General features: G+C 70.9%; 53 protein-coding genes and 1 tRNA gene (2 of these 54 only partly in view). 24 read left to right on the forward strand and 30 right to left on the reverse strand.

All coding sequences use genetic code 11. The features are described from left to right. On the reverse strand, positions 1–1262 hold the 5' end (the start) of the coding sequence (gene mfd, locus ABEA10_RS05410) for a transcription-repair coupling factor (protein ID WP_345458284.1). The gene continues 2341 nt to the left of window position 1, outside the view; 1262 of the gene's 3603 nt are visible here — the first part of the coding sequence; its start codon is at positions 1260–1262; its stop codon lies off the left edge, out of view. 263 nt (positions 1263–1525) lie between these two features. On the opposite strand from mfd, the gene ABEA10_RS05415 reads away from it, so the two are divergent. From ABEA10_RS05415 to ABEA10_RS05430, 4 genes are all read left to right on the forward strand, one after another. Next, a complete protein-coding gene (locus ABEA10_RS05415; RefSeq protein ID WP_329242320.1) occupies positions 1526–2149 on the forward strand; it encodes a class I SAM-dependent methyltransferase in 624 nt (207 codons plus the stop codon). 61 nt (positions 2150–2210) lie between these two features. Next, a complete protein-coding gene (gene cysC, locus ABEA10_RS05420; protein WP_345458288.1) occupies positions 2211–3731 on the forward strand; it encodes an adenylyl-sulfate kinase in 1521 nt (506 codons plus the stop codon). 88 nt (positions 3732–3819) lie between these two features. Continuing rightward, entirely contained in the window at positions 3820–4761 is a 942-nt protein-coding gene (locus ABEA10_RS05425; protein ID WP_329242325.1) for a sulfite exporter TauE/SafE family protein, read from the forward strand. A 167-nt stretch (positions 4762–4928) separates the two neighbouring features. Then, complete coding sequence (locus ABEA10_RS05430) at positions 4929–6188, forward strand: hypothetical protein (protein WP_345458289.1); 1260 nt, start codon at positions 4929–4931, stop codon at positions 6186–6188. 77 nt (positions 6189–6265) lie between these two features. Here ABEA10_RS05430 and ABEA10_RS05435 read toward each other — a convergent pair whose 3' ends face one another. From ABEA10_RS05435 to ABEA10_RS05445, 3 genes are all read right to left on the reverse strand, one after another. After that, entirely contained in the window at positions 6266–7327 is a 1062-nt protein-coding gene (locus ABEA10_RS05435) for a CU044_5270 family protein (protein ID WP_345458290.1), read from the reverse strand. After that, complete coding sequence (locus tag ABEA10_RS05440; protein ID WP_345458291.1) at positions 7324–7905, reverse strand: RNA polymerase sigma factor; 582 nt, start codon at positions 7903–7905, stop codon at positions 7324–7326. Before ABEA10_RS05440 ends, ABEA10_RS05435 begins: the two co-directional genes overlap by 4 nt. A 209-nt stretch (positions 7906–8114) precedes the next feature. Then, positions 8115–10907 carry a PKD domain-containing protein gene (locus ABEA10_RS05445; protein WP_345458292.1) on the reverse strand — a complete coding sequence of 931 codons (2793 nt, stop codon included), beginning with the start codon at positions 10905–10907 and terminating at the stop codon, positions 8115–8117. 197 nt (positions 10908–11104) lie between these two features. Between ABEA10_RS05445 and ABEA10_RS05450 the strand changes: the two genes are divergently transcribed. The 6 genes from ABEA10_RS05450 (at position 11105) to ABEA10_RS05475 (ending at position 17967) form a co-directional block, all read left to right on the forward strand. Further along, on the forward strand, positions 11105–12181 hold the full coding sequence (locus tag ABEA10_RS05450; protein ID WP_345458293.1) for a glycoside hydrolase family 26 protein: 1077 nt from the start codon (positions 11105–11107) through the stop codon (positions 12179–12181). Positions 12182–12242: 61 nt separating this feature from the next. Beyond that, on the forward strand, positions 12243–13586 hold the full coding sequence (locus ABEA10_RS05455) for a hypothetical protein (RefSeq protein WP_345458294.1): 1344 nt from the start codon (positions 12243–12245) through the stop codon (positions 13584–13586). Continuing rightward, positions 13583–14713 (forward strand): hypothetical protein, encoded by a 1131-nt coding sequence (locus ABEA10_RS05460; RefSeq protein ID WP_345458295.1) that lies wholly within the window; start codon positions 13583–13585, stop codon positions 14711–14713. Before ABEA10_RS05455 ends, ABEA10_RS05460 begins: the two co-directional genes overlap by 4 nt. Beyond that, on the forward strand, positions 14710–15552 hold the full coding sequence (locus tag ABEA10_RS05465; RefSeq protein ID WP_345458296.1) for a sulfotransferase domain-containing protein: 843 nt from the start codon (positions 14710–14712) through the stop codon (positions 15550–15552). The genes ABEA10_RS05460 and ABEA10_RS05465 overlap by 4 nt, the downstream gene beginning before the upstream one ends. Next, the gene (locus tag ABEA10_RS05470; protein WP_345458297.1) at positions 15540–16994 is read left to right on the forward strand and encodes a hypothetical protein; all 1455 of its coding nucleotides are present in this window, start codon (positions 15540–15542) and stop codon (positions 16992–16994) included. Before ABEA10_RS05465 ends, ABEA10_RS05470 begins: the two co-directional genes overlap by 13 nt. 55 nt (positions 16995–17049) lie before the next feature. Further along, a complete protein-coding gene (locus ABEA10_RS05475; protein WP_345458298.1) occupies positions 17050–17967 on the forward strand; it encodes a glycosyltransferase family 2 protein in 918 nt (305 codons plus the stop codon). A 29-nt stretch (positions 17968–17996) separates the two neighbouring features. Here the strand turns inward: ABEA10_RS05475 and ABEA10_RS05480 are convergent, their stop codons facing one another. Together ABEA10_RS05480 and pssD are read right to left on the reverse strand one after the other, a co-directional pair. Further along, complete coding sequence (locus ABEA10_RS05480) at positions 17997–18500, reverse strand: glycosyltransferase (protein WP_345458299.1); 504 nt, start codon at positions 18498–18500, stop codon at positions 17997–17999. Continuing rightward, entirely contained in the window at positions 18497–18970 is a 474-nt protein-coding gene (gene pssD / locus ABEA10_RS05485) for a PssD/Cps14F family polysaccharide biosynthesis glycosyltransferase (RefSeq protein WP_345458300.1), read from the reverse strand. The genes ABEA10_RS05480 and pssD overlap by 4 nt, the downstream gene beginning before the upstream one ends. Before the next feature lie 152 nt (positions 18971–19122). Here pssD and ABEA10_RS05490 point away from each other — a divergent pair, with 152 nt between their 5' ends. The 3 genes from ABEA10_RS05490 to ABEA10_RS05500 all read left to right on the forward strand — a co-directional run bounded on the left by ABEA10_RS05490 (position 19123) and on the right by ABEA10_RS05500 (position 23587). Further along, positions 19123–20862, forward strand: coding sequence for a tyrosine-protein kinase domain-containing protein (locus tag ABEA10_RS05490; RefSeq protein WP_345458301.1), 1740 nt, complete (start codon positions 19123–19125; stop codon positions 20860–20862). 28 nt (positions 20863–20890) lie between these two features. Further along, positions 20891–22402: an oligosaccharide flippase family protein gene (locus ABEA10_RS05495; RefSeq protein ID WP_345458302.1), complete on the forward strand. Its 1512-nt coding sequence runs from the start codon at positions 20891–20893 to the stop codon at positions 22400–22402. A 63-nt stretch (positions 22403–22465) separates the two neighbouring features. Continuing rightward, on the forward strand, positions 22466–23587 hold the full coding sequence (locus ABEA10_RS05500) for a glycoside hydrolase family 26 protein (protein ID WP_345458303.1): 1122 nt from the start codon (positions 22466–22468) through the stop codon (positions 23585–23587). Here the strand turns inward: ABEA10_RS05500 and ABEA10_RS05505 are convergent. After that, positions 23551–24522: a sulfotransferase domain-containing protein gene (locus ABEA10_RS05505; protein WP_345458304.1), complete on the reverse strand. Its 972-nt coding sequence runs from the start codon at positions 24520–24522 to the stop codon at positions 23551–23553. The genes ABEA10_RS05500 and ABEA10_RS05505 overlap by 37 nt on opposite strands. A 168-nt stretch (positions 24523–24690) precedes the next feature. Here ABEA10_RS05505 and ABEA10_RS05510 point away from each other — a divergent pair, with 168 nt between their 5' ends. After that, positions 24691–25389, forward strand: coding sequence for a hypothetical protein (locus tag ABEA10_RS05510; protein ID WP_345458306.1), 699 nt, complete (start codon positions 24691–24693; stop codon positions 25387–25389). 207 nt (positions 25390–25596) lie between these two features. Then, positions 25597–26799 carry an epoxide hydrolase family protein gene (locus tag ABEA10_RS05515; RefSeq protein WP_345458308.1) on the forward strand — a complete coding sequence of 401 codons (1203 nt, stop codon included), beginning with the start codon at positions 25597–25599 and terminating at the stop codon, positions 26797–26799. 26 nt (positions 26800–26825) lie between these two features. Here ABEA10_RS05515 and ABEA10_RS05520 read toward each other — a convergent pair whose 3' ends face one another. After that, positions 26826–27800, reverse strand: a complete 975-nt coding sequence (locus tag ABEA10_RS05520; RefSeq protein WP_345458310.1) for an ArsR/SmtB family transcription factor — start codon at positions 27798–27800, stop codon at positions 26826–26828. 56 nt (positions 27801–27856) lie between these two features. Here ABEA10_RS05520 and ABEA10_RS05525 point away from each other — a divergent pair, with 56 nt between their 5' ends. After that, on the forward strand, positions 27857–29185 hold the full coding sequence (locus ABEA10_RS05525; RefSeq protein WP_345458312.1) for an MFS transporter: 1329 nt from the start codon (positions 27857–27859) through the stop codon (positions 29183–29185). After that, complete coding sequence (locus ABEA10_RS05530; protein WP_345458314.1) at positions 29160–29621, forward strand: PPOX class F420-dependent oxidoreductase; 462 nt, start codon at positions 29160–29162, stop codon at positions 29619–29621. Before ABEA10_RS05525 ends, ABEA10_RS05530 begins: the two co-directional genes overlap by 26 nt. A 305-nt stretch (positions 29622–29926) precedes the next feature. Here the strand turns inward: ABEA10_RS05530 and ABEA10_RS05535 are convergent, their stop codons facing one another. The 11 genes from ABEA10_RS05535 to ABEA10_RS05585 form a co-directional block, all read right to left on the reverse strand. Then, positions 29927–30097 carry a hypothetical protein gene (locus ABEA10_RS05535; RefSeq protein WP_345458316.1) on the reverse strand — a complete coding sequence of 57 codons (171 nt, stop codon included), beginning with the start codon at positions 30095–30097 and terminating at the stop codon, positions 29927–29929. Further along, the gene (locus tag ABEA10_RS05540; RefSeq protein ID WP_345458999.1) at positions 30097–30591 is read right to left on the reverse strand and encodes a GntR family transcriptional regulator; all 495 of its coding nucleotides are present in this window, start codon (positions 30589–30591) and stop codon (positions 30097–30099) included. Before ABEA10_RS05540 ends, ABEA10_RS05535 begins: the two co-directional genes overlap by 1 nt. Before the next feature lie 116 nt (positions 30592–30707). Beyond that, positions 30708–31976 (reverse strand): sulfate adenylyltransferase subunit CysN, encoded by a 1269-nt coding sequence (gene cysN / locus ABEA10_RS05545; RefSeq protein WP_345458318.1) that lies wholly within the window; start codon positions 31974–31976, stop codon positions 30708–30710. A 186-nt stretch (positions 31977–32162) separates the two neighbouring features. After that, positions 32163–33092 carry a sulfate adenylyltransferase subunit CysD gene (cysD, locus tag ABEA10_RS05550; protein ID WP_345458320.1) on the reverse strand — a complete coding sequence of 310 codons (930 nt, stop codon included), beginning with the start codon at positions 33090–33092 and terminating at the stop codon, positions 32163–32165. A gap of 26 nt (positions 33093–33118) precedes the next feature. Beyond that, positions 33119–33886, reverse strand: a complete 768-nt coding sequence (locus tag ABEA10_RS05555) for an inositol monophosphatase family protein (RefSeq protein WP_329242395.1) — start codon at positions 33884–33886, stop codon at positions 33119–33121. 15 nt (positions 33887–33901) lie between these two features. Beyond that, entirely contained in the window at positions 33902–35380 is a 1479-nt protein-coding gene (locus ABEA10_RS05560) for a sugar transferase (protein ID WP_425550872.1), read from the reverse strand. Positions 35381–35542: 162 nt separating this feature from the next. Further along, entirely contained in the window at positions 35543–36124 is a 582-nt protein-coding gene (gene pth, locus ABEA10_RS05565) for an aminoacyl-tRNA hydrolase (protein ID WP_345458325.1), read from the reverse strand. A gap of 83 nt (positions 36125–36207) precedes the next feature. After that, entirely contained in the window at positions 36208–36849 is a 642-nt protein-coding gene (locus ABEA10_RS05570) for a 50S ribosomal protein L25/general stress protein Ctc (RefSeq protein ID WP_345458327.1), read from the reverse strand. 179 nt (positions 36850–37028) lie between these two features. Beyond that, positions 37029–38009, reverse strand: a complete 981-nt coding sequence (locus ABEA10_RS05575; protein WP_329242405.1) for a ribose-phosphate diphosphokinase — start codon at positions 38007–38009, stop codon at positions 37029–37031. Positions 38010–38013: 4 nt separating this feature from the next. Then, positions 38014–39459 (reverse strand): bifunctional UDP-N-acetylglucosamine diphosphorylase/glucosamine-1-phosphate N-acetyltransferase GlmU, encoded by a 1446-nt coding sequence (glmU, locus tag ABEA10_RS05580; RefSeq protein ID WP_345458330.1) that lies wholly within the window; start codon positions 39457–39459, stop codon positions 38014–38016. A 195-nt stretch (positions 39460–39654) separates the two neighbouring features. After that, positions 39655–40893 carry a hypothetical protein gene (locus tag ABEA10_RS05585; RefSeq protein WP_345458332.1) on the reverse strand — a complete coding sequence of 413 codons (1239 nt, stop codon included), beginning with the start codon at positions 40891–40893 and terminating at the stop codon, positions 39655–39657. A 236-nt stretch (positions 40894–41129) separates the two neighbouring features. Between ABEA10_RS05585 and ABEA10_RS05590 the strand changes: the two genes are divergently transcribed. Both ABEA10_RS05590 and ABEA10_RS05595 read left to right on the forward strand, forming a co-directional pair. Beyond that, complete coding sequence (locus tag ABEA10_RS05590; protein ID WP_345458334.1) at positions 41130–42221, forward strand: radical SAM/SPASM domain-containing protein; 1092 nt, start codon at positions 41130–41132, stop codon at positions 42219–42221. 145 nt (positions 42222–42366) lie between these two features. After that, positions 42367–43185, forward strand: coding sequence for a mevalonate kinase family protein (locus ABEA10_RS05595; protein WP_345458336.1), 819 nt, complete (start codon positions 42367–42369; stop codon positions 43183–43185). 16 nt (positions 43186–43201) lie between these two features. Here the strand turns inward: ABEA10_RS05595 and ABEA10_RS05600 are convergent. Then, positions 43202–43273, reverse strand: a tRNA-Gln gene (locus ABEA10_RS05600). 242 nt (positions 43274–43515) lie between these two features. Here ABEA10_RS05600 and ABEA10_RS05605 point away from each other — a divergent pair. From ABEA10_RS05605 to ABEA10_RS05615, 3 genes are all read left to right on the forward strand, one after another. Next, positions 43516–44469 (forward strand): acyl-CoA desaturase, encoded by a 954-nt coding sequence (locus ABEA10_RS05605; RefSeq protein ID WP_345458338.1) that lies wholly within the window; start codon positions 43516–43518, stop codon positions 44467–44469. A 191-nt stretch (positions 44470–44660) separates the two neighbouring features. Next, positions 44661–45407, forward strand: coding sequence for a TetR/AcrR family transcriptional regulator (locus ABEA10_RS05610; RefSeq protein ID WP_345458340.1), 747 nt, complete (start codon positions 44661–44663; stop codon positions 45405–45407). Between the two features lie 121 nt (positions 45408–45528). After that, positions 45529–45771: a hypothetical protein gene (locus ABEA10_RS05615; protein ID WP_345458342.1), complete on the forward strand. Its 243-nt coding sequence runs from the start codon at positions 45529–45531 to the stop codon at positions 45769–45771. Here ABEA10_RS05615 and ABEA10_RS05620 read toward each other — a convergent pair. Next, positions 45688–46116: a VOC family protein gene (locus ABEA10_RS05620; protein WP_345458344.1), complete on the reverse strand. Its 429-nt coding sequence runs from the start codon at positions 46114–46116 to the stop codon at positions 45688–45690. The two genes, ABEA10_RS05615 and ABEA10_RS05620, sit on opposite strands and share 84 nt — an antisense overlap. Continuing rightward, positions 46113–46955 carry a trans-aconitate 2-methyltransferase gene (locus ABEA10_RS05625; protein ID WP_345458346.1) on the reverse strand — a complete coding sequence of 281 codons (843 nt, stop codon included), beginning with the start codon at positions 46953–46955 and terminating at the stop codon, positions 46113–46115. The genes ABEA10_RS05620 and ABEA10_RS05625 overlap by 4 nt, the downstream gene beginning before the upstream one ends. 57 nt (positions 46956–47012) lie before the next feature. Here ABEA10_RS05625 and ABEA10_RS05630 point away from each other — a divergent pair, with 57 nt between their 5' ends. Together ABEA10_RS05630 and ABEA10_RS05635 are read left to right on the forward strand one after the other, a co-directional pair. Further along, a complete protein-coding gene (locus ABEA10_RS05630) occupies positions 47013–47513 on the forward strand; it encodes a MarR family winged helix-turn-helix transcriptional regulator (RefSeq protein ID WP_329242431.1) in 501 nt (166 codons plus the stop codon). A 217-nt stretch (positions 47514–47730) separates the two neighbouring features. Further along, a complete protein-coding gene (locus ABEA10_RS05635; protein WP_345458349.1) occupies positions 47731–50277 on the forward strand; it encodes a hypothetical protein in 2547 nt (848 codons plus the stop codon). Between the two features lie 43 nt (positions 50278–50320). Here ABEA10_RS05635 and ABEA10_RS05640 read toward each other — a convergent pair whose 3' ends face one another. The 8 genes from ABEA10_RS05640 to ABEA10_RS05675 all read right to left on the reverse strand — a co-directional run. Beyond that, the gene (locus ABEA10_RS05640; protein WP_345458351.1) at positions 50321–50854 is read right to left on the reverse strand and encodes a DUF488 domain-containing protein; all 534 of its coding nucleotides are present in this window, start codon (positions 50852–50854) and stop codon (positions 50321–50323) included. A gap of 644 nt (positions 50855–51498) precedes the next feature. Continuing rightward, positions 51499–52614: an amidase gene (locus ABEA10_RS05645; RefSeq protein ID WP_345458353.1), complete on the reverse strand. Its 1116-nt coding sequence runs from the start codon at positions 52612–52614 to the stop codon at positions 51499–51501. A 651-nt stretch (positions 52615–53265) separates the two neighbouring features. Further along, entirely contained in the window at positions 53266–55008 is a 1743-nt protein-coding gene (locus tag ABEA10_RS05650; RefSeq protein WP_345458355.1) for an ABC-F family ATP-binding cassette domain-containing protein, read from the reverse strand. Between the two features lie 377 nt (positions 55009–55385). Next, a complete protein-coding gene (locus ABEA10_RS05655; RefSeq protein WP_345458357.1) occupies positions 55386–55658 on the reverse strand; it encodes a hypothetical protein in 273 nt (90 codons plus the stop codon). A 50-nt stretch (positions 55659–55708) separates the two neighbouring features. Next, a complete protein-coding gene (locus ABEA10_RS05660) occupies positions 55709–56557 on the reverse strand; it encodes a hypothetical protein (protein WP_345458359.1) in 849 nt (282 codons plus the stop codon). 12 nt (positions 56558–56569) lie between these two features. Then, entirely contained in the window at positions 56570–56866 is a 297-nt protein-coding gene (locus tag ABEA10_RS05665; protein WP_345458361.1) for a DUF6317 family protein, read from the reverse strand. Beyond that, complete coding sequence (locus tag ABEA10_RS05670; RefSeq protein WP_345458363.1) at positions 56863–57264, reverse strand: hypothetical protein; 402 nt, start codon at positions 57262–57264, stop codon at positions 56863–56865. Before ABEA10_RS05670 ends, ABEA10_RS05665 begins: the two co-directional genes overlap by 4 nt. Before the next feature lie 19 nt (positions 57265–57283). After that, positions 57284–57428: the end of a S8 family serine peptidase gene (locus tag ABEA10_RS05675; protein WP_345458365.1), read on the reverse strand. The gene runs 1046 nt beyond the window's last position; 145 of the gene's 1191 nt are visible here — the last part of the coding sequence; its start codon lies off the right edge, out of view — the gene reads right to left on this strand; it ends in the stop codon at positions 57284–57286.

Below are 57428 nucleotides of genomic sequence, written 5' to 3' on the forward strand. Positions count from 1 at the left end.
TCGCCGCGGTAGGACTCGGCGGCGCGCGCGCCGACGCGCAGCGCGTCGGTGTCGGGCTCGCCGCTCACCTCGGTGACCTCGGTCAGCTCTCCCGTGGCATCGGAGTACTCCCGCCGGGTTGTCGGCGCGTCATCTCCGACCCCACCTTCGGCTCCCACCCCCACCCCGCTCGCGAACGGCGTGATGGTCCGCCAGGGAAGGCCCAGCTCGGCGGCGTGGCCGTGGACCTCCTCCAGCGTGCGGTAGGCGGCCTCGCCGAGGTCGATCGGCGCCTCGCCGCCCGCGGCGGCGTTGACCCACGACGCCTCGAGGAACTCCTGGCCGGTGCTGACCAGCTCCGCGGCCCGCGTGCGGATGCGCTCGGGGTCGCAGACGACCACCCAGGAGGCGTCCGGCAGCACGTCGAGCAGCAGTTCCATGTGGTCGGCGAGCACGGGCGCGAAGGCCTCCATGCCCTCGACCGCCGAGCCGTCGGCGATCTGGTCGAGCACGTCGGCCAGCGCCGGGTGCTCGCGCGCCAGGTCCTTGGCACGCTCGCGCACGGACTCGGTCAACGGCAGCTCACGGCACGGCGGCGCCCACAGGCCGTCCTGCGAGACCTCCAGCGAGCGCTGGTCGGCGGCCTTGAAGTAGCGGATCTCCTCGACCTGGTCGCCCCAGAACTCCACGCGCAGCGGGTGTTCTTCGGTGGGCGGGAAGACGTCGAGGATGCCGCCGCGCACCGCGATCTCGCCGCGCTTCTCCACCAGGTCGACCCGGTTGTAGCCGGCCTGGACCAGGCGGCGCACGACGTCGTCGAGCTCCACCTCGTCCTGGGCGCGCAGGCGTACGGGCTCCAGGTCGCCGAGGCCGGAGACGATCGGCTGCAGCACGGCGCGGACCGGGGCGACCACGACGCGCAGCGGACCCGCCGCGGGGTCGTCCGGGTCGCCGTGCGCCAGCCGCCGCAGCACGGCGAGGCGCTGGCCGACGGTGTCCGAGCGCGGCGACAGGCGCTCGTGCGGCAGCGTCTCCCACGCGGGGAACGCCGCGACGTCGGCGGGGTCGAGCAGGCTCGTCAGCGCGGCGGTGAGGTCCTCGGCCTCGCGCTCGGTGGCGGTGACCATCAGCACGGTGCGGCCGGGTTCGCGGGCGAACGCGGCGCCGAGAAGCGGCCGCAGCGCGGGCGGCGCGACGAGATCGAGCCACGGGTCATGGCCGGAGACCGCCGCCACGAGGGCAGGGTCGGCCGAGGCGACGTCGAGCAGTCCGGAAAGGGTCATGAGCTCACAGAGGAAGGCAGCGCGAAACACCCGGAGCCATTGCCGCCCCCGGGGTACCCAGCCTACGCGCCCCCGGATACCACAGTGGAGCCTCCCCGCGAGGAGCGGTAAGACGAAACGCACCACACGGACAAAGTCGATTGCGAGCACGACACGGATGCGGGCGACTACTCTCCGGAGTTGTGACCGACCTGCGAACACCGCCGATTCACGACGGTGGCCTGTTCCCAGCACGAGTCCGGGAGTATGCCTACGAGAGGCCCATGCAGCGGCTCGCGATCCTCGACGCCGGCTGCGGATGGGCGCACGAGATCGAGCTCGCCGCCCATGAGTGCGTGATAACCGGCGTGGACGACGACCTGCCGCCGCTGCGGGCGCACACCGAGGCGCGGCGCGACCTCGACAGCTGGCAGCTGGGCGACCTGCGCACCGTTCCGATGCCGCCGCGCGTGTACGACGTGGTCCGCGCGTCGCACCTGATCGAGCGGATCGCGCACGCGGAGCTGGTGCTCGACCGCTTCGTCGCCGCGCTGAAGCCGGGCGGGCTGATGGTCGTGCGGTTCCGCGACCGCCGAGGCGCCTTCGGCTACCTCGACCGGCGGCTGCCGCACTGGCTGCGGCACCTGATGTGGCACCAGGAGCAGCCGCCGCCGGCCGTGTACGACCGGGTCGCCTCGCTGGAGGGCATGCGCTGGTACTGCATGATGCGCGGGCTGGTCATCGCCGAGGAGATCACCTCGCGCGACACCGTCACCGGATTCGGACGCCTGATGGGCATCGTGTTCCGTGTCGTGGCGTTGCTCGGCCGCGGTCGGCTGACCTCGGCCTACAGTGAGGTGACCATGGTGATCCGCAAACCGGAAAACCGCTTCGCCCGCATCATCTGAGGTGTCTCGTGCAGCGCGTACAGTGCAATGGTCAGGGGTCTAGACACGATCGGAGTCCGCGTTGACCACCGAAACCGGCGAGCTGCGCGATCTGCCGACTCTCACGCCGGGTCCGGCCGAGCTGGCCGACCTCGAGCTCCTGCTGAACGGCGCGTTCCGGCCGCTCACCGGATTCCTGGGCGCGGTCGACGCGGCGACCGTCGCGGCGGCCGGGCGGCTGTCGGACGGCACGCGCTGGCCGGTGCCGGTCACGCTGACCGTTCCCGAGGACCTGGTGAAGGAAGAACGCCTGATCCTCACCGACCCCGAAGGCGTGCCGCTCGCGGTCCTGACCGCGGCCGAGGCGTGGAAGGACCCCGCGCCCGCGCCGGACGGCCTCGCCGACGCCGACCCGCCGCGCGACCCCGCCTTCTCGGGGTGGCGCATGGCCGGGCCCGTCACGCCGCTGCGCACGCCCGAGCACGGCCCGTTCCGCGGGCTCCGCATGCCGCCGGACGAGGTGCGCCTGGAGCTGGCGGACGCCGCGACTCTGGCCATCGCGACCCGCACCCCGCTGCACCGGCGCCAGCTCGGGCAGCTGCGCCAGCTCGCCGAGAAGCTCGGCGCGCGGGTCCTCGTCCTGCCGCTCCTGGGCGAGGGCGGCAACGACGCGCTCGTGCGCGCGGTGCTGAGCGTGCGCCGCGAGCTGCCGGGCGACACGCTGGTCGTGCCCGTGCCGCTGGCCGAACGACGCGGACGCGACCTGCTGCTCACCGCGCACGTCGCCGCCGCGTACGGCGCGACGCACCTGTTCGCGCCGTCGTTCACCGCCGCGGACGAGGAGGCGGCGCCGCTGACGCTCGCCGCGCCGGAGCCGTGGGCGTTCGACGAGAGCCTGGAGGTGTGGCGGCCGACCGCCAAGATCGAGCCCGACCACGTACGCGACGAGCCGACCGAGGAGGAGCTCGCCGACCTGCTCGACCGCGGCGAGGAGATCCCCGAGTGGTTCACCACGCCCGCCGTGGCCGAGGAGCTGCGGCGCGCCCACCCGCCGCGGCATCGGCGGGGCGTCACGGTGTTCTTCACGGGCCTGTCCGGCTCGGGCAAGTCGACGCTCGCGCGCGGCCTGTCCGACATGCTGGTCGAGCGTGGCGGCCGTACGGTGACGCTGCTCGACGGCGACATCGTCCGCCGGCTGCTGTCGGCCGGCCTGACGTTCTCCCGCGAGGACCGCGACCTGAACATCCGGCGCATCGGCTACGTCGCGGCCGAGATCACCCGCCACGGCGGCGTGGCCGTCTGCGCCCCGATCGCCCCGTACGCCGCCACCCGCGCGGAGGTGCGCCGCATGGTCGAGGCGGCCGGCGACTTCGTCCTCGTCCACGTGTCCACGCCGCTGGCGGAGTGCGAGCGCCGTGACCGCAAGGGCCTGTACGCCAAGGCGCGGGCCGGCGTCATCCCGGAGTTCACCGGCATCTCCGACCCGTACGAAGCGCCCGATGACGCGGATCTGACGATCGACACGTCCGAGCTGTCCCCGCACGACGCCGTGACGCGTGTCTTCGACCACCTCGTCGCCGAAGGCTGGGTCCGCACCGGCTGACCAAGCCCATTTACCACCACTCTGGTGGTTTATGTCCATTGGAAGGTACGCTGGGGCGAGTTGCCTAGTTTGCCGGTAGGACATACAGATGCACTTCGACTTCACGATGGCAGCGGGGGCGCTGCTCGTGTCGGTCATCGTCGGCCTGACCGGCATGGGCGGCGGTGCCCTGATGACGCCGATGCTCACCGTGCTCTTCGGCGTTCCGCCGCTCACCGCGGTCTCCAGCGACCTCGTCGCCGCGGCGATCATGAAGCCGGTGGGCAGCCTGGTGCACCTGCGTCACGGCACCGTCAACCTCCGCCTCGTCGGCTGGCTCTGCGCGGGCTCGGTGCCCTCCGCCTTCTGCGGCGTGCTCATCGCCCGCGCCCTCGGCGACGGCAGCGGGGTGCAGGACGTGATCGGCAAGGCGATGGGCGCGGCCCTTCTCATGGCCGCCGCCGGCCTCGCCATCCGCGGGTACCTCGCGATGAAGGACCGGGCCTCCAACCGCGCCGACCGCCGTACGGCCGCTCCCGGCTCACCGGCCTCGGAGCCGCCGCCCGTCATCGCCGTACGGCCGGTGCCCACGGTGATCGTCGGGGTCGTCGGCGGCCTGAGCGTGGGCATGACCTCGGTCGGCTCCGGCTCGCTCATCATCGTGACGCTGCTCGCGCTCTACCCCACACTGAAGGCCAACCACCTCGTCGGCACCGACCTGCTGCAGGCGGTACCGCTGGTGTGGGCCGCCGCGCTCGGGCACATCCTGTTCGGCGACTTCCACCTGGCGGTCACCGTCGCGCTGCTGGCCGGATCGATCCCCGGGGTGATCATCGGCTCGCTGATCTCCGCACGCGCGCCGGGCGGGCTGATCCGGCGTGTCCTGGCCTTCGTGCTGCTGGCGTCGGCGCTGAAGATGTTCGGCGTCGGCAACGCGGCGATGCTGTGGATCCTCCTCGCCGTGCTGGTCGGCGCGGCGGTCGTGTGGATGCTGCTGCGGGCCGCCCACGGCCTGCGTCCGATCGAGATCTTCGACCGCCAGCGCGGCTGATTTCAGCCGGGCATGCGCCCCATCGCGGGCTATTTCCCGTACTTCCCGGCAAGAGTGGCGATCAACGGCAACAATGGTGTCTCGATCATCACCGAGCCACAGATCCCCGCCAGAGGCCTGTGATAGACAAGCTCGGTTCACGGGTGAAGAAAAATGGGAGCAAAACCATGCGCCGACGCGTGCTCAGTGTGGCGATAGCCACTGCAGCCGTCACCGCAGGGGCCGCCGTTCCCGCGGCCCAGGCCGATATCGCGCAGAGCGCGGTTGTGTCGCAGAACCCGGTCAACACGACGCCGAACGTCACCGACGGTACGGTGCGCGCCATCGCCGTCGTGGGCTCGAAGGTCGTCGTCGCGGGCAACTTCGACCACGTCAAGAACGCCGGGTCGAGCACGACCATCGCGCGGCACAACATCTTCGCCTTCGACGCCAAGACCGGAAAGGTCGACACGAAGTTCGTGCCGAAGGTCGACGGCACCGTCTACGCCCTGCAGCCGGGTACGTCGAGCACCGTGTACGTCGGCGGCTCGTTCACCAACACCAACGGTGTCGGTCTCGGCTCGCTGACCCGGCTGAGCGTCACCACCGGCAAGGCCGTCTCGGGCTTCAACGCGCGCGTCGGTCACGGGCTCGTCTTCACGATGGTCCGCCGCGGCAGCCACCTCTACATCGGTGGTGAGTTCACCAAGCTCGCCGGCAAGGCGCACTCGCCCCTCGCCCGGGTGGACGCCACGACCGGCAAGGACACCGGCCTCAACCTGTCCGTCACGACGCCGCGCTCGGGCGCGCTGAAGGTCTACCGGCTGGCGGTCGACCCGGCCGACAAGCACCTGGTCATCGACGGCACCTTCACCCAGGTCGCCGGCAAGCGCCGCTACCAGATCGCGATGATCAACACCTCGGGCACGCCGACGCTGTCCTCCTGGGCGACGGAGCGCTACGCCACGCCGTGCAGCTCCTCCTTCGACACCTACATGCGGGGCATCGACTTCGCCCCCGACGGCTCCTACTTCGTGGTCGTCACCACCGGCGCGCCGCACGGCACCACCCAGCTGTGCGACTCGGCGGCCCGCTGGGAGACCAACAAGACCGGCGCGGGCCAGAACCCGACCTGGGTGAACTGGACCGGCGGCGACACGCTCCTGTCCGTCTCGGTGACCGGCAAGGCGGTCTACGTCGGCGGCCACCAGCGCTGGATGGACAACCCGCAGGGTCACGACAGCGCCGGCCCCGGCGCCGTGTCCCGCCCGGGCATCGCGGCGCTGAACCCGACCGGCGGCAAGGCCCTGTCCTGGAACCCGACCCGCACCCGCGGCCACGGCGTCGAGACCCTCGTCGCCACCTCCAGCGGCCTGTACGTCGGCAGCGACACCGACGAGCTGGGCCACGAGTACCACGGCCGCATCGGGGAGTTCCCGCTGTCGTAACGTTTCTTCCGAAACACCGCCGACGCCGCCGGACCCTGTCATCGGGTCCGGCGGCGTCGGCGCGTTGCCGGGCGGTTTCAGGACTTCGGGGGTACGCCGGCGCGGTCCACGATCCCCGCGGCCAGTTGAATGGTCTCGCTGTACTCCTGCCGCGCCCGGGCGCCCGTGGGCGACACGAGCACCGGCGGAGCGGTCCGCCCAGCACCGGGCGGGGCCTCGTTCGGGTTCACCGTCCAGACCAGCCGTTCGCCCCGGTACTCATACGTGCGCGGGTCGAGGAGGATCTGCTCGCTCTGGAAGTCCCGGGGATAGGCCTCGGCCACCGAGAGGACGTGCCGTCCGGCCAGGTCGACCACGTCACGCCGGACGACGACGTGCGGAAGCCTCGCCAGCACCCGGTAGAACGCGGCCTGCAGCCTCGGCGGTAGCGCCACGTTGCGCAGCAGCTTGTCGGCGTTCGTGAAGACGCACCCGGTGTGGTCCGCGGTGGGCGGTTCGTGCGGGCAGAGCTTCTTCACCAGCTTGCCGGGATCGGTGGGCAGGGCGGCGAGCCGCTCGTAGTCCTCGATCGGTGTCGTCTCGTCCGCGTCGTGGTCGAGGTTCGCCAGGTGCAGCCGGTGGCGGTCGTCGTCGACCATGTTGTCGCCCCGGTACGCCTCGCGGGTGCCATCGAAGCGAGTCCAGACCTCCGTGACCATCGCCCTGCCGCCACCCGCGACCGGCACGCTGCCTGCCCCGATGCGGTCCATGCTGGAGTAGCTCATCCTCTTGACGTAGGCCCACTGCCGGGGGCTCGGGCGGACCGCCGCCCGCGTCTCGACGGTGTCCGCCGCGAGAGACAGCACCTGAGCGGCGTTGACGGGCGCGGCCGGTCCCGGCCGCGGCGGGGGACCCACCCCATCGTGCGTGACGGCCTGCCGGACGACGGCGGCCGCGACGACCGCGACGACCAGGCCGGCCGCGACGCCCGCCAGACCCCACGGCCGCCGGATGGCGGGCACCGCCCGGCGCCGGGGGCCCGGATCGGCGGCGGCGATCAGCGCGGCGCGAGCCTTCTCCCGCGCCGCGTCCGGATACGACGGCACGTCGGGGCGTGCCGTGCGCAGCAGTTCGAGTTCGTCCATGTCCTCGCCCCTCATGCCGGTGACTCCTCGGTGATCGTCAGCGGATCGGTGCCGCCGAGAGCCGTGCGCGCCTTCCGCCGGGCGCGGTGCAACCGTGAGCGCACGGTGCCGACCGGCACGCCCAGCGCCTCGGCCGCCTCCTCGTACGTCAGGTCCGCCCAGGCGATCAGCAACAGCAGGTCACGTTCGCCGGCGGACAGCCGGCCGAGCATCCCGGCCAGTCGCCCGCCGAGCCGCTGGGCGCTCACCCTCACGGCCGCCGGCTCCTCGAACGGCTCGGTCGCGGTCGTGGTGTCGAGGCGCCCGAACGCCCGCCGGCGCCGCGCCTCGGCCCGGCGGTGCTCGCCGATGGTCCTCGTCGCGATGCCGTACAGCCACGGCCGCGCGTCGTCGCGTTCGGCGGAGAACCGGTCGCGTTTGCGGAACGCCGTGAGGAACGTCTCCGCCGTCGCGTCCTCGGCGACGTCCGGCCCCAGCCGGCGTGCCAGATAGCGGAAGATCTCCACGGAGTGCCGGTCGAACAGCGCGGCGAAGCACTCGGGTTCGCCGAGTGACCGTTCGATGAGCGCGCGGTCGGAAAGTGGCTCGGTCACGGCATCACCCGGCGACGGGCTGGGCGGGGGGACGAGCGTCCGTCCATGGGGTTCCTCTCGGCGCGGGGTACGGTCACTCCTACTCGGCCGATCTCCCGCGGGCGGTTCCCGGATCCGGTGGATCGTTTTCGCGGCCGTCACCCGGATATGCGGCGGGGCCGGGCGGTGGAGGTGCTCCACCGCCCGGCCCCGCCGGTCGGACTAGCCGATCACTGGCCGGGCGCCAGGACGATCGTCCAGGTGACCGCCTTGCTGGCCGCGTCCGTCGTCGCGGTCAGGCCGCCGTACGTGCCCGTCGGCACCGTTCCGCCGCTGTCGGCGGTCAGCGACGTCACCCTGCCGCTGCCGGAGCCGATGGAGTCGCCGCGGCTCGTCACGCCGTTCGGCGCCGTCCACGCCGTCGTCGCCGACGACTTGTCCGACCAGTACGTCACCACCCAGCTTCCCGCCGCCGACACGGTCGCCGTCGGCGAGGTGTGCGACGTCGTGGTCGCCGAGTCGACGGCGTTGGCCGCGACCGCCACCGGCGCGGTCGTGTTCGTGCCCCGGTAGGCGAGGACGCGCAGGGTGGCCTTCGCGTAGTCGCTCAGGCCGACCGACACCGTCTGCCCGGCGTCGCTCGCCGTGGCGACCTTCTGCCAGATCGTCGAGACGGCCGTGCCGACGGTCTGGGTGCCGACCTGCTGCCAGCCGGACGGCGGCGTGACGGTCTTGGTCGCGTCGTTGTCGGTGAAGGCGAGCAGCAGCCCGTCTCCGGCCTGCACCGACGACGGGACCGTCACCGTCGCGTTCGTCGTGTTGGCGTTGTAGGCGTCCGTGCCGACGTAGTCGATGCTCGCGGCGTTCGTCTGCACCTGCTGCGACGCCGTGTCCGTGCCGCCGCGGTCATCGGTGACGGTCAGCTTGACCGTGTAGGTGCCCGCCGCGGCGTACGTGTGCTGCGGCGTCGCGCCCGTGCCGGTGGAGCCGTCGCCGAAGTCCCAGGAGTACGACGCGACGGAACCGTCCGGGTCGGAGGATCCCGAGCCGTCGAAGGAGCAGGCGAGGTGGTCGCAGTCGGAGGTGAACGTCGCGGCCGGCGGGCTGTTGGGCTTGCCCGCGTACAGGAAGACGCCCTGGCCGCGCCAGTCGCCGCCGTCCACGACCGTGGGAGTGCCGGAGGGCACCCCGCCGGTGAAGTCCAGGCTCCGCAGCTTCCCGTCCGCCGTGCTGACGTAGTAGAGCTTGCCTCCGGCGGTGAACATGCCGCCGACGGTGCTCCAGTCGACACCGGACAGGTTGCCGCTCGCGGTGATCTCCATGGCCGAGACGGCGTCGCTCTCGGGGTTGAAGCCGCGGTAGTACAGCGCCGACGTGCCCCGTGTGTAGTAGATCCGGCCGTTCGCGAAGAACATGCCCTTGATCGACTTCACCGCGGTGTGCCAGGCGGTGTCGGCGACGATCTGGTCGGACAGGTCGATGGTGTGGGCGGAGCCGAACGCCGAGCCGTCGTACGTGCGCCGGGTGACCGTACCGTCCGAGAAACCCGTGTAGAGGTTGTCGTTGATCATGAAGGCGCCGCGTACGGTGCGCCAGTCGATCCCGCCGGTGCCATCGCTCGTGACGGCGCCCGCGGTGGTGCCGTCGAAGGAGCGGTGCCGCAGGAAGTTCTGGCTTGGCGACCCGCCCGAGTAGATCTCGCCCGGCAGCGTGCCGGTGCTCAGCACCGGCAGTTTCTCGCCGCCCGCGGTCGGGAACAGCGCCAGCTTCTGGTGGGTCTCCCCGCCGGTCTCGTCGGTGTCGCTGGCCATCCACAGGCCCTGTGACGTCGCCAGCAGGTCGAACACGCCGACCCCGCGGGTACGGCCGGGGTTCCACTGGAACGGCATGCCGCTCGCCGGGTCCAGCGCGGTGATGCCCTCGCGCGCGATCGCGCCCGGGCCGGCCGAGTCGCTGCCGAACGGGTTGTTGGTCCAGCGGCCGTGACCGCCGTAGTACACCGCGGACTCGGTGACCTCCACCGCGTACGTCGTGTCGCCGCCCGTCCAGTTCGTCCAGGTGGGCAGGAGGCTCGTGCCGGTGGCCGCGGTCTCCCAGCGGGCCTGCGTGTCGCACATCGTGGACGTGCCGTGCGCCGCCCCGGTGGTGGAGACGACGAAGAATTTCCCGTCCGGAGAGACGTCGATGTCACGCATGTAGGTGTCGAACGACGACGAGCACGCCGCGGCGTACTTGCTCGTCTGCCAGTCGGCCAGCCGCGCCGTGGAGCCGGTCAGGTCGAGCATGACGATCTGCGGCCGCGGCTGGCCGCCGACGGAGGTGAAGTTGCCCACCGCGATCAGCTTGGAGCCGTCCGGGGTGACGTCCATCTTCATGACGTTCGTGGTGCCGCCGGCCTGCGTGCCGGCGAACGCCAGGCTCTGGTAGGTGTCGCGGCGGCCCGTGTCGGGGTTCAACGTGGCGAGCGCGAGTTGCGTGGCGCCGTCGACGAGGTCGAAGTTGCCGGCCACCCACAGCCGCCCGCCGGCCAGCCGCAGGTCCTTGACCCGGGCGTCGAGGTTCGGGGTGAAGCCGGTGTCGGCCTGGCCGGTGTTCACGTCGAGGCGGGCCAGCGACTTGTGCGCGACGCCGTCGATGGTGTTGAACAGGCCGCCCAGATAGATCGACCGGCCGTCGGCGGAGGGCAGGAGCACGCTCACCTCGCCGTCGACGGACGGCTTGAAGTCCGGGTCGATCTTTCCGGTGGTCGCGTTGAAGGCGAGCACCCGGCTGCGGTCGATCACCGTCGACGAGCCGGCCTCCTCCACCTGGGTGAAGTTGCCGCCGATGAAGATGCGGTCGCCGATCTGCACGACCGACTGGACGTCACCGTCGAGGAGGTTCGGGGTGAAGTCGGCCGGGTCGGCGCTGACGATTTCGGCGGGCTGGCCGTCCGCTCGTGCGGGCGGCCCACCTGTCGTGGTGACCAGGCCGGCGGCCAGTAGCAGGCCGGCCCCGCTTGCGATGAGACTGCGAAGGCGCACGTGGCTCTCTCCTGTTCCGCGCGCCCCTCACACGGCCGAGCGGGGGATGGCCGAGTTCGGGAGTTGTTCTCGTGCTCAAGCAGAGTAATGGGGAAAACACCGGTCAATCCCCGGCGCTAAGGTCACCGTCCCGTCTCGGATATCCGTTACGCACCCTTTCCCACGCTTCGTGGCCACGCTGGTTATAGTGCGCTGCCATGGACAGACGTAGGACCGCGAGCTCCGCCGGTCGCGCCTTTCTGGCCTTGCTCACGGCGGCGTCGCTCACGGCGTGCGCGGCCGGCGCCGACGACGAGGCTCCACCGCTGTCGGAGCGGAGCGGCAGCGCGTCCGCCAAGCCGAAGAAGTGCACCGTGTCGGCCGACCTCGTTCCCTCCTGCGGCGCCTGGTGGGGCGTCACCCCGGAGGTCGGCGCACGGCAGGACCCGACCCCCGTGGTGCACCAGTTCGAGCAGCAGATCGGCCGGTCCGTGGACATCTACCACGGCTACCACTCCGGCTCCCAGCTCTTCCCCACCGCGCAGGAGATCGCGCTGACCCGCGAGAAGGGCGCGCGGCGCATGCTCGTCCTGAACTGGAAGCCCGACGCGGGCAAGACGTGGCGGCAGGTGGCGAACGGCGCGGCCGACGCGCAGATCGCCCGTGAGGCGTCCTACCTCAAGGCCCACTTCAGGAAGAAGTTCTGGCTCGTCATCCACCACGAGCCGGAGGAAGAGGTCAAGACCCAGCCGAACTCCGGCTACACCGCGGCCGACTACCGCGCGATGTTCCAGCATGTCGTCAAGAAGTTCCGGGCCGACGGGACGCGCAACGCCCTCTTCACCGTCGTGTTCATGGGCTACACCGGCTACATGGCCAAGCCCTGGTTCAAGGACCTGTACCCGGGCGACTCCTACGTCGACTGGATCGGCTACGACCCGTTCGCCAAGACGAACATCGAGGACTTCTCCCACCTGGTGAACAAGGTCGCCGCGACGCAGGAGGAACTCGGCTTCCCGGGCTTTTACGACTACGCCGAGCGGTACCTGCCCGGCAAACCCCTGATGCTGTCGGAGTGGGCCGTGCTGGGCGACCCGGCGCGCAAGGCCGCGTTCTACCAGACCGTCGGACAGCAGTTCGCGAAGTATCCCCGGATCAAGGCCCTGGCCTACTACGACACCAGGCACGCGGTGAACATGCCGAACGGCGGTGACACCAGCATCGACGCCTCGACCTCGGCCCTGCGAGCCTTCAAGAAACTCGGCAAGCGACCGGAGTTCAACGTACGGCGCTGAGCACGGGCCGCCGCGGGTTAGTCTCTGACTTCCGCAGGCGACATGAGAACAGGGTTCCAGGGTGGGCACAACAAGGGTCGTTCCGGCACGGGTGACGGCGCGGCCGGCCGTGTTGCGGGCCCGGCCCGGCTGGCCACTGGCCGTGATCTTCCTCGGTTTCCCGGTCTGGTGGCTGCTCGGCCTCGGCATGCTGATCTTCCTGATCATGAGCGTGCCCATGGGCGTCTACCTCTACAAGAGGCGTTCTCGCCTGCTGGTCCCGCGCGGGTTCGGCGCCTGGCTGCTCTTCCTCGTCTGGGTGGTGATCGGCGTCGGTGTGCTGTGGGCCGACGCCCCCGGCGCGGTGCCGGGCGGGAGCATGGGCCGCCTGCTCGCCTTCGCCTGGCGCATCGCCTGGTACGTCGCCGCGACGATCGTCCTGCTGTACGTCGCCAACCTCAGCGACGACGAACTCCCCGCCGACCGGGTGGGGCGGCTGCTCGGCTACATGTTCATCGTCACGACCGCGGGCGGGCTGCTCGGCACGTTCGCGCCGCACCTGCAGCTCACCTCTCCGCTGGAGATGGTGCTGCACACCAAGAACACCTTCCTGCTCGACGCGATCCATCCGAAGACCGCCGAGGTCGACACCATCCTCGGGTACGAGCAGGCGCGGCCGATGGCGCCCTTCGCCTACGCCAACACCTGGGGCGCCGCGTACGCCTTCTTCCTGCCGTTCTTCGTCATCACCTGGGTCTGGCGGGCCGGCACGAAGCGCCGGATCGCCGGCATCGTCATCCTCCTCGCCTCCCTGTGGCCGGTGGTCTACTCCCTCGACCGCGGCCTGTGGATCTCGCTCGGCGTCATCGCCTGCTTCTCCGGGCTGAAGATGGTCGCCCGGGGCGGCCGGCGGGCGCTGCGGCTGGCGGTGGCCGGCCTCGTCGTCGGTGGTCTCGTGTTCGCGGTCTCTCCGCTGCCGGGCATGATCGAGGCGCGGATCCACAACCCGCACAGCAACAACCGCCGCACCCTCCTGGCCGAGCAGAGCGTCCGCAGCGCGCTGACCGGCTCGCCGATCGTCGGCTTCGGCACGACGCGCCAGGTCCAGGGCAACCTCAGCTCCCTCACCGGCGGCGACCGGCCGGGCTGCAAGGCCTGCGGCGCGCCCCCGCTCGGCACCCAGGGCCACCTCTGGCTGCTGCTGTTCGCCAACGGCGTCGTCGGCACGGTGGCGTTCGGTGCCTTCTTCCTCACCCGCTTCGCCCGGCACTGGCGCGAACGGTCGGCGTACGGCGTCGCCGGCTGCTGCGTGCTGCTGGCGTTCGGGCTGTTCCTGTTCATCTACGACCTGGTGGAGGTCCCGCTGTACACGGTGATGATCGCGGTCGCGCTGATGTGGCGTGCCCGGCGCGAGGCGGACGCGTGACGGCCTGGACGGACGCGGTCGCCGCGCTGTGGCCGGACGCCGAGGTCCGCTCCGGAGGCGGCACGCCGGCGCTCCGCGAGTTCGCCTTCCTGCCCAGTGCCGAACGGCCCCGGCTGCTCCTGCCCGCCGGGCTGCCCGCCGCCGCCGCGAGCGCGCTGCGGCGCTACAGCCACGACCTCGGCGCGCCGCAGCGGGTCGTCCGCGCCCTGACCGCCACAGGGGTGCGCGCCGGGCTCGCCGACCGCACTCTGCGGCACCGGCTGCACGTCACCGGAGCCGGAGAGTCGATCGAGGATCGGCTGAGCGAGTTGCTGTCGCGGCGCGTGGTGGTCAGCGTCGGGCTCGGCTCCGCCCGCGCCAACCGCAAGCCGATCCTGCACGCGATCACTCCGGACGGCGAGCCGGTGGCGTTCGTCAAGGTCGGCGACACCGCGACCGCGCGCGAGCTGGTCGCGGCCGAGGCCGCCGCCCTCGCCCGGCTCGCCGAGCGGTCGTTCTCCGGTCTGCGGGTCCCGCGGGTGCTGCACCACGGCGACTGGCGCGGCCTGCGGCTGCTGGTGTTGAGCCCGCTGCCCACCGGCGCGGTGTCGTTCCGGTCGCGGCGCCGGGCGCCGGTCGCGGCGATGCGCGAGCTGACCGGCGCGACCCGCCGCGTGCCCCTGGCCTCCACGGCCTTCTGGCGCCGTTTCGGCGACCTGCCGCTCGAAGACACGCGCCAGCGCGAACGGCTGGCCGAGGTGGTCGAACGCATCGGCGCGGCGTACGGCGCGGACGAGCTGGAGTTCGGCGCCTGGCACGGCGACTGGGCTCCGTGGAACATGGCCTGGCACCGCGGCCGGGTCCAGCTGTGGGACTGGGAGCGCTACGACCCGGACGTGCCGGCCGGGCTCGACTACGCGCACTACCGGCTCCAGACGGGCGGCGGGTACGACACCTGGCCGGACCCGGAGCTCCTCGCGCCGTATGGCATGCGCGGACGGGCCGCCGCGATCACCGTCGAGCTGTACCTTCTGGAGCTGGCCCGCCGCTACCTTGGTGACGCGCAGGGCGCGCTGGGTGAGCCGCTGCGGCCCCGAGCGGCCAAGCTCCTCGACCTGCTCCACTCCAACGCCGGGAGGACCGCTTGATCTCGCGACGCGACGCCCCGCAGTGGGTGAAGGAGAGCGGGCGCGCGGTCACCCGCACCGCGGGCCGGCTCAGCGCGGGCGCGCGCATGCTCCCCGACTTCCTCCTCGTCGGCACGCAGCGCGGCGGCACCACCTCGCTGTTCCGCGCGCTCGCCGCGCACCCGGGCGTCGCACAGCCCAACTTCCACAAGGGCGTGCACTTCTTCGACGTGCACTACGCCCGCGGACTGCCCTGGTATCGCGGGCACTTCCCGCTGCGCCGCGGCGACCGGCTCGCGTTCGAGTCGGCCGGCTACTACATGCACCACCCGCTGGCGCCCGAGCGGATCGCCGCGGACCTGCCCGGCGTGAAACTGCTCGTGCTGCTGCGCGACCCGGTCGAGCGTGCCTACTCCGCGCACAAGCACGAGCTGGCGCGCGGGTTCGAGACCGAGCCCTCGTTCGAGCGGGCGCTCGCGCTCGAAGAGGAGCGCCTGGCCGGCGAGGTGGAGCGGATCCGGTCCGAGCCGCACTACCTGAGCCATAGCCACCGGCACCATTCCTACCTCGACCGCGGCCGCTACGCCGACCAGCTCGAGGTGCTGTACCGCCTGTTCGGGCGCGACCGGGTCCACGTGACCTTCGCCGAGGACTTCTTCGCCGAGCCCGAACCCCACTACGACGCGGTGGTCGACTTTCTGGGCCTGCCGCGCTGGCGGCCGGACGCCTTCGAGCGCCACAACGCCCGTCCCGGCTCATCGCTGCCCGACGCGCTGCGCACTCGCCTCACCGAACACTTCGCGCCGCACGACGAAAGGCTGGCGGCCCTGCTGGGCGAGGTCCCGCCGTGGCGTCGCTGACCACGCCGTCGCCAAGCGCGTCGAAAAGGCCGCCGATCGGCGAGTACGACCCGGCGGCCATCGCCCCGCCCGACGAGACCCCGCCGGACGAGGTACGGCTGGGCCGCTACTGGGGCTTCCTGCGCCGGCAGTGGCCGGTGCTGCTCGCCACCGTCGCGCTCGGCGGGGTTCTCGGCATGGTGCGGTCCGCCACCGTGCAGCACACCTACACCTCGACGGTGGAGGTGCTGTGCCCGCCGATCGCGGTGGAGTCCGGCCTGCCGCCGCTGGCCGCCGGGCCGTTCGCGACCGTCGACCAGGCACCCACCCTGGAGACGATGGACACGGAGGCGCAGCTCGCGACCTCCGGAACAGTGCTGGAGCAGCTCAGACACGTCTCCGGCTTCAAGATCCCGACCGATCGGCTCGCCGAGCGCGTGACCGTCTCCGCCGCGCCGTACTCCCGCGTCCTCATCATCGGCGTCCGCGCGAACCGGCCCGGCAACGCGCGGCAGGGCGCCCGGGTGGTCGGCCGCACCTTCGTCAAGGTGCGGAACCGCGTCATCGGCCAGTACCAGACCCGCAACCGGCAGGAGGTCAACCGGCGCGTCGCCCTCCTGAAGGCCGAGCTGAAGGCGCTGCCCCAGGATCCGACCGCGCTGACCCGCATCACGGTCCGCACGCGCCGCCAGGCCATGCAGCGCCAGATCCTGGACGCGCAGAAACAACTGGCCTTCGACGACGTGTTCGCCCAGGTGGTCCGGGCGGCCGACAAGCCGTCCCGGCCCGATGACCCCGGCTCGGACGTCAACCGCACCTCGGGCATGGGCACCGGGCTGCTCGCCGGGCTCGCCATCGGGCTGGTCCGCGACCGGCGGCCCCGCCGGCTGCGGTACGCCCGCGACGTGCGACGGCGTATCCCGGTGCCGGTGCTGAGCGACACCGGCCGGGAGGACCTCGCCGACTCCGGGCGGCGGTTGCGCAATCTGGCCTTCGCCGAAGACGCCCGCACCGTGCTGGTCACCGGCATGCCCGGCGGCACCGCCGACGCCGTCGCGGTCAGCGTGGCCGCCGCGTTCGCGCACGGCGGCGCGCCCACCACCCTGCTGCGGGTCGCGGACGGGCAGCCGCCGATCTACCCCGGCCACGAGCCGCCGGCCGAACCCGACGACGGCCTGGGGTCGTTCCGCGTCGTGGCGCTGGCGATCAACGATGGTGACCGCGGCCTGGCCCAGGCGGTCGAGCGCGCCCACCACGGCAAGGGAGTGGTGGTGATCTCCGGGCCTCCGCTCGACACCGCCGAGGCGGTCACCCTGGCCGCGCTCTCGGACCTGACGCTCGTGACCGTCGCCCTGAAGCTGGTCACCGACCGGCCGCTCATCGCGGCCATCTCTCACCTGGTCAGCGCCGGCGCCCCACCGCGCGGCATCGTGATCACTCATCAGAAGGAGTCGTCGTCGTGAGCGAGCGAAGCGAACAACACGCGCGCCCGGCCACTTCACCGACGAAGGAGGACTTGTGACTGCCGAGCACCCGTCCGTTTCGGTGATCATCGCCACGCATGACCGGCCGCAGCTGCTCGCCAAGGCGATCGAGGCGGTACGCGTACAGGACTACCCGGGACCGGTCGAGTGCGTCGTCGTCTTCGACCAGGCCGAACCGGACACCGCGCTCGCGCGGGAGAATCCGCGGCGCCCGGTCGTGGTGGTCCGCAACGACCGCACTCAGGGGCTCGCCGGGGCACGCAACGCCGGTGCGGCGGCGTCCTCGGGAGAACTGCTGGCCTTCTGCGACGACGATGACGCGTGGCTGCCGGCCAAGCTGCGGCTCCAGGCGGAGCGGCTGGCCGCGACCGGCGCCGACGTCGTGGTGTCGGGCATCCACGTCAGCTACGGCGACAAGACCATCACGAGGGTGCCGCGCCCGGAGGACGTCACGTACGCCGAGCTGCTGCGCCGCCGCGTGATGGAGGCGCACCCGTCCACCGTGGTCGTCCGCCGCGCGGCGTTCCTCGGCAAGATCGGCCTCGTGGACGAGGACATCCCCGGCAGCTACGGCGAGGACTACGACTGGATGCTGCGGGCCGCGGCGGCCGGGCCCATCGCCGTCGTGGCCGAGCCGCTCGTCACCGTCCTGTGGGGCCGGACGTCGCACTTCAACCGCAAGTGGCGCACGATCAGCGACGCGCTGCAGTACCTGCTGCGCAAGCACCCGGCCTTCGCCGACGACCCGCGCGGCCTCGCCCGGGTGCAAGGCCAGATCGCCTTCGCGCACGCCGCGCTGGGCGAGCGGTCCGAGGCGCGTACGTGGGCGCTGCGCACGCTGCGGGGCTCCTGGCGGGAGCGCCGGGCCTACCTCGCGCTGGCGGTCTCGCTGCGCGTGCTCAGCGCCGACCGGGTGCTGCGGCTCGCGCACGCCACCGGCCGTGGCATCTGAGCTTCGGCGCTGAGCGTCAGCGCTGAGCGTCAGCGCCGCCCGGCGAGCAGGTCGGCGACGAGGCCGCCGAACCGCGCGACCGACTCGGCGACGTCACCGCCGTCGGCCACCACCGCGTAGTCGTCCGGCGCGGCGAGCGCGTGATCGACGAGCCCGCGGAAGGCGTCCTCGTCGGCCGCCGTGCTGATGAGACCCTTGGCCGCCATGCGCGCGCAGAAGCGCTGCTGGTGGTCGTCCACGTGCTCGCCCAGGGCCGGGTCGCGGGGGACGACGATCGGGCGGCGGCCGTGGCGGCGGCTCTCGGTGATGGTGGTCGGCCCGCCGTGGCAGACGACCACGGCCGCCTCGTCCAGCAGCGAGGTGAGCGCGGCGTGGTCGAGGTAGGCGACGCCCTCGGCGCGCCGGGGCGGAGCCGAGGTGCCGTGCTGCACGACGCACTGCACGCCCTCGGGCAGCCAGGCGTCCACCCAGCGGATGAGCCGGTCGAAGGGATGGTGGTCGGTGCCGACGGAGACGAAGACCAGCGAACTCACAAAAGGCTCCCGATGACCTGCGCACGGGGGTAGAAGCGGGTCTGTTCTTCCCATTGCACGCAGAACAGGTCGGTGATGGGACGGCAGAGCCTACCGGTGAGCGTCGGGGAGTCGAGCCGGTCGTACACCTCGATGTAGACCGTCGGCACGCGCATCACCTTGGCCACCAGGAAGAACGGGAACGCGACGGCCGCCCCGGTGGAGACGACGACGTGCGGCCTCTCGCGGCGCATGACGCGGACGGCGAGGGCGAAGTTGCGCACCAGGTTGCGGACGTTGCGGGTCGTCGGGTGGTACGCCCACACCGCGTTCTCGCCGTCCAGCTGTGACCGGGCGTCCTCGGTGCCGAACGTGACCCACGTGCGCTCGCGCTCGTGCCACCATGGGCGAAGAGCCAACAACTGGGCAAGGTGACCACCGCTGGAGGCCACGAGAAGGGCGTGCTCCCGGTGCGCCTGATCTCCCGACATGCCGATCAATGTAAATGGAACCTCAAGAGCTGACGACCGATTTGGGAACTGAGGATAGTGTCGTGGCGAGCGCATGACCCTGGGCAGGGGCGTACTTCGAGGGAGACCGGCGGATGGCGGCTGATCAGGATGCACAAGGCCGATTGACGGGGGTGGCGCGTCGCCACCTCCGGCTCATCTGTTCACTGGCGGCAGCCACCACCGTGGTCGGAGTGGCGGGCGGCCTGCTGCTGCCGGCCAGCGCCCAGGCGACCGCGACCGTCCTCGTCAGCCCGCTCGACGGAAACCCCTACTCCACCAACGGCCGGGGCGACGACCTGACGAACCTCCAGTCGGAGGCCGCGCTGGTCCAGGCGGACGCGGTCGAGAAGGTGGTGCGGCAGAAGTTCCGCGCCGGCGACCGCTCGAAGGTGGCGGTGACCGTCCCGCCGAACACCCAGGTCCTGCAGATCACCTACACCGCCTCCAGCGCCACCGCCGCGCGCGACGGCGCCCAGGCGTTCGCCAACGGCTACCTCACCTACCGCTCCCAGCGGGCGCAGAGCCTGCTGAACGACAAGTCCGCCAAGCTCCGCGAGCAGGAGAAGAAGGTCCAGCAGGAGCTCTCCGCGACCACCAAGCGGCTGTCCACCGCGCCCGCGTCCCAGAAGAACTACCTCCAGCAGCGGATCAACGCGTACAACAACCAGCTCGGCGTCATCGACGAGCAGAACAACGACATCGCCGCGACGCCGGTCAACCCGGGTTCGGTCATCACTCCGGCCCAGCCGCCGACCGGCTCCCTCACCACGCGCGCCGCGACGTTCGGCGGTGCCGGGCTCGCCGTCGGCCTGTTCGCCGGCCTGCTCATCGCGCTCGCCCTCGAGCGTTCCGACCGGCGGCTGCGCGACGTCCGTACGGTGCAGCGCCTCGGCGTGCCGGTGCTCAGCACGGTCTCCTCCGCGGGCGGACTGGTGCTCGTCACCGCGCCGAAGAGCCGGGCCGGCGAGGCGTACCGCCGCCTCCGCGCCGCCGTCGTCGCGTCCGTTCAGGACCGCCCGGTCACCCTGCTGGTCACCAGCGCGACCCCGGCGGCCTCGGCGACGCTGACCAGCTCCAACCTGGCCGTCGCGCTCGCGCACGCCGGGTCGGCGACCATCATGGTCGACGCGAGCTTCTCCGAGACCAGCCCGTCGGCCCTGTTCGGGCTCGGCCAGTCCAAGGGCCTGTCCGACGTGCTGATGCGCGGCACCGACCCGACGCAGCTCCTCGTGCACGCCGACTCCCAGCTGCGGCTCCTGCCCCGCGGGCCGGGCGCCGGCGCCGCCGCCGAACGCTTCAGCGGCCCGCGCATGCGCGAGACCGTACGCCTCCTGCGCGACAAGGCCGAGTACATCCTGATCAACGCGCCGAGCGTGCACGACGCGAACGCACAGGCGCTGTGCACGCTGGCCGATGCCGTCCTCATCGTCGTCACGCTCGGCCAGACCACGCGCGCCGACATCGAGCAGGCCTACACCGAGGCCGAGCGTGCGGGCGCCGTCGTGATCGGCACCGTGGTCGAAGACTCCCGCGCCCGCCGCTCCGTCACGGGAGACCGCCCGTCCCGGCCGCCGTCCTCGCACCGCGCCGACGGTCCGGGCACCGCGGTCACCAGGCGTGAGCCCGAATACCGTCCCGGCGCCCCCGGCGCCCCCGGCACCCCCGTCGGTCCGGGCGCCCCGGTCGGCCCCGGCACTCCGGTCGGCCCACGCGAGCCCGACCGCAGGCAGGGCGTGCCGACGGCCGGAAACACGAGCACCACCTCCACCTCACCGGACTGGTCGCGGTTCTCCGGCTCCGAGCCGCCCCAGGAGCCGGCCGACTCCTCCGACTCCACCGAGACCGCCGTACACAAGGCCATCGAGGCATGACGACCCGTTCTGGTACGCGGCCGCCCCGATGACCGCCGAACCCCATCTGTCCCGTCTCGCCCGGGGCGGCGCGCTCAACCTGGCCGGTGCGGTGTCCGCCGGCGTCATGGGCTTCGCGCTGGTCTTCGCGGTCGCGCACGCCTACCCGCAGAAGATCGCCGGTACGTTCTTCGCGGCCAACTCGCTGTTCATCATCTTGAACGCCGTCGCCGGGCTGGGCAGCGACGTCGGCCTGCTGCGCTGGGTGCCGCGGCAGATCGCGCTCGACGACCACGGGTCGGCGCGGCGCACGGTGCCCGTCGCGCTCGTGCCCGTCGTGGCCGTGGCCTGTGTGGCGGGTCTCGCGCTGACCCTGTCCGCTCCGGCGCTGGCCGACGCGCTCGGCGGCGGCCGGATCGTGCCGATGCTGCGCGTCCTGGCGGTCTTCCTGCCGATCGCCGCCGCGCACGACGCCGTGCTCGCCGCGACCCGCGCCCACGGCACGATGCGGCCCACCGTGGCGATCGAGAAGATCTTCCGTCAGGTGGCGCAGGTCGGCGGGGTGCTGGTCGCGTCCCTGTTCACCACCGACCCGGTCGGCCTCGCGCTCGCCTGGGCGCTTCCGTACCTGGTCGGGCTGGTCGTCGCCGTGGTCTGGTACCGGCGCATCGCGGCCCGCCTGCGGCGCGGTCCGGCCGACACCCGGGCGCTGGCGCGGCAGTTCTGGCGCTACACCGCTCCGCGGGCGGTCGCGCAGATCTGTCAGACGGCGCTGCAACGTGCCGACATCGTGCTCATCGCCGCGCTCGCGTCCCCGCGCGACGCCGCGATCTACACCGCGGCCACCCGGTTCATGGTGATCGGGCAGCTCGGCACCCAGGCCGTGCAGCAGGCCATGCAGCCCACGGTCAGCCGGCTGATCGCCCTGGAGGACCGGGAGGCCACGGCCCGGGTCTTCGCCGGCTGCACGACGTGGACGGTCGCGCTCACCTGGCCGGTCCATCTCTCGGTGGCGGCCGCGGCCCCGATCTACCTGTCGCTGTTCGGGTCGGGTTACTCCGGTGCCGGGCAGTCCTCGACGGTCATCCTCGCGCTGGCCATGCTGCTCGCCACGGCGACCGGCCCGGTCGACGTCCTGCTGCTGATGGCCGGGCGCAGCGGATTGAGCCTCGTCAACAGCGCCGCCGCCCTCGTCGTCGATCTGGCGCTGAACGCCCTGCTCATCCCCTGGCTCGGCATCACCGGTGCGGCGATCGCCTGGGCCGCCGCGCTGGCGGTCCGCAATCTCCTGATGCTGGCGCAGGTGTCCCGGCTCTTCGGGATGACTCCGGCCGGGGCCGGCCTCGGCCTGGCCGTCTCCTCCGCGCTGGTCTGCTTCGGCGTGCTCCCGATGTCGGTCCGGCTGGCGTTCGGCACGCCCGCCACGCTGGTGGGCCTGGTCCTGGGAGCCGGCTGCTACGCCGGGCTACTGTGGGCGCAGCGCGACCGTCTCGCGCTCACCGCGTTCGCCGCACTCATACCGGGACGCCGGCGTCATCAGGGGGTAGCCGACAATGCCTGATCCAAGCCGTTCGCGGCCACGCCGCCGGCACACCGCACCGCGCCCGCCCGCTCCCGTGCGGGCATGAGGTCGGCGGTCGCCCTGGTGGTGCTCGCCGGCAACATGGTCGCGACACCTCCGGCCGGTGGCCACCGCCTCATCCTGGGCACCGTCGCGCAGACGCGGCAGGAGGTCCAGCAGCGGGAGCAGGAGGCGGGCCATCACCTGACGGGCATGCGCGTGTTCCGGCGCTGGGGCGAGCCGCTCTTCACCGCCGACCAGCAGTGGGCCAAGAAGACCGGCCATGTCGTGTTCCTGTCGATCAAGTCGCGGCGTACGAACGGCGCGCTGATCAGCTGGCGCGACATCGCCTCCGCGCGGCGGGGCAGCCCGCTGCAGAAGGACATGCTCCGGCAGGCGGCCCAGATCAAGCGGTTCCGCGCGGTCGTCTACGTGGTCTTCAACCACGAGCCCGACGCCAAGACCTCCCGCCCGATGGGCACGCCGGCCGACTTCATCGCGGCCTGGCGTCATCTCGTCGGCACCTATCGCGCCGCCGGAGTGCGCAACGCCCGCTACGTGTGGACGCTGACCGGCCCGGCCTTCGGCGCGAGCGCGGGCAACGGCCTGACCCGCGCGGACACCTACTACCCGGGTGACGCCTACGTCGACGACATCGGCGCCGACACCTACAACTGGAACACCTGCCACTCATCGTCCGGCGCGTGGCAGGGCCCCGCGGAGCTGCTCGAACCCCAGCGGAGGTTCGGCCTCCGGCACCCGGGCAAGGGCCTCATGCTGCTCGAATGGGGCACGGTGGAGGACCGGGCCCGGCCGGACCACAAGGGCGAGTGGATGCAGAACCTGACCCGCCTGCTCGCCACCCCCGCCTACCGGCAGTACCGCGCGGTCCTGCACTGGGACGATCGGTTCACCAAGCTGATGGCCGGCACGACGTGCGACTTCGACAACCGCACGTCGGCCGGGGCGCAGTCCGCCTGGCGGGCGATGGCGGCGGCCCCGGTGTTCTCCGCGCGGTCGGCCTGCGACATCGGCGACTGCCCGGCCCGGCGCCGGCGCTCACGGTCGGCGTACGTGCTGGCCGCGGTCGCGGCGGCGACCGTCCTGGCCGGCCTGGTCACCGTCGGGCTCCGCAGGCGGTCGGTGCGTCACGTGCGAGCGCGGCCGGCGTCGCCGGTGAAGTAGCCGTAGCGGGCGAGCAGGGGCAGGGTCAGACCGGTCACCAGCCGCCGCCGGGTGCCGTTCAGCCGCGTCCGCCACGCCTCGTCCGCGCGCAGCTCGACCCGGCCGGTGCGGAACCTCATGGGGTTGCCGGCCACCTGGTGGTTCGGGCTGAGGCGCACGGCCACGTCCCCGTCGAAGGGCAGCGGAACCGTCGGCTCCAGCCCGGCGAAGACCGCGATCTCGCGTACGGTCTCGGCGGGCGCGCGCATGAAGTCCTCATAGCGCACGCGGAGTGTCGGAACGCCCCGCCGGGCGAGCGCCCCGAACCCGAGGTTCTGCGCGTCCCAGTGCAGAGCGGTCTTCCCGGCGGACCAGCGGGCCATGTACGCGCCCTCGGCGGAGCCGTCGACCGCCTCCGGCCGGGCGACGGTCTTGGACCATGAGTACGCGACCGCGCGCGCGTCGCGTACGACGTGCAGGACACGCAGATCGATCGCCTCGGACCAGCGCAGGCAGGAGGCGAGGGAGACGTGCTTGCTCGAGTCCACCACGACGTCACACCCGCTCACGTCCTGGACGGCCTCGTACAGGCGCCGGTACACGTCGTCGTGGTCGGCGACCCGCCGCCGCAGTCCGGCGCCGAGAGCCGGCCCGGCCAGCAGGGGAACGAAACGGGTGCGGTCGACCGAGTCCTTCAGCGCCTGGAACGCCGCGATGTCCATCTTCGGCCAGCCACCGAAGGCGGCGTCCCCGACACGTCGCCAGAACTCGCATTGGGAGAACGGCGCGCCGCAACCGCATCGCTCGTCGTCGACCAGCCCGCGCTGCCACAGATGGACGATCTCCCCGATCCCGCAGACGCCCGGCAGCTCGCACAGGATCCGTTCGAGGAGCGTGGAGCCGCTGCGCCCCAGCCCGCCGATGAACAGGACGCGAGGACCGGTTCTGCCCGCCATTGAGAAGTCTCCAAGGATCGTCATGCTGATCGCCCCGCCCGCGGCGCGGCGCCGGGGTCCGCTCAGCGTATCCGTGCGGCGGCGGGTTTCGGCTCCTCACGTCCTTACGGGCCCGAGCATCGCTAAGCTCATTCTCTGCCGCAGAATCGACCAGGAGTTGACCCCCCTATGGACATCCGCGTACGCCGCGCCCTGTTGCCCGCCGTGCTGGCGGCCGCTCTTCTGCTCCTCGCGGGCTGGCACGCCGTACCCGCCCACGCGGTGAGCATCGATCCCGAGCTCGTCGCGGAATCCGTCTCCGAGGACGGCTACTACGTCGACTCCAGCGCGTCCTATCTCAAGTCCGACGCCGACCTCGACAAGCTGCGCGCCGCCATCGAGAGCGCGGGCCGCGCGGGCGTCGTCGTCCTGCCCGCCGGCACCTCCACCGCGCCGGTGATCAGCCGGCTGAGGCAGGAGCCGAACCGCACCTACCTCATCCTCACCGGCACGCGCCTGCAGGCCTTCTCCAACGCCCTGCCGAGCTCAAAGGTCAACGGCCTGCTCTCCCGCGCCAGGAAGGCGGGCAACCCCAAGTCCGAGGTGCTGACCTTCCTGGATCTCATGAGCGGCAAGCACCCGACCGTCAACCCGCGCAAGAAGGCCGTCGCGCAGCCCAGCACGGACGCATCGGCCGGTGGCGCGACCGACCAGCCCAGCACCACGCCGGTCGCCGCGGCCAAGAAGGACTCCGGCGGCAACGGCGTGCTCTACGGCATCGTCGGCGTCGTCGTCGTGCTCGTCCTGGCCATCGGCGGGTTCCTCCTGTGGCGCCGCAAGCAGGGTTCCTCCGGGGGCCCGGGCCCGGACGCCCCCGCGGCGATCTGACCGGCCGGCACAGGCCTCGGGGCCGCGGACCGATCGCGGTTCGCGGCCCATCACGGGTTCATGGCATGATGAGCGCGTCAGCCCGCGCTGAGGAGAGGAGGTGGCCCGATGCTCGCCGTTCGTGACATCCGGGCGTTCCTCCTCGTCGCCTCCACCCGCTGACGACCGCCGGGGAGACGCCCTCCGATCCTGAGGATTCGAGGACTCATGTCCGTCTCTCCCTTCCGCGTCGACGTCTCCGATGACGTGCTCGCGGATCTGCGTGACCGCATTCGCCGTACACGCTTCACTCCTGCGTCCAGCCCCGAGCCGTGGGCCGCGGGCACCGACCCGGACTACCTGCGATCGCTGCTGGAGCACTGGGCCGACGGCTTCGACTGGCGCAAGGCCGAGGAGGAGCTCAACCGCCTGCCGCACCACCGGGCCGACCTCGGCGGGCAGCGCATCCACTTCGTGCACGTACGCGCGGCGGGCGGGCGGCCCGCGCTGCCGCTGATCCTGACGCACGGCTGGCCGAGCAGCTTCGTGGAGATGCTGCCGCTCGTGCCGCTGCTGACCGACCCGGCACGCTTCGGCGGCGACCCGGCCGACGCGTTCGACGTGGTCATCCCCTCGCTGCCCGGCTTCCTGTTCTCCGACCTGCCGCCAGGTCGTCCCATGACCGAGCGGAGCGAGGGAATCAAAAGACATGCCCCTGTGGTCACTCCTCCCGACGGAGGAGGGCTCATGACCCGTCAGACGACGGCGGAGACCTGGCACCGGCTGATGACCGAGGAACTCGGGTACGCCCGGTACGGCGCCTTCGGCGGCGACATCGGCGGCGGCGTGACGAACTGGCTCGCTGCCCTCCATCCCGAGAGTGTCGTCGGGATCCATCTCATCCATCCCAGCGCGCCGGCGGACCAGGACGACCTCACCGACGCCGAACGCGCGTGGGCGGAGGCCCTGGACGCCTTCGACGAGAAGGACCGCGGCTACAGCGAGATCATGTGCACCCGTCCGGACACGATCGCGGCGGCGCTGCAGGACTCCCCCGCCGGGCTGGCCGCCTGGATCGTGGACAAGTACCGCGACTGGAGCGACTGCGGCGGCGACCTGGACAGCCGGTTCGACCGCGACGACCTCCTGACCGTCCTCACGCTGTACTGGGCGACCGGCACCATCGGCTCGTCGTTCCGCCAGTATTACGACTGGTTCGCCACGCCCGCCCGGCCGGTCGTCACGGTGCCCACCGGAGTGACGATGAGCGCCGAGCCGGTCTTCCGTGACATGCCGCGGTCGTTGGCCGAGCGTGGCTACGCCGACCTGCGGCAGTGGCGGGGCCCGACCGTGGGCGGCCACTTCATGCCGATGGAGGAGCCCGCGCTCCTCGCCGGGGACCTGCGCACCCTCTTCCGCTCGCTGCGCTGATCTCCATGACCGCCCGGTGGCGATCGTCACCGGGTGGTCAGCCGGTCGCCGAGTTCGCTACGGCGGTACAGGACCTGCCGTCCGTCGCGGGCCCGGGTGACCAGGCCCGTGGCGTACAGCACGCGCAGGTGCTGGGACACGGCGCTCGGGGTGACGCGGAGGCGACGGGCGATCTCCACCGTGGGCAGCGGTTCTTCGAGCAGCCCGAGCAGCCGCGCCCTCGGCCTGCCGATGAGCGAGGCGAGAGCTGTCGCGTCGGCGGGAGGGGGCGTGGCCCACAGCGTCGCCACCCCGCGGCTGGGATAGGCCAGCATCGGCGGCTCCTCGGGGCTCACCGGCGGCGCGGGCTTGTGGGAGAAGACGGACGGCACCAGCAGCAGTCCCCGTCCCGCGGCCGTGACCCGGTGCCGGCTGATCATCTTGTCGATGTGCAGCACTCCGTCGTCCCAGCGCAGGTTCGGGTGCATGTCGGCGAACAGCAGCCGCGCGCCGCCGAGGGCCAGTCGCCGCGCACGGTAGGTCATGTCGGCCTCCAGCACGAGCCGCATCCGCGGCCAGGCGGGCTCGACGGCGAGTTCCCAGTACCGCTGGACGAGGTCGCAGATGGCGTCGCAGAGCCCGGCGACGCGCTCCTCACCGGCCGTAACCTCGCGCAGGGCGGCGGGGACCGGATCCGGCGCGTGTGCGGCGAGCAGGTCGCGGCGGACCAGGCCAGGGCCGGTCCGGCGGACGACGGCCAGTTCGTCCTCGAACGCCGCGGCGAAGGTGACCGGTCGCGGGGTGAGGAAGTCGGGCAGGGTGCGGCGCGGGCCGACCAGGGACATCAGCAGCTCGGTGTCGAGCGCGCCGATCCGGCCGAGGACGGACCGCCGCCAGGGCAGGTGCAGCGCGGACAGGCTCGGATCGCGGAGCACGCGGAGGCTGAGCACGGTCTCGTGCAGGGGTGAGAGGGCGAACCGGGTGTCGGCGAGGTCCTCGACGCCCAGCACAAAGCTGATCATTAAGTCATACGCTACATCGATTGGCGGCGGGACGCCGGTGCCGTGGACTTCGCTCCATGACCGTTACCGATCGACGTCCGGCGGCCGTGCCGGACGAGGACCTCGCGGAGGTCCGGCCGAGCCGCCGCATGATCCTGCTCCTGGCCCTCACCTGCGGAGTGGCCGTCGGCAACATCTACTTCCCGCAGGCGATCAGCCCGTCGGTCGCCGCCGGCCTGCACATCGGCGCCGGCTCGGCCGCTCTGGTCGTGACCGCGACGCAGTTCGGCTACGCGGCCGGGATCTTCCTGCTCGTCCCGCTCGGCGACCGGCTCCCCCACCGCGGCCTGGTCGTCGCCCTGCTCGGCCTCACCGGGACGGGACTGCTCGGCGCGAGCGCCGCGCCCGCCCTTCCCCCACTCGCCGGCGCGAGTGCTCTCATCGGCCTCGCGACGGTGGTGGCCCCGATCATCGGTCCGATGGCCGCCGGACTGGTACCCGAGGACCGACGCGGAGTGGTCAGCGGCACCCTCCTGAGCGGCTCCATCGGCGGCATGCTGCTCTCCCGCACGATGGGCGGGGCGCTGGGCGAGTGGCTGGGCTGGCGGGCCCCGTACCTGCTGGCCGCCGCGCTCTCCCTGACCCTTGCGGCGGTCCTCGCCCGGACGCTGCCGCGGACGTCCCCGCCGTCGGGGCAGCGGTACCCGGCGCTCCTGTCCGCGTCGCTGCGCCTGTTGCGCGACGAGCCGGAGCTCCGCCGGTCCTGCTTCTACCAGGCCACGATCTTCGCCGGGTTCTCGGCCGTCTGGACCGGCGTCGCGCTCCTGCTGACCGGCCCGGCGTACGGCCTGAGCATCCGGGCGGTCGGAGCGCTCGCCCTGGTCAACGCCGGGACCATGGTCTGCACGCCGATCGCGGGACGCCTGGCCGACCGCCACGGGCCCGACGCGGTCAACCTCGTGTGCATGGTCGGCGTCATCGTCTCGGCTCTCGTCCTCGCGGGCGGCGCCCGGGGCGGGACGGCCGGCCTCACGGCACTCGTGCTGGGCTCACTGCTGCTCGACGTCGCCATGCAGTCCGGGATGGTCGCCAACCAGGTACGGAACTACGCCCTGCGGCCCGAGGCCAGGAGCAGGGTCAACACGGCGTACATGACCTGCGCCTACCTCGGCGGCAGCGTGGGCTCCTGGCTCGGCGCCCGCGCGTACGGCCGGTTCGGATGGTGGGGCGTCTGCGGGCTCGCCGCGCTGCTCGCCGTACTCGCCCTGGTCCGTCACGTCGCGGCGCCGCGCACCCGCGGATCCGGGCGCGGCGACGGCGTGGAAGGATCGAAACGTCCCACGATGTCGACCGCCGGTCACCCGGCGGAGGTGAGGTTCGATGTCCCCGAAGATCGCGACCGCTGACCGGGTCGACCGCGACGCGCTGCTCGACTTCCTCCGCCCGCGCCACCACGGACTGCTCGCCACGACCCGCTCCAGCGGGCGCCCGCAGCTGTCCCCGGTGTCCTGCGGGGTCGACGGTGAGGGCCGCATCCTCGTCTCCACCTACCCCGAACGCGCCAAGGCCCGCAACGCCCGCCGCGACGAGCGGGTCTCCATCTGCGTGCTGTCCGACGACTGGAACGGTCCGTACGTCCAGGTCGACGGCCGTGCCGAGGTGCTCGACATGCCCGAGGCCGAGGACGACTTCGTCGAGTACTACCGGTGCATCGCCGGCGAACACCCCGACTGGGACGAATACCGCCAGGCGATGCACCGCCAGAACAAGTCGCTGATCCGCATCACCATCGAGTCATGGGGCCCGATCGCCACCGGAGGCTTCCCGCCCGGCCGCGTGTAGACGTCCGCGGCGGATCGGACCGAGCGGTCTCCGGGGACGTGTGTTCCCGCTACCCGCAGGTCTTCGCGGCCGGGGGCAGATCTTGACCTCGGGATGGCGCGACGACGGCCTGTCCAGCAGCGGCTGCGGCTGGTGCCGCAGATGCCGGTCGAAGAACGCGCCGACGTAGGCGCGGGCGGCCTCCAGGGCACGGGCTCCCGACAGGTCGGGGTTGTGGTGAACGCCGAGCTGCTCGACCCGCAGCAGATCATTGGTGAGGGACGCGTGCTCCGCGCCGGACACCACGAGCCAGCGCCGCCATCCGGTTACGAGCTTCGTACGCGCGAGTCCGTCAGCAGGGCCTCGACGGCGCCCGCGCCTCCCACGGAGTGGCCCGCCATGGCGATCCGGGACGGGTCGATCAGCGCGGAGCCCTTCCACTTCGGATGCGGCCCGATCAGTTCGTCGAGCGACACGTCGGCCGCCCGCGTCCGCATCAGTTTCTGGCTGAACTCCTCGCCCTTGCCGGCCTCGCAGGCGACGCACGTGGTGACCGGCCGTCGGGGAAGGCCGTGGCGAGGCTCTCGTACGTCTGGTCGATGCCGACCACCGCGTAGCCGTGGGCGACTGGGGCAGCGGGTGGCCACCCCTTTCGGGGGACGCCACGGGCGTGCAGGTTTCCGCGGGCACGCTGATGCGCCGCACGACGTGCCCGGAGGCGTCGATCGTCTCGCAGGTCTCGACGGAGCGGTCCGAGTGCGGCGAGCGTCGAGTCGGTGAGCGTCCGGGTCACGAACGTCCCGATGCCCGGGCGCGGGGCCACCAGCCCCTGGGGTTCCAGCTCCCGGCAGGCCTTGAGCACGGTGTTCGGGTTGATCGCCAGCTGGGCGACGACCTCCTTGACCGTGGGCAGCCGGTCGCCCTCCCGAAGCAGTCCCAGGCGCAGTGCAGGGCGCACCTGCTGCACGAGCTGCTGGTACGGCGACGTCAGTGATCGCCGGAGAGTGTTCGGCCCGGACCTGGCCGATGGCGGAACCGAGGCGGCCGCGTTTCAGCGTGCCGCATGGTCATGGCAGGTCCGGGCCTGGTTGACCGCTCAGCGCGCGGTCAGCGGCTCTCCATGATCATGCCGGCGGCGACGGTCGCGTTCGTCGCCTCGTCGATCAGGATGAAACCGCCGGTGTCGCGGTTGCGGCCGTACGCGTCGGCGAACAGCGGCTGGGTGACCCGCAGCGTCACCCGGCCGATCTCGTTGAGCTCCAGGCGCTCGGCGTCCTCGTGCCGGTGCAGGGTGTTCACGTCGAGCCGGTAGTGCAGGTCGCGCACCATCACCCGGGCCGTACGGGTCGTGTGCTTGATGACGAGCTTGCTCCGCGGCGTCAGGGTCCGCTCGTCGGACATCCAGCAGATCATCGCGTCGACGTCCTGCGTGACCTGCGGCTTGTTGTGCGGCCGGCAGATCATGTCGCCGCGGGAGATGTCGATGTCGTCCTCGAGCAGCAGCGTCACCGACATCGGCGGGTAGGCCTCGTCGATCGGGCCGCCCGCGGTGTCGATCCGCTTGATCCGCGTGGTCAGCCCCGACGGCAGGTGCATGACCTCGTCGCCCGGCTTGAGCACGCCGCCCGCGACCTGCCCGGCGTACCCGCGGTAGTCGTGCAGCTCGGGGTCGGTGGAGGCCTGGGGGCGGATGACGTACTGCACCGGGAACCGCACGTCGATCAGGTTGCGGTCGGAGGCGATGTGGAGGTTCTCCAGGTGGTGCAGCAGCGACGGCCCGTCGTACCACGGGGTGTTCGCCGACCGCTCGACCACGTTGTCGCCGTGCAGCGCGGAGATCGGGATGAACGTCAGGTCGCCGACCGACAGCTTGGCCGCGAACGAGGTGAACTCGTCCTTGATCCGCTCGAAGGTCTCCTGGTCGTAGTCGATCAGATCCATCTTGTTGACCGCGAGCACCAGGTGCGGGACGCGCAGCAGCGTGGTGAGGAACGCGTGGCGCCGCGACTGCTCCAGCAGGCCCTTCCGTGCGTCGATCAGGATGATCGCCAGGTCGGCCGTTGACGCGCCGGTCACCATGTTCCGGGTGTACTGGATGTGCCCCGGAGTGTCGGCGATGATGAACTTCCGCCGCGGCGTGGCGAAGTAGCGGTACGCCACGTCGATCGTGATGCCCTGCTCGCGCTCGGCGCGCAGGCCGTCGGTGAGCAGCGCGAGGTTGGTGTACTCCTCGCCGCGGTCGCGGCTGCTGCGCTCGACCGCCTCGATCTGGTCCTCGAAGATCGACTTGGAGTCGTACAGCAACCGCCCGATGAGCGTCGACTTGCCGTCGTCCACCGACCCCGCGGTGGCGAGCCGAAGAATGTCCATGCTCATTGGTCCCTCAACCGCTCCTCACTCGCTCCGCGTCCGGCTTGCTCCGCGGCGCCGCACACTGCGCTCGCTCGTCGGGATCGGTCCATGCTCATTGGTCCCTCAACCGCTCCTCACTCGCTCCGCGTCCGGCTTGCTCCGCGGCGCCGCACACTGCGCTCGCTCGTCGGGATCGGTCCATGCTCATGGTTAGAAGTACCCCTCGCGCTTGCGGTCCTCCATGGCGGCCTCGCTCGTGCGGTCGTCGGCGCGGGTCTGGCCGCGCTCGGTGATCCGCGTCGCGGCGATCTCGGTGATCACCTCGTCGAGGCCGGTCGCGGTCGACTCGACGGCACCGGTGCAGCTCATGTCGCCGACCGTGCGGTAGCGGACCATGGCCTCGAAGGGCGGCTCGTCGTCGCCGCGATTGGAGTACGGGCTGTCGGCGAGGAGCATGCCGTCGCGTTCGAACACCGTGCGGGTGTGGGCGAAGTAGATGGAGGGGATCTCCAGCTCCTCGCGCTTGATGTAGTCCCAGATGTCCAGCTCGGTCCAGTTGGACAGCGGGAACACCCGGATGTGCTCACCTTGGCGGATGCGGGTGTTGTACAGGCTCCACAGCTCGGGCCGCTGGTTCTTGGGGTCCCACTGGCCGAAGTCGTCGCGGAAGGAGAAGACGCGTTCTTTGGCGCGGGCCTTCTCCTCGTCGCGCCGGGCGCCGCCGAACGCGGCGTCGAAGCGGTGCTCCTCGATGGCGTCCAGCAGTGTCGTGGTCTGCAGGCGGTTGCGGCTCGCCCGGCGTCCGGTCTCCTCCACGACGCGGCCCTTGTCGATCGACTCCTGCACCGAGGCGATGACGATGCGGATGCCGAGTTCGCTCACCCGGCGGTCGCGGAACTCGATGACCTCAGGGAAGTTGTGGCCGGTGTCGACGTGCATCAGCGGGAAGGGGATGCGGGCCGGCCAGAAGGCCTTCTCGGCGAGGCGCAGCATGACGACGCTGTCCTTGCCTCCGGAGAAGAGCAGGACGGGTCGTTCGAACTCGGCCGCGACCTCGCGGAAGATGTGGATCGACTCCGCTTCGAGTACGTCGAGCTGGGACGTCCGATAGTCACGGGCGTCAGCTGTGCTGCGCTGCATCGCGTTAACACTCCCGGGTCGGTTCGTTACAGGACCGCCCGGATGCCGGCGAGCAGCGTTGGCGCCAGTTCCGGGTGGCAGACCAGAATATCTGGCAGGTTGGTGTCCTCTTGGTTGTAGGTCAGCGGTGACCCGTCGATCCGCGAGGCGTGGGCGCCGACCGCGTGAGCGACGGCGACCGGGGCGGCGGAGTCCCATTCGTACTGTCCGCCGGCGTGGACGTAGGCGTCGACGTCGCCGAGCAGCACCGCCGCGACCTTCGCTCCGGCCGATCCGAGCGGCACCAGTTCGACCTCGGCGTCGAGGTGCTCGGCGAGGCGCGTGGTGAACTCCGGCGGCCGGCTGCGGCTCACCGCCACCCGGATGTGCCCGGTGTCGACGCTCGGAAGCTCGAAGGGCTCGGCGGTCGAGAGCGTACGGCCCTGCGAGGGAAGTGCGACCGCGCCCGCCGCGAGCCCGCCGGCCGCGCCCTCGTCACGCTGCCAGAGCGCGACGTGGACCGCCCAGTCTCCGCGCCCCTCCTCGGCGTACTCCCGCGTGCCGTCGAGCGGGTCGACGATCCACACTCTTTCCGCGTCGAGGCGCGACAGCTCGTCCTTGCCCTCCTCGCTGAGCACGGAGTCGCCGGGGCGCTGTCGCGCGAGCGCTTCGGTCAGGTAGACGTGGGACTCGCGGTCACCGGCGTCGCGCAGGGCCTTGAGGTCACCGAAACCGCGGTCGGCGCGCAGCCGGAGCAGCAGCGCACCCGCCTCGGTCGCGAGATCACGGGCGAGGGCATGATCGTCGTGCGTCACGTACTTCTCTCTACGTCAGTAGGCGCCGGAGCCTCGGGCCACCGCGGACCAGGTCTTCCACAGGATCTGCAAGTCGAGGGTGAGGGACCAGTTCTCGACATAACGCAGGTCCAGGCGGACCGATTCCTCCCACGATAGATCAGAGCGCCCGCTCACCTGCCACAGACCGGTCATGCCCGGGCGTACGACGAGCCGGCGGCGTACGTCGTCACCATACTGGGCGACCTCATCGGGAAGCGGAGGGCGGGGGCCCACGAGCGACATGTCACCGCGCAGCACGTTGATCAGCTGGGGCAGCTCGTCGAGGGAATAGCGGCGCAGCCAGCCGCCCGTACGGGTGATCCGCGGGTCGTTTCTGATCTTGAAAAGGACGCCGTCGTGGTCGTTGTACTGCACCAGGGCGGCCTTGCGGCGCTCGGCGTCGGGAACCATCGTGCGGAACTTCAACACCGTGAACTCACGGCCGTCACGGCCGACCCGCACCTGCCGGAACAGCGCCGGGCCCTTGCTGTCAAGGCGGATCGCGACCGCGATGCAGGCCAGCACGGGACACAGGAAGATGAGCGCGAGACCCGCGCCGACGCGGTCGAAGGCGCTCTTGGCCAGGCGGCGCCCGCCGGACAGCTCGGGGTGCTCCACGTGCAGGAGCGGCAGGCCCGCCACCGGGCGGATCGAGGTGCGCGGGCCGGCGACCTCCATCAGCGCGGGCGCCACGACGAGGTCGACGGCGTCCTTCTCGAGCTGCCAGGCGAGCCTGCGCAGCGCCACGCCGTCGAGCTCGGGGCAGGCCAGCACGGCGACCGTACAGGCGTGGATGCGTTCGACCACGGCCGCGACCTGGGTGAAGTCACCGGCGACCGGCACGCCCTCGACCTCGGTGACGGCGTCATCGCCCGTGGTGAGCATCGCCGGCAGGCACGCGGCGGCGATCTCCATACCGTGGAAGGGCTCGCGCCGGAGCTGGCGGATCAGGTCGGCGACGGCGGCCCGGTGGCCGACGACCACGACGCGTCGCATGTACTCGCCGGCCTTGCGCCGCCGGTGCAGCCGCTTGCGCAGCTGGTAGCGGCCGTACAGGTCGAAGCCGGTGGTGAGGGGCAGCGCCGCGATCACGTAGCCGCGCGCCACCTCGGTCTTCGTGGCGTACGCGAGGATGGCGACGCTCGCGGTCAGGGCGAAGCCGGACTGCAGGATCCGGCGGAACTCCTCCGGCCCCACGCCGAACATCGGCTGTTCGTAGCCCCGGGCCAGGGCGAGCGCGCCGGTCCACAGGAACGGGAGGGCGAAGCTGAGTTCGATGTAGGGGGTGCTCCACGGGTCGCCGAAGGAGGAGAAGCGGAACCGGATCATGAAGGCGATCAAGCCTCCGAGCAGCGCGGCGACGAAGTCGAGGCCGAAGGCCTGCCGCGCATAGCGCGATGTCCAAGCCGCGACCTGTTCCCTGCTACCGCCCATGGGCCGAGCCCTTGGCCGCGCCTCTTCGACGACCGCCATTTCACCCCTCGCCGAACGTCACTTTCGCCTGATACTGATGCATGACGCTCGTTAGCCACCTGAGGTTCACGAGTTCGTCCTCGGTGTGGCACATATCCTAGAGTTCGCCCCTGCCGCTGGAGGGGACATCGCCACCTTCGGCCACCTCAGTCCCGCCGGACCTCAGGGTTCGCCGTGGAAGGTGTTCTGCGCCCGCTCCAGGCCCTGCGTGATGAGCGCCTCGACGGCATCCGCGGCTCGCTCGGCGTTGAGGTCCAGTTCCTTGCGCTCGGCGGCGGAAAAGTCGCGCAGGACGAACGCCGCGGCGTCCATCCGGCCCGGAGGCCGTCCGATGCCGAACCGCACGCGCAGATAGTCACGCCCGCCCATGCTCTTGGTGATCGAGCGCAGGCCGTTGTGGCCGTTGTCGCCGCCGCCCCGCTTCAGGCGCAGCGTCCCGTACGGGATGTCGAGTTCGTCGTGGACGATGACGAGCCGCTCAAGCGGGATCTTGTAGAAGTCGCAGAGGGCCTTGACCGGTCCGCCGGACTCGTTCATGTACGACCGTGGCTTGGCGAGCACCACCCGGTGGCCGGCGAGCCGTCCTTCGACGACGTCGGCACGCGCGCGGTGGGACTTGAACCGGCCGCCGGCCGTGCCGGCCAGGACGTCGAGCACCATGAAGCCGGCGTTGTGCCGGTTGCCGGCGTAGCCGGGGCCGGGGTTGCCCAGCCCGACCACGAGCCACGGCTCGTCCGAGGCCATCGTTCCTCCGCAGGTGAAAACGCGAAAGGCGCCCCCGGAGAGGCGCCCGTCGCACTCGTGAGCCTGAGAACCCCCGGGGGCTCTTACTCCTCGCCGCCCTCGGGCGTGGCCTCGGCAGCGCTCTCGCCCTCGGCGCCGCCCTCGGCCGCCTCGCCCTCGCCGAGCTCGGCCTCCCGCTGCGCGGCGGTCGGCGCGGCGATGACGTGGAGGACGAGCGTGTCCTCCTCGGCGTCGAGCGTCGCGCCGCTCGGGAGCGGGAGGTCCTTGGCGAGCAGCTGGTCGCCGATGGCCATGCCCTCGACGTTGACCTCGATCGCCTGCGGGATGTGGGTGGCCTCGGCCTCGAGTGACACCTGGACGAGCTGCTGGTCGAGCATGCCGTCCGGCGCGACCTCACCGGTCACCTGGACCGGCACCTCGACGGTGACCTTCTCGCCGCGCTTGACGACGAGCAGGTCGACATGCTCCAGGAAGCCCTTCAGAGGGTCACGCTGGACGTCCTTGGGCAGAGCCAGCTCGTCGCCGCCGTCGAGCCCCTGGAGGCGCAGCAGCGCGTTCGGGGTCTTCAGCGCGAGCATCAGCTCGTGGCCCGGCAGCGTGATGTGACGGGGGTCGGTGCCGTGGCCGTACAAGACGGCGGGCACCTTGCCGGCCCTGCGAGTGCGCCGCGCGGGGCCCTTGCCGAACTCGGTGCGGGGCTCGGCGGCGATGCGTACCTCGGACACGGCAAAACTCCTCGTTGGATCAAGCTAGTCAGTGCTACGTCGACGGGATCAGTCGAAATGTCGGTGCTCCGAGCGGCAGCGGACCGGGTCTGGTCGGCCGCGCGACACAGCGTCGGACGCACACGGTCAACCAAGTCTAGCCGATCGTCCTTCCCATTCGTGCCGGGAGGCGATCGTTGTCAGCTGTGGCCGCCGAAGAGGCTGGTCACGGACCCGTCGCTGAACACCTCGTTGATCGCTCGGGCGATCAGCGGGGCGATCGAGAGCACCGTGAGCTTGTCGAACCGCTTGTTGTCCGGGATCGGCAGCGTGTTGGTGAGGACCACCTCGGAGATCCGGGAGTTCTTCAGCTTGTCCACCGCCGGGCCGGACAGCACACCGTGCGTGGCGGCGACGACCACGCGGGCCGCGCCCTCCTCGAACAGCGCCTCGGACGCCTTCACGATCGTGCCGCCGGTGTCGATCATGTCGTCGACGACCACGCACGTACGGCCCTCGACCTCGCCGACGACGTCGAAGACCTTGACCTCGTTGGCCACGTCGGGGTCGCGGCGCTTGTGGATGATCGCCATCGGACAGCCGCCGAGCTCGTCGCTCCAGCGCTCGGCCACGCGCACCCGCCCGGCGTCGGGCGCCACGACGGACACCCCGTCGGTGTCGAGCTTCTCCTTGATGTAGGCGGTGAGCAGTGGCAGCGCGAACAGGTGGTCCACCGGGCCGTCGAAGAAGCCCTGGATCTGCGCGGTGTGCAGGTCGACCGCCATCAGCCGGTCGGCGCCCGCGGTCTTGAACAGGTCCGCCATCAGCCGCGCGGAGATCGGCTCACGGCCGCGGTGCTTCTTGTCCTGCCGGGCGTAGCCGAAGAACGGGGCGACCACGGTGATCCGCTTGGCCGACGCGCGCTTCAGCGCGTCCACCATGATCAGCTGTTCCATGATCCACTGGTTGATCGGCGCGGTGTGGCTCTGCAGGACGAACGCGTCGGACCCGCGGACCGACTCGTTGAAGCGGACGAACGTCTCGCCGTTCGCGAAGTCGTACGCCGACGTGGGGGTCGGCTCGACGCCGAGCGCCTCGGCCACCTCCTCGGCCAGCTCGGGGTAGGCGCGGCCGGAGAAGAGCATCAGCTTCTTCTCACCCGTCGTTTTGATGCCGGTCACGGGGTCAGTCTCCTTGCTCTGCTCGTTCTTGCGCGCGTCTCGCGGCCTCCGCGGCCGGAGTACCCGGCCGCTTGCGCTCGACCCACCCCTCGACGTTGCGCTGGCGGGCCCGGGCGACCGCCATCGCGCCGGGGGGAACGTCACCGGTGATCACCGAACCGGCGGCGGTGTAGGCGCCGTCGCCGATGCGCACCGGCGCGACGAGCATGTTGTCGCTGCCCACTTTCACGTGGTCGCCGACGACGCTCTTGCGCTTCTCGACGCCGTCGTAGTTGACGAAGACGCAGGCCGCGCCGATGTTGGAGCCCGCGCCGATCTCGGCGTCGCCGACGTACGTCAGGTGCGGCACCTTCGTGCCCTCACCCACCACGGCGTTCTTCATCTCGACGTACGTGCCCGCCTTGGCGCCGCGGGCGAGCTTCGTGCCGGGCCGCAGGTACGCGAACGGTCCGACGCTGACCTCCGGACCGATCTCGGCGCGTTCGCAGACGGCGTTCGCGACGACGGCGTCCTCGCCGACCGTGGTGTCGGTGAGGGTGCAGCCGGGGCCCACTCGCGCCCCCGCCGCGACGTGCGTGGCGCCGCGCAGCTGGGTGCCCGGCTCGATCACCGCGTCCGGCTCGATCGTCACCTGGACGTCGACCCAGGTGGACAGCGGGTCGACGACCGTGACGCCCTGGCGCATGTGCGCCTCCAGGACGCGGTCGTTGAGCAGCCTCCGGGCCTCGGCGAGCTGCACCCGGTCGTTGACCCCGAGGGGGCCGAGCCAGTGACGGTCCAGCGCGCCGCCGACACGGTGACCCGAGTCGCGGAGGATGGTGACGACGTCGGTGAGGTACTCCTCGCCCTTCGCGTTGTCGGTGGTCACCTGCTTGAGCGCGGCGCCGAGCAGGGCGCCGTCGAAGGCGTACATGCCGACGTTGATCTCGGTGATGGCCCGCTGGCCGGCGTCGGCGTCCTTCTCCTCGACGATCGCGCTCACCGAGCCGTCATCGGCACGGATCATGCGCCCGTAGCCGGTCGGATCGGGCATGTCGGCGGTCAGGATCGTCGCGGCGTTGCCTTCACCCTCGTGCACCGCCAGCAGCTCGTGGAGTACGGACCCGCGCAGGAGGGGGGCGTCGCCGTTGAGCACGAGCACCGTGCCGTCGATCGAGCCGACGGCCTCCAGCGCCATGCGCACGGCGTGGCCGGTGCCGTTCTGCTGCTCCTGGACCACCGGCCGGGCGTCGGGCCAGTCCGCCTCCAGGTGCGCGATCACCTTCTCCCGGTCATGGCCGACGACGACCAGCAGCAGTTCCGGCCGAAGCTCGACCGATGCCGCCAGGACGTGGCCCACCATGGTGCGACCGCCTAGCTCATGCAGGACCTTCGGCACCTTGCGGGACTTCATTCTCGTGCCCTCGCCTGCGGCCATGACGATGACAGCAGCCGGACGGATCGCGCTCACGTATGGAGGCCCTTCGGCATCGCGGACGGGTACGCGTCGAGGCAGAGAGCCGGTCCCCGTCAGAGTCGTTCCGCGGGGTCAGGCGACCCACGGACGGCAGCGAGGTAGCTCCGCCGTCACCTGCCCGACATCCGAAGAATACCGCCGGGACGATGGCCGACACGCAGGTTGGGGGTCCGGGCGCCACCCTCCCGGTCACGAAGAACCGGGCGGCGGCGCCTGACCCGTGACCGGCGCGGAAGTCGTCTCCGGCTCTGGAATCCCCGGCGCCACACCGGCCGCGGAGGCATCGAGCGCACCGTGGGCGGTCAGCCACTCACGCGCGCAGGCGAAGACGAAGGCGCTCGTCGGATATGTCCCCTCGGACTCGATGACCCGGGTCATCTCCTCGGAGGCGACATCGACCAGCCGCACGCCCGTCGCCTCCCAGTTGCGGTTCATCTTCCGCAGCTCGTGCTCGGCGAAGCTCTGATCGGTGACCACGGCGATCGCGGCGAAGTGCAGCTCCGCGGTCAGGGCGTCGAAGCCGAAGCCCAGCACCTCGAACAGGAACCGGCCCTCGCCCTTCAACTGGATGATCTTCTGGATGGAGTCCAGCTCGTAGAACCAGTCGGGGTGCAGGCGTTCGGGATTCTCCTGGTGCCGATCCGAGTAGAGCTCCTCAGAGATCTCCCGCAGGAAGTCACGGAACGGATCGAAGTAGCCGGCCTCACGGTCGAGGATCGGTTCGATGACGTACGCCGGTATCACCGCTTGCAGACCGCCGGCGACCCCCGCCTCGTGGGCACGCTGCTGTACGAGGATCTTCCATCCGGTGGGCGTCGCGAAGACCATGGCGACGCCGAACCCGAGCAGTTGCGCCCGCGCCAGGCCGCTCTGCGTACGCGCGAGCGTGCTCACCAGCCGGTCCCGGTGCTTGGGCTGATGACGCGGCGACCGCGCGCACTTCAGCGCCTCGTGGTACAGCAACCCGGACAACGTCAGATACTGGAAGTAACCCCCCAGCCGGACCCTCAGGCGAACGAAGTTCTCGCCTTCCCCGATGCCGGTGTCCAGAAAATAGACGTCGCCGTTCCAGATTTTCTGCCCGAGCCGACGCCGGCGCGCGATCTCTTTTCGGTCCAGCGGAGCGTCGGACCGGTCGTGGTTGAGCATGAAGTTCAGCGTCCGGCCGTTGAGTTCCGGAAAACGCCATGACGGTCTGCTCAGGTAAGCGATCCGTCGTCCGCTGGGCAGCTGGAACAGGAATTCTTCGTCGCCGTGATCGCGATAGTATTGGATCGTCCAGTCGAGTGCCACGGAGCGCTTGTCCTCGAACAGGCGCCGGCGACGCGCCACCGTGCCCCGCGCCCACAGCGTACGGACGAACTGCAGCAGGTCACGGCCGTACCATCCGGCGACCAGCGAGATGATCGCCGAAATCGCGTTGACCATGAATCGACCCCATTCTCGCTGATCACGGGACCGGGATGAATAAGCGCCCCCCGGCCCGAGCAGACGGCGGACAATCCTAGCTCCGATCGAACCCGGCCGTAATCCTCGAATGCCACAGAAGGCGATGCCGATTTCGGATCCTTGACGCGTTCCGCAAGGTCAGCCATATTTGCCCCAAACACTCGATTCATAGGCGGATCGCGATGTCTCGCCGAACGCAGCGGGCCAGGTCACCGGTGACACCCCGGGACGAATTGGCTCTGGCTCACAAGCTGACCCAGCCCGAGGTACGCCGCCGCGCCGCCCCCCTGACACGTGGCGAGAGGACCTCCGCGCCGATCGCGGTCGACCTCGACCCGACCAGCTTCTGTGATCTCGCCTGCCCGGGATGCATCAGCGGAGACCTGCTGGGCCAGGCCCGGTTCACCACCGACCGCCTCGAACGGCTGGCGGACGAGCTGGTGGCCATGGACGTCCGCGCGGTGGTGCTCATCGGCGGCGGAGAGCCCCTGATGCACCCGGCCACCGCCGCGGTCGCCGAACGCCTGTCGCGCGCCGGCGTGGCCGTCGGGCTCGTCACGAACGGCACGCTCCTGGACCGCCATCTCGATGTCCTGCGCGGATCACTGTCCTGGCTGCGCGTCTCCCTCGACGCCGCGACCCCCGAGACGTACGGCGCCGTCCGGCCCGGCCACCGAGGCGTCAACAAGTTCGCCAAGGTCCTGGCGAACATCCGCCTGGCGACCGGCCATGACACGCTCAAGGTCGGCATCTCCTACGTCGTCTTCACGCCCCGGCCGGGATCCCCCGTGTCGAACGTCGAGGAGATTCCCGGCGCCGCGTCGCTCGCGGTGGATCTGGGCTGCGACTACGTCGAGTTCAAGGCGGAGCTCGCCGACGATCACTCGATCGCGGAGGTCGACGCCGCCACGGTGGACCTGATCGACCGGCGGCTGCGACACGCCGGGGAACGCACCGCGGGAACCCCCGTGCGCGTCCTCCGGTCGTCGAGCCTGACCGCGCTGCTGGCCGGCCGCCCCGACCAGGACAAGGGCTATTCCACGTGCCCCACGACGCAGCTGCGCACGACGATCACTCCGAGCGGCGTGTTCGTCTGCGCCTACCACCGCGGAAAGCCCGGCTTCCGGCTCGGCGACGTGCAGTCCGCGCCCCTGCGCGACGTGTGGGACGCCGCGGACTTCACGGCCGTGGACCCGCGACGCGCCTGCCGCTTCCACTGTGCCCGCCATGACGCGAACCGCCTGGTCCTCGACGGGATCCCCCTGGCCGCCGAGAGCCCCGGCGGACCGGCCGACTGGTTCATCTAACGCGATTCCGGACGGTGTCACACTGGAGGTTCCGCTGCTCAGCGACGACCCATCACGCTCACCCGTGCGCGTCTGCCTGTGCGGAGAGGATCTGGACTGGCTGGGGTACCGGTGTATCGCGGCCGCCATCGATCAACGCGTCTCCGTGACGCTCACGGAGACCGCGGGCGCGGAGTTCTTCGACGAGCGCATCCTCGACCATGTGTGGTCGCTCGTCGGCGGTGATCCGGACGCCCCGCGCCCCCGCGTACGGGTGGCTCAGGACGCTCCGCTGGCGGCCGGGCTCGGCTCGTCGTCGGCGGTCGCGCTGTGCGCCGCCCGTCTGTACCACGCCCGTCTCCACGGCCCGGCCCTCTCTGACGAACGCGCCGTCGAGGTGGCCTACGAGGCCGAGCGGCGGGTCACGCGGGGCGGCGGCATGGACCAGGTCGCGATCGCGCGCCGAGGCATCGTCCGGCTCCAGGGGACGCGCGAGCGCCGGCCGCCCGCCGTCGTCGAGCACATCACCGACGCCGCGCAGGTCGCCGGCCTCGGGATGGCCGTCTTCGACTCCCGGTCACGCAAGGACAGCGGTAAGCACCTCGCGCGCGTACGGGAGCGCGACCTCGCGCGCGATCCCCGGCAGGCGCGTTACTGCGAGATCGTCGATCAGCTGACCGAGGGCGCCTGGACCGCCATCCGGTCACGCGACTGGCCGGGACTCGGGACGATCATGAACCAGGCTCACGCGGCAATGCGCGACCTGCAGGACATGTCGACTCCGGCGATCGAGGCGATCCGTGACATCGCCCTCTCGGCAGGCTTCGACGGCGTCAAGATCACCGGGTCCGGAAGCGGTGGCTGCCTGGTGGGCGTCGTGTCGCGTGTCTCGTTGGGTGAGGCGGTGCGCCGCGTCGGCGAACTCGCGTCGACACGGCGGATCAGGCTCGACTGCCTCCCCGTACGGGTCGACATGGGGACCTGACAGACATCACCATCAGCTCCGGCGCCTGGACTCGAACCAGGAACAAAGGGACCAAAACCCTCCGTGTTGCCGATTACACCACGCCGGACCGTCCGGGGCACTCCGGCGTCCGAGGCCCCACGGTCGATCGTCCACGATACCGGCCATCGGCCCCACCCAGGACGGATTAAGGCGGCGCCACGTCCGATAAGGACGATCTTGCCACTCGGTAACCGCTGTGTGACCAACGCGACAGGTTTGACCTAATTCCACGGGGCATCTTGCTTAACCTACGGCCCCGTAGGTTACGGTTGCGTAGCCGTAAGTTCTCAGCTGGCAGGAGGAACCCGCATGACCATAGCCCCGGTAGGAACACCGTCCGCCACCGTTAGGCCGCAGGCCAGACCCGAAATCGAACCCGACCCCAAGGGCACGTTTGAGAAGGTCCTCATGGGCGTCTTCATCGCGGTCCCGCTTCTCGCCGTGGTGGCGGCCGTGCCGTTCGCGTGGGGCTGGGGGCTCGGCTGGACCGATCTGGCGATCATGTTCGTGATGTACGGCGTCTCCGGCCTCGGAGTCACCGTCGGCTACCACCGGCACTTCACGCACGGTTCGTTCAAGGCGAAGCGCCCGCTGCGCATCGCCATGGCCATCGCCGGTGGCCTGTCCATCGAGATGAGCGTGATCGACTGGGTGGCCGTGCACCGGCGCCACCACAAGTACTCCGACCAGGAGAACGACCCGCACTCGCCGTGGCGCTTCGGCAACGACTGGCGCGCCCTCACCAAGGGCCTGATCTGGGCCCACATGGGCTGGCTGTTCGACAGCCGCCGTACGTCGCCGACCAAGTTCTGCCCCGACCTGGTGGCCGACAAGGACATGCGGCGGATCAGCCGTTTCTTCCCCGGCCTGGTGGCCATCTCGCTGCTGCTGCCCGCCGCGCTCGGCGGCCTGCTGACCATGTCCTGGTGGGGCGCCCTGACCGGCTTCTTCTGGGGCGCGCTCGTACGGGTCAGCCTTCTCCACCACGTCACGTGGTCCATCAACTCCATCTGCCACGCCATGGGCGAAGAGGAGTTCGAGGCGCGCGACAAGTCCCGCAACGTCTGGTGGCTGGCCATCCCGTCGTTCGGCGAGTCGTGGCACAACCTGCACCACGCCGACCCGACCTGTGCCCGGCACGGGGTGCTTCCCGGCCAGCTCGACAGCAGCGCCCGTACGATCTGGCTCTTCGAGAAGCTCGGCTGGGTCTGGGACGTGCGGTGGCCGAACCCGGAACGGCTCGCCAACAAGCGGATATCGTAAGTAGCCGACCAACCAACCCGACTCCGCGGCGGGCGGCCGGTTACGGCCGCCCGGCGCACGCGTAAGGTGCTCCGGCATCCCGGTGAGCAGGGCACTCCTTGTAAATCCCCCAGACTGTACGGCACCGCCGGCGGTTCTCCCGCCCCCGAGCCGCCAGGCCAGGAGAAAGCGTGACCGTCACAATTGATGATGTGAGCGAACCCCCCAAGGCCCGTCGCAAACGCATGACGGGCAAAGAGCGACGGGAGCAACTGCTCGACATAGGCCGGACCCTCTTCGCCGAACACGGCTTCGACGGCACCTCCATCGAGGAGATCGCCACCGTGGCCGGAGTCTCCAAACCCATCGTGTACGAGCACTTCGGCGGCAAGGAGGGCCTCTACGCCGTCGTGGTCGACCGCGAGATGGCGCACCTCCTCGACACGGTCACCAAGGCGCTCGTCGGCGGACACCCGCGGCAGAAGATCGAGCGGGCCGCGCTGGCCCTGCTGGAGTACATCGAGGACAGCAGCCAGGGCTTCCGCATCCTCGTCCGCGACTCGCACGCGGCGTCGGCGACGGGCACGTTCGCCAGCCTGCTGAGCGACATCGCGAACCAGGTCGAGCACATTCTCGGCGACGAGTTCAAGGACAAGGGGTACGACCCGAAGGCCGCGCCCCTCTATGCCCAGGCCCTCATCGGCATGGTCGCCATGACCGGGACGTACTGGCTGGACGTGCGCAAGCCCAAGCGCGACGAGGTCGCCGCCCACCTGGTCAACCTCGCGTGGAACGGCCTGTCCGGGCTGGAGCCCAAGCCGTACCTGACCACCGATCACAAGGCCCGCCAGAAGGACCTCAAGGCCAAGGCCAAGGAGGCGGCGAAAGAAGCGGCGAAGGAGGCCAAGGAGTCGGCCCGCGCCGCCCGCCGGGCGAGCCCCGAGCCGGGCACCGCCTGACTCAGCGTAGCCGTACTGTCACACCCTCCCCCTATCGTGCGACGCATGAATTCCAGGGAGAGGACGGCACATGTGGCACGGCGACCCCGGTCCCGGTCGGCGACCCCTCGGCCGGGCGGAGATGGACCGTTTCGTCGATGGGCAGCGGGCCCGCCAGGCACACGACGACGCGGCGGACTCCCGCGCGAAACGGTTCACCGAGAGCCTCGAGGACGCGGTCCTCGCCCTCGACGCCGGTGCCTTCGAGCGCGCCGGCCGCAAGACCGACCACGTCGAGGAGTTACGTCGCGTGCTCGGCCTTCTCCTCGACGTGCTGGCCGACTGGGAGATGCTCGCCGCGCGGGCCGGTGATCGGCTCAAGTAGCTCCAGCCGGTTGCCGACCGGGTCGTCGACGTAGAAGCGCCGGTACCCGGGCAGCAGGTCGTCGGGCCGCACCTCGCGGCCTGCCGCCCGGAGCCGCCCGGCCATGACGTCGAGGTCCCGTACGAGGATGCCGGGGTGGGCCTTGCGGGCCGGCCGGAAGTCCTCCTCGACGCCGATGTGGATCTCGATGCCGGGCGCCCCGAACCACACGCCGCCCCGGGCGGCCAGCGCCGGCGGCTTGGGCAGTTCGGCGAGCCCGAGCACTCCGGCGTAGAACTCCCGCATGGCCGGCTCGGTTCCCGGCGGCGCGGCGAGTTGCACGTGGTGGAGGCCGAGCAGGGTCATCGGGCCGGTTCTTCGTGGGCCGGGGGCGCGGACGCGACGACGAAGATCCGGCGGAAGGGGAAGATCGTGCCGTGCGGGCCGGGTGGGTACGCCTTACGCAGCAGGGCCGACAGTTCGGCGACGAACTCCTCGCGCTCCTCCTCGCGCGACAGCACGTCGAACGCCGGTCGCAGGGCCGTGCCCTTCATCCATTCGAGCACCGGATCGTCCCCGTGCAAAATCTGAAGATAGGTCGTCTCCCACGCGTCGACCTCGCACCCGAGGTCGCTGAGCAGCCGGAAGTACTCCGCGGGCTCGCTGACGATGTTGTGCCGGTTGACTTTGGCCAGCTGGTTGCGCCAGCGCGGCGTCTCGCACAACTCCCGCAGGATGCGGTGGCTGTCCTGGTCGAAGTTCCCGGGCATGCTGAACGCCAGCCGCCCGCCGGGCGCCAGCGCCGCGACCCAGCGCGGGAGCATGTCCTGGTGTCCGGGCACCCACTGGAAGGCCGCGTTGGAGAAGATCACGTCGACCGGCCGCGACGGCGCCCACGCGGCGATGTCCCCGACCGAGAACGCCAGCGATCCCCCGGGCGCCTCGCCGCCGGGCGGCGGCTGAAGGTGGTCGAGCGGCAGGCGCCGGGCCTCGGCGATCATCTGCTCGGAGCTGTCGACGCCCTCGACGACGGCGTCCGGCCATCGGGCGGCCAGCTCGGCCGTACGCTCGCCGGGGCCACAGCCCAGGTCCACCACGTACGCCGGGTCCTCGATGTCCACCCGGGCGAGCAGCTCGTAGAAGGGCCGGGCCCGGTGAGAGGAGTAGGCCCGATACTGCTGAGGGTTCCAAATATCTCTTGACATCGAGATAAAGCATGGCGGCTAGATATCTCGATGTCAAGACAGGTAAGCTGATCGACCATGGAGGACGAGGTCGATCGCCTGGTCGCGGCCTGGCGCACGGAGCGGCCAGACCTCGACACCGAGCCCCTGCACGTCCTCAGCCGGGTGTCGCGGCTCGCCCGCCACCTCGACCGTGCGCGCCGGGCCGTGTTCGCCGCGCATGACATGGAATCGTGGGAGTTCGACGTCCTGACCGCCCTGCGCCGCGCCGGCCCACCGTACGAACTGAGCCCCGGCCGCCTCCTGCGCGCCACGCTCGTCACGTCGGGCACGATGACCAACCGGATCGACCGGCTGCAGAGCGCCGGCCTGGTCAGCCGCAACCCCGACCCCCAGGACAAACGCGGCGTCCTCGTACGCCTGACCGACGCCGGCCGCACCCGCGTCGACGCCGCCTTCGCCGACCTGATCGACCGCGAACGCGACCTGCTCGGCTCCCTCACCGCCGACGACCGCCGCACACTCGCCGACCTGCTGCGTTCACTCCTCGTCCCCTTCGACACCGACCCCACGGGTTAGCAGCCGACGGACCCCTTCCGACCGCCACCGCACGCCGGCCGATCGCGCCCCCATGACCCCCGACGAGACGGATCCCCTTCGACCACCGCACGCCCCCGACCTGCCGCGTTCACGCCGCGCCCCTTCGACACCGTCCCTGGACGTCAGAAGGGTCGCCTTTCGAGCGGCCGGGAGCGGTGACATCGGCTTGGTGCTGCGGTGTCCTACGCTGACCGCTGTGTCAGATGTGATCGATTACGGACGGTTCGCCGAGCGGTTGCGGCAGGTCATGCCCCGGTGGGAGGACCGCGACCGCATGTCGCCCGAGGAGTTCGCCGCGCATCTGGCGGACACCGGCCCGCGCTGGGAGTTGCTCCGCGCGTTCCAGGAGGAGTGGGGGTACGAGCCGCCCGGCGGAGAGCCCCGCTGGCCGCGCTGGTCGGAGGACGAGCACCGGGCGTACGTCCGCCGTCTCAAGGAGGAGTCGACCGGCGAGGAAGAGGAAACCTTCGCCGATGTCGACCTGACCCTCCCGATTCCGGCGGCCCTGGACGAGTGGTGGGACCTGCCGTTCAACTCCTTCACCTACCGGCCCCGGCTGTACTGGACGAATCCGGTGTGGCCGCCGACCGTACGGCCGGATCCGACGGGCTACGGCGTCTCGGACGGGCTGCCGCCGGACAGTCCGTTCGTCGGGCCGGGCGCCGATCACCGGGTGTGCGTGTTCAAGGCGGAGTACGAGTACTGCAACGAGTGGGGTTATCTCGCCGCCGAGGCCGGTCAGGCCGACCCGAGAGTCATGGTCAGCACCGGGGAAGGCTGGGTGCCGCAGTCCGGGTCGGTCTCGGAGTTCTTCCTTCAGCTGGCACTGATGCGGCTGCCCTCGTACTACGGCTGGACGGTGCGCCTGTACGAGGCCGAGCCCGACGTCGAACGGCGAGTCCAGCAGAACTTCCCGGCCATGGGCCTGCTGCCCTGGCGCGAGCTGGGCAACCGGACGGTCGTCTACGGAGCGCCCGACGCGATCGTCTATCTGGATGGAGAAGGCTACGCCGACTTCGGGTTCGTCGTGCACGCCCGGAGCCGTGCGGCCCTGGAGGGGGTCGCCCGTACGCTCGGGGTGGACTGGAGCGAGGAGATCGAGTCACCTCGGGCCGATCCCCCGCCGCTGTCCCTGAAGGCCGGCACCACCGACCGCGACGGACGGTGGACCGTCGAAAGCGTCTCCGACACGCCCTACCCGCCCGCCGAGGCGGCTGCCGTACCTCCCGCCGAGATCCTCGGCACGGAACGGCCGGACGGTCTCACAGTGTGGGCCGAGGAGCCCGGCGCGGGCGTGACCGCCGGCGACCAGGCCGGCGGCGTGCACCTGTGGCCGACCTCCCGCCCCGAGGACACCGCCGAACCCGAGGTCACCGCCCAACCCGAGTCCGCCGCTGGAGCCGAGAGCACGGCCGGAACCGGCGACACCACGGGAACCGAGAAGACCGCCGAAGCCGACGGCACCACCGAGGCCGAGGACGCCGCCGGCACCGGGAACACCACCGATGGCGTCTCCGCGGACGGCGATGCTTCGGCAGGGGGTCACGAGGCGGGTCGGCTCAGCCGCGCGGCGCACGACGCGCCCGTGACCGCCATCACCACCCGGCGTTTCGAGGGCCTCGGCGTCACCGTGGTGAGCGGCGACTCCGGTGGACTCGTCAACCTCTGGCTGCCTGACGACGGCTGGGGCCCTGCTGCGCTCGGCCGCCACGGCGGAGAGGTGGTCGGGGTCAGCGCCGAACGTCTGGAGACCGGCCCGGCGATCGCCGCGGCCTGGAGCACCGGCAGCGTACGGCTGTGGGACGTCGGTTCGGGCATCGACGCGACTCTGGAGCTGGGGGCCGGCATCGCGGCGCTGAGCCTGGATCCGGAGGGGACGATGACCGTCGGCGGTCCGACCGGCAGCGCCGTCCTGCGTCTCGACATCGATCGCCTGTGGCCGCGGCGGGACCTGACCGCGGCCGTCCACCGGTTCGACTGGGACGAGCTCGAATGCGCGACGGGCCCGGCCGGCGCCGTTCCCGACCTGCTCCTCGCGGTCGTCGAAGCGGACGACGACGCGTCCGCGGAGGCCGTTCTCGCCGACCTGCGGGCGGTGCTGTACGGGCGAGGCCGAGTCTTCTCGGCGACCGTCGCCGCCGTTCCGTGCCTTCTGATGCTGGTCGGTGAGGAGGACATCCCCGTCCGGTGGCCGTTGCTGAACCTGATGGGAGAGTTCACACGGATCGCCCTGGGACCGGCCTGCGCGGACGAAGAGTCCCGGCGCTGGGCCGAGCACACCCGTACGGCCCTGGAGCAGTGCGTGCCGGCGCTGTACGTGCTGATGGACGACGACGACCCGGCCGTCCGCGCCGCGTCGGCGCTGCTGCTGTCGGAGGTACCGGACGCGCGGCCCGACGACGGCGCCGACCCGCTGTCCGAGCTGATGGCGCGGATCGAGAAGGAGACCGAGGTGGAGGCCCTGGCGAGCCTGGTGGTCGCCGCCGCACGCGTCGTCGAGGGGCGCGCGGACCCGCCATCGGCGGTGTTCTCCCGGCTGTGCGCCGAGTCGGAGCATCGCGAGGTACGGACGGCGGCCGCGGCGGCCCTCCTACGGTGTGGTCCGGCCGGTGCGGCGGCCGACCCCACGATCGCCGAGGCCATCGACCGGGAACTCGCAGCGCCGGAGTCGGCCCTCGACCGTCCGCTGCGCATCGTCGGCCTGACACGTGCGTCGTTCCTGGCGACGCGCATCGCCTCTTAGCGGCTTGCAGCCCGCCCACGGGGCGGAGATCTAGACTCGCGCGTTACAGCAAGGGCTCCTGGCCGCCGTCGTAGACGATCAGGCCGTCGTCGCGGAGGCGTGCGCCGGGGGCCGGTTCGTGGCGGGTGAGACGGCCGTCGTGCATCAGATGCTCGACCGGGACGCCGCGGGCCAGAACGAGGAAGTCGGCGATCATCCGGCGGTGACAGCGCCACCAGACGGACTCGCTGCACATCACCGCCTGCTCGCCCGTGAAGCCGAGCAACGCGTCGATCGCGGCGGAGAACTCCGGCGTACGCATGTGCGCCGCGTAACCGCGGAACATCTCCTCCCGCCAGAAGATGTCCGGCGAGTCGGGCGGAGGCCGCCGAAACCCGCCGAGGCGCTTGTCCCATCGGTAGCCGATGCCGTCCGCGGGCAGCCAGGACTCCAGCGACGCCCGGGCGACGTGCGGGTTGCGACGACTGCCCGGCGCCGTACGGACATCGACCACCAGTTCCACACCGGCACCCCGCAGCAACCCGGCGATCTCCTCCTGCGATGCCGTCCCATGACCGAACGTCCGAACAGTAGGCATCAGCCCAACGCCGCCTCACTCAGCAAACTGCCCCTGATCTTCCCGCCCAGCGGCAACCACCCGGCGCCATCCAGACATCGGCCACTCCCCACGCCACCCGCGATAACCCGATGATCCCCTCTCACGACAACCCCCAAGACCAAACGCCCGGGATGCGCATCAGCCCAACACCACCCACTCAGCAAGCATCCTCGGCTCGCTCCCGACGTTCCCATCCAGCAGCAACTACCCGACAGCTTCCAAACCACGCCGTCTCCGCGATGACCCGATAGTTTCCCGCTCTCGCACATCGCCCCAAGGCCGAATGTCCGGACCGTGCGTGTCAGCGCGGCATCACCTCGCACAGTTGGTGTCCCCTAACGTCCCCGGTCAGCGGCTCACCACCGCGGCTTCCCGCCTGGCGTATCTCCTCTTTGGCCCCTCCTAACATCCGCATGGACACCCCAAGGCAGCGCGCGAGCGGATCACCGTAGGGCAGCTTTGATGAGGACGGCAGCAGCCAAGCAGACACCCCACATCACTCGCCGAAACCACAAGCCGCAGCCCGCGAACGGATCACCACAGCGCGGCTTCGACGACCACGGCAGCAGCAAGCAGACACCCCGCATCACTCACCGAAACCACAGCCGCACCCCCCGAACGGATCACTGCAGCGCGGCTTCGATGAGCGTGGCGGCGGCGAGTAGGCGTCCCTCTTCGTTCGCCGGGGCCACGAGTTGGAGGGAGCCTGGCAGCGGGGAGCCCTTGACGGGGATCGGCAGGGACAGGGCCGGATCGCCGGACAGGTTGAAGGGGAGGGTCAGCGCGGTGAGGTCGACGTCGCGTTCGGCACCGAGGCGGGGTGGGGGCTGGGTGATCGTGGGCAGGGCGAGCAGCGGATAGCGTTCGAAGAGCTTGTCGAGGAACTCCCGCAGCGTCTCTTTCGTGGCGTAAGCCTCGTCGAGCATGCCATCGGTGATCCGCTCGCCGCGCTCGATGCGGCGGCGGATCCGCTCGCTCATCCGGTCGGGGTATGCGAGGAGGCTCCGGTGTGCGCGGAAGCCCTCGCCGAGGATCAGTCTGTTTCCGGCGTCGAGGGCGGCGGGCCAGCAGTCGACCGGCTCATCGGCGAAGACGAGCCCGGCGGCGCCCAGCGCGGCGTCGACGGCGGCGTCGAGCTCGGGGGCGACGGGCGTGCCCGCCGGACGCAGCCGTCCGATCATCGCCCCGGCGTCGAACGAGCCGGAAGCGAAGCCCGGCTCCATCAGCGTCATGCCGAGCGTCAGCGCGGCGACGTCGGGCCCGAGCGGGCCGACCGAGTCGAGCGTCGGGGCCAGCGGGAACACGCCGTCGACCGGCACCCGGCCGCGCGTGGTCTTGAGCCCGGCGACACCGCAGCAGGCGGCCGGCACACGGACGGATCCGCCCGTGTCAGTGCCGAACGCGACATCGGCCTCGCCCAACGCGACCGCGACCGCGGAACCGCTGGACGAACCGCCGGGCACGCGGTCGGCGTCGAGGGGATTCTCCGGAGTCCCGGTCCAGGGGTTGACGCCGTCGGCGGCGCGGCATAGCTCGGTGAGGTTGGTCTTGCCGACGATCCGAGCCCCCTGCCGGCGAGCGGTCGCGACGACGGGAGCATCGTGCTCCGCGGCCACGGCCTGCTCGCTGATGACCGGGCATGCCAACGTCGTCGGCGACCCGGCGACGTCGATGGCGTCCTTGACGGCGAGCCGCGGCCCGTCGCCCTGCGCGGTGAACTTCTCCAGCCAGATGGTCACGACGACATCATGGCGTGAGGGGGACGGATGAGATAGACCGTGCGCGCGCCTGTGGACAACCCGAGCGGCGGGGAGGTCCCTCTCAAAGTTTCCGTACGGGGCGAGCGGCGTTCAGGACGACGCAGGGCGGGCGAGCTGTCAGGGGCTGAGTGTTGAGCGCCGCTCGGGTCGGCAGGGCGGAGGAGGCGATCGGCCCGGGTCCGCCCAGCGACCGACGGCGGTGACGCCGAGGGTTCCCCGCCAACGCCGAGGGCTCCCCACCGAGGCGGAGAGCTCCCCACCGACGCTGAGAGCTCCCCCGCGACGCCCGAGAGCCCCCCGCCAACGGCGAGAGCTCCCCCGCGACGCCGAGGGCTCACCGCGCCTGGACGGCGACCATCGCCGCCACAGCGCAGCGTGCGTTCGACCAGGCGGCGCCTGCGGCGGCGCAGATGGTCGAGCACGCGAGAAGGCCCCGCGCACGCCGCACCGCAGAATTGCGGGGGCAATCAGACAGACCCCTATGCGGGACTGCGATCACACGTTCTCCGTGAGTCCGAGCCACAGCACCCACCACGACACGAAAACCCGAACACGCGCGGAAACGCCCGCCCGCGCGCCAGGCTCACACAACAGCGGGCGATCAGACGGGCCCCTGACGCGGGCCGGTGGTCAGGCGTTCTCCGCGAGTTCGAGCCACTGTTCTTCCAGCTCCTCGCGTTCGGTGCGGACGGTGCGCAGGTCCGTGTCGAGGGTGAGGAGTTTCTCGTGGTCGGTGGCGTGCTGTGCCATCAGGTCGTGGAGCTCGGCCTCTCGTTCGCTCAGCCGGGAGATGCGGCGTTCGAGGCGGTCGAGGTCCTTCTTCGTCTGCCAGGCGTTCTTGGAGACGGTCGGCTTGGGTGGCTCGGCCGGGCGCGCGGGCGGCGGCGGTGGCGGTGTACGGCGGCGGCGGTCGAGGTATTCGTCCACGCCGCCGGGCAGCATCTTCAGGCCGCCGTCGCCGAGGAGGGCGACGACATGGTCGCTGACCCGCTCAAGGAAGTAACGGTCGTGGCTGACGAGGACCAGCGACCCGGGCCATCCGTCGAGCAGGTCCTCCAGCTCGGTGAGCGTCTCGATGTCGAGGTCGTTGGTCGGCTCGTCGAGGAGCAGGACGTTCGGCTCGCCCATGAGCAGGCGGAGCAGTTGCAGGCGCCGGCGCTCGCCGCCCGACAGGTCGCCGACCGGTGTCCACTGGGCGTCGCCGCGGAAGCCGAAGCGTTCGAGCATCTGGCCGGCGGAGAACTCCTTCTTGCCGACCGTGAGGCGCCGTTTGATCTCCTCGACCGTCTCCAGCACGCGGCGCGAGGGATCGAGCTCACCCAGCTCCTGTGACAGGTGCGCGAGGCGTACGGTCTTGCCGGTCACCACCCGGCCCGCCCGCGGGCGTACGGACCCTTCGAGCAGCCGGAGCAGCGTGGTCTTTCCGCTGCCGTTCACCCCGACGAGCCCGATGCGGTCACCGGGGCCGAGCTGCCAGGTCAGGTGCTCGAAGAGCGTGCGGTCGCCGACCTGGACCGTCACGTCCTCCACGTCGTACACGGTCTTGCCGAGCCGCGCCGTGGCGAACCGTACGAGCTCCACGCTGTCGCGCGGCGGCGGCTCGTCGGCGATGAGGGCGTTCGCGGCCTCGACCCGGAACTTGGGCTTGGACGAGCGCGCCTGGGGACCGCGCCGGAGCCAGGCCAGCTCCTTGCGCAAAAGGTTCTGCCGCTTTTCCTCGGCGGCGGCGGCGAGCCGGGCACGCTCGGCCTTGGCCAGGACGTACGCGGAGTAGCCGCCCTCGTAGCGGTGGACCTGCCCGTCGGCCACCTCCCACGTGCGGTCGGTCACCTCGTCGAGGAACCAGCGATCGTGGGTGACCACGACGAGCGTGCGGTCCTTCAGGTGGCCGGCGAGCCAGGCGATCGCCTCGATGTCGAGGTGGTTGGTCGGCTCGTCCAGCATGAGAAGGTCGGTCTCGGGGACCAGCAGCGCCGCGAGCGCGATCCGCCGCCGCTCGCCGCCGGACATGCCCGCCACGGGAGCGTCGAGCGGCACATCGGACAGCAGACCGGCGAGGATGTCACGGGCCCGCGCGTCACCCGCCCAGTCGTGCTCCGCCCGATCGCCGAACACGACGGAACGCACCGTCGCACCGTCGGGAAACGCGTCCCGCTGGGCGAGGTAGCCGATCCGCGCGCCGCGCGCACGCGTCACGCGCCCGTCGTCCGGCTCGGTGTGGCCGGCCAGCAGGGACATCAACGTGGACTTGCCGTCACCGTTACGGCCGACGATGCCGACCCGGTCCCCCGCCGCGACCCCGAGCGAGACGCCATCGAGCAGCGGAACCGGTCCGTACGCCTTGCTCAGACCTTCGACATTGATGAGATTCACAACGCCAGTAAGGCTATCCGCCCGCACCGGGCGCCAGGCAACGCCGAGGTGGTCCTGTGGATGAACCGGGTGCCCCACGCACGTCGCGGCACTGCTGTCGCACCTGGCGCGGGCGGAGTCTCCGGCCACGGCGGCTCCGCAGGCTTTCCGCGAAGGTACGGAGCCGCCGTGGCCGGACACGCTATCCGCCGATGGTCACCGAACTCCTCTCACCGTCACTCCGTGGTGCACCGATGGTGTTCGCGGCCTGGATGAGTGCGTTCACGAAGTCGAAGTCGGTCTGTGGGACGGACGAATACCCGATTTCGATCTCCTTGTAGCCCCTCGCGCCCATGGTCCATCGGTTCGGCCACTGGTTGCCGACCACCGGACGCGTCCTACCGTGCGCCGGTGCTCTGGCGTACCTTGCTCAGTAGATAGAAAAAGATGATCGCGGCGACGACGCCGGGTATCCATACGTAGAGGCTGATCTCGTTGAGAGCGGCTGCGACGAAAAGGCCGCATGCGGTGGCGAGCCACAACAGCCCAAGGGCCAGCCGCCAAGGTGTGGAGACGGCCCCCTTGATGGAACTCCAGCGCCCGATGTCGAACAAGACAACGATCGCGAAGAAAAAAATTGGAATACCCAGCACTACGTAGGCGATGACCACGGCATCCTCCATCGGTGGACGAATCGACGCGTCGGGGTAGATCCCGCGGCCTAATCGAATATGGATCCGAGCATCGAGCCGGCTCCCTGCCCGATCAGTCCGCCGATGCCAGCGCCGGCGATCGTTCCGCCTCCGGGCTCGACGAACGTACCCACGACGGCTCCGGCGGTGCCACCGATGATCGTAGTGGCCGTCATGACCGCGTCCTTGAGCAAGGCCTTCTCGTGCGCACCCGGCCGGCTCGTCGAGTCGAGCAGGTGGTTGGCGTCCTGGAACCCCTGGCGCAGCTGCCTCAAGTTGGAGTCCAGCGCGGCGAGCTCGTTCTTCGACAGCAGGTTTCGGTGGTTCGTCTTGTAGTTCATCAACCCGTTGGACAAGGTGGAGTATTCGGCAGCCAGCTTCTTCGCCGCCACCTTCCGCGCCGCCTTGGCCGCGATCAGCGCCTGTTCCCGGGATTGGTTGAACTGCTGCAGGAACCTTTGCACGCGTGGATCAGAGGTGCCCTTGGGAAGGGTCATCTTCCCGGCGCCGTCCAAGGTGACATATCCCGCACGGACGCCCTGTTCGGCCTGGCTCTCAAGCCAAGACTCGATCTTGGCGAGGGTAACCGCGAGCCCGTCGACCGCGTCGCCCACCGCGACCGTCCGCCCGTTCATCCACCTCACATCGACGATGTCTTGCCCGAAGTCCATCTTGAAGTTGTCCGCCGCCGACCCTTTCCACGCGTTGTCACCGCTCTCCGACACCAAACGGTCGACAGTACCCTGCAGCGTGTTCGCGGGTTCCGCGGCTTGGTCGGCGAACCCGTAAAGCGTCCCGGCAAGCCTGGACAGGCCACGAATGTCGCCGCCGACCCAGTTGTACGAGAATGGAGCCAGGGAGGATGGAGCTTTCGCCACACCAGGTCCTTCCTAGTAGGTCGGCGGAGGAACCTTCGTCAGATAGTCGAACAGGTTACCTTCGGTCTTCCGATAGTTACGGTGCGTGTAGTCGAGCTTTTCGGCATGAGCGCTCACCGCCTGCGCGAGAACCGTGTGCATCTCGTAGAGCGCTTGAAGCGTCACATTGAGCATCTTGTCGATCGTGTCGTCGCCCCCGGCCGGGCAGGCGGGCTTGTGCGGCATCAGGTTGGCATACGCCTCCCCTTGCCGGGAGAACTCGGCTGATGCCTTCAGCAGGTCGTCGAAGACGACGTCGTACCCGCTCACCGGCCGTCCCGCTTCCACGCTTCGATGTCGGCCGCGGTCCAGCGATCCGCATCATCTCCTACGACAGGATTCACGGCGACCGGGACGTGTGCCGCGGAAACCTGGATCAGCAGATCCAGCACTGCGATCCTCTTCCACGGCTGGAACTCCCCCAGCTGGGCGATCAGCAGTTCAGGTGCGGTGAAGACCGGAAGCCCTGCGTTCCCATCTGAGAGTCGCCGCAGTTCGAACCTCACTGCTTGCGGGCCATTCGTGGTCTCCCCCGGCTGAGTCGGCACGTAGACGTAGGCGACCCCTTCCGTAAGCTTCCGCCGGGCCTCGAGCTCGTCGGCGAGCGTAGCGTCCGTCACCTCGCTCTCGCTGGAGTCGAATGGTGGGGACGGATTCGAGAAGGACATCTGCCAACTTGCCTTTCGTCTAGAGACCGCGGGACGCTTTCCCTGATGTGGAACCGCGGCCACGGCGGCGGGAGATCACGACGCCGATGAGCACCACCAAAACGATGGTTCCGACGCCGCCAAGGACGAGCGGCAGCCCCGTGGAACCGCTCTGCCCTTGTTTC

This window comes from Actinoallomurus oryzae, assembly GCF_039541955.1.
In the GTDB taxonomy this organism is placed as follows: domain Bacteria; phylum Actinomycetota; class Actinomycetes; order Streptosporangiales; family Streptosporangiaceae; genus Actinoallomurus; species Actinoallomurus oryzae.

Coding starts and splice junctions, on each gene's coding strand:
- ABEA10_RS05415 (WP_329242320.1), top strand. CDS start 1,526: ATGCAGCGGCTCGCGATCCTCGACGCCGGCTGCGGATGGGCGCACGAG.
- ABEA10_RS05425 (WP_329242325.1), top strand. CDS start 3,820: ATGCACTTCGACTTCACGATGGCAGCGGGGGCGCTGCTCGTGTCGGTC.
- ABEA10_RS05430 (WP_345458289.1), top strand. CDS start 4,929: ATGCGCCGACGCGTGCTCAGTGTGGCGATAGCCACTGCAGCCGTCACC.
- ABEA10_RS05435 (WP_345458290.1), bottom strand. CDS start 7,327: ATGAGGGGCGAGGACATGGACGAACTCGAACTGCTGCGCACGGCACGC.
- ABEA10_RS05450 (WP_345458293.1), top strand. CDS start 11,105: ATGGACAGACGTAGGACCGCGAGCTCCGCCGGTCGCGCCTTTCTGGCC.
- pssD (WP_345458300.1), bottom strand. CDS start 18,970: ATGTCGGGAGATCAGGCGCACCGGGAGCACGCCCTTCTCGTGGCCTCC.
- ABEA10_RS05495 (WP_345458302.1), top strand. CDS start 20,891: ATGACCGCCGAACCCCATCTGTCCCGTCTCGCCCGGGGCGGCGCGCTC.
- ABEA10_RS05500 (WP_345458303.1), top strand. CDS start 22,466: ATGAGGTCGGCGGTCGCCCTGGTGGTGCTCGCCGGCAACATGGTCGCG.
- ABEA10_RS05505 (WP_345458304.1), bottom strand. CDS start 24,522: ATGGCGGGCAGAACCGGTCCTCGCGTCCTGTTCATCGGCGGGCTGGGG.
- ABEA10_RS05510 (WP_345458306.1), top strand. CDS start 24,691: ATGGACATCCGCGTACGCCGCGCCCTGTTGCCCGCCGTGCTGGCGGCC.
- ABEA10_RS05515 (WP_345458308.1), top strand. CDS start 25,597: ATGTCCGTCTCTCCCTTCCGCGTCGACGTCTCCGATGACGTGCTCGCG.
- ABEA10_RS05520 (WP_345458310.1), bottom strand. CDS start 27,800: ATGATCAGCTTTGTGCTGGGCGTCGAGGACCTCGCCGACACCCGGTTC.
- ABEA10_RS05525 (WP_345458312.1), top strand. CDS start 27,857: ATGACCGTTACCGATCGACGTCCGGCGGCCGTGCCGGACGAGGACCTC.
- ABEA10_RS05530 (WP_345458314.1), top strand. CDS start 29,160: ATGTCCCCGAAGATCGCGACCGCTGACCGGGTCGACCGCGACGCGCTG.
- ABEA10_RS05535 (WP_345458316.1), bottom strand. CDS start 30,097: ATGCGGACGCGGGCGGCCGACGTGTCGCTCGACGAACTGATCGGGCCG.
- cysN (WP_345458318.1), bottom strand. CDS start 31,976: ATGAGCATGGACATTCTTCGGCTCGCCACCGCGGGGTCGGTGGACGAC.
- cysD (WP_345458320.1), bottom strand. CDS start 33,092: ATGCAGCGCAGCACAGCTGACGCCCGTGACTATCGGACGTCCCAGCTC.
- ABEA10_RS05560 (WP_425550872.1), bottom strand. CDS start 35,380: ATGGCGGTCGTCGAAGAGGCGCGGCCAAGGGCTCGGCCCATGGGCGGT.
- pth (WP_345458325.1), bottom strand. CDS start 36,124: ATGGCCTCGGACGAGCCGTGGCTCGTGGTCGGGCTGGGCAACCCCGGC.
- ABEA10_RS05585 (WP_345458332.1), bottom strand. CDS start 40,893: ATGGTCAACGCGATTTCGGCGATCATCTCGCTGGTCGCCGGATGGTAC.
- ABEA10_RS05605 (WP_345458338.1), top strand. CDS start 43,516: ATGACCATAGCCCCGGTAGGAACACCGTCCGCCACCGTTAGGCCGCAG.
- ABEA10_RS05615 (WP_345458342.1), top strand. CDS start 45,529: ATGGACCGTTTCGTCGATGGGCAGCGGGCCCGCCAGGCACACGACGAC.
- ABEA10_RS05620 (WP_345458344.1), bottom strand. CDS start 46,116: ATGACCCTGCTCGGCCTCCACCACGTGCAACTCGCCGCGCCGCCGGGA.
- ABEA10_RS05625 (WP_345458346.1), bottom strand. CDS start 46,955: ATGTCAAGAGATATTTGGAACCCTCAGCAGTATCGGGCCTACTCCTCT.
- ABEA10_RS05630 (WP_329242431.1), top strand. CDS start 47,013: ATGGAGGACGAGGTCGATCGCCTGGTCGCGGCCTGGCGCACGGAGCGG.
- ABEA10_RS05640 (WP_345458351.1), bottom strand. CDS start 50,854: ATGCCTACTGTTCGGACGTTCGGTCATGGGACGGCATCGCAGGAGGAG.
- ABEA10_RS05670 (WP_345458363.1), bottom strand. CDS start 57,264: ATGTCCTTCTCGAATCCGTCCCCACCATTCGACTCCAGCGAGAGCGAG.